At 54.8% G+C, this 56,764-nt stretch carries 53 protein-coding genes and 1 other RNA gene (2 of these 54 cut by a window edge); 33 read left to right on the top strand and 21 right to left on the bottom strand.

Going from position 1 to position 56,764, the window contains the following annotated elements; genetic code table 11:
* From P8T57_RS14565 to P8T57_RS14580, 4 genes are all read left to right on the top strand, one after another.
* On the top strand, window positions 1-737 hold the 3' portion of the coding sequence (locus tag P8T57_RS14565) for a sulfurtransferase (protein ID WP_341363522.1). It extends 187 nt beyond the left edge of the window; the window shows 737 of its 924 coding nt (coding positions 188-924); its start codon lies beyond the left edge, outside the window; its stop codon occupies window positions 735-737.
* 106 nt (window positions 738-843) lie between these two features.
* On the top strand, window positions 844-2,052 hold the full coding sequence (locus P8T57_RS14570) for a YeeE/YedE family protein (protein WP_341363523.1): 1,209 nt from the start codon (window positions 844-846) through the stop codon (window positions 2,050-2,052).
* A gap of 713 nt (window positions 2,053-2,765) precedes the next feature.
* Window positions 2,766-4,574, top strand: a complete 1,809-nt coding sequence (locus P8T57_RS14575; protein ID WP_341363524.1) for a DEAD/DEAH box helicase — start codon at window positions 2,766-2,768, stop codon at window positions 4,572-4,574.
* Window positions 4,575-4,652: 78 nt separating this feature from the next.
* Window positions 4,653-4,862: a cold-shock protein gene (locus P8T57_RS14580; RefSeq protein WP_007090722.1), complete on the top strand. Its 210-nt coding sequence runs from the start codon at window positions 4,653-4,655 to the stop codon at window positions 4,860-4,862.
* A 101-nt stretch (window positions 4,863-4,963) separates the two neighbouring features.
* Here P8T57_RS14580 and P8T57_RS14585 read toward each other — a convergent pair whose 3' ends face one another.
* Window positions 4,964-5,641, bottom strand: coding sequence for an FCD domain-containing protein (locus tag P8T57_RS14585; RefSeq protein WP_341363525.1), 678 nt, complete (start codon window positions 5,639-5,641; stop codon window positions 4,964-4,966).
* Between the two features lie 204 nt (window positions 5,642-5,845).
* Between P8T57_RS14585 and P8T57_RS14590 the strand changes: the two genes are divergently transcribed.
* The 6 genes from P8T57_RS14590 to P8T57_RS14615 all read left to right on the top strand — a co-directional run bounded on the left by P8T57_RS14590 (window position 5,846) and on the right by P8T57_RS14615 (window position 10,604).
* Entirely contained in the window at window positions 5,846-6,628 is a 783-nt protein-coding gene (locus P8T57_RS14590; protein WP_341363526.1) for a transporter substrate-binding domain-containing protein, read from the top strand.
* A gap of 52 nt (window positions 6,629-6,680) precedes the next feature.
* Window positions 6,681-7,352: an amino acid ABC transporter permease gene (locus P8T57_RS14595; RefSeq protein ID WP_007090725.1), complete on the top strand. Its 672-nt coding sequence runs from the start codon at window positions 6,681-6,683 to the stop codon at window positions 7,350-7,352.
* Window positions 7,345-7,998, top strand: a complete 654-nt coding sequence (locus P8T57_RS14600; RefSeq protein WP_007090726.1) for an amino acid ABC transporter permease — start codon at window positions 7,345-7,347, stop codon at window positions 7,996-7,998. The genes P8T57_RS14595 and P8T57_RS14600 overlap by 8 nt, the downstream gene beginning before the upstream one ends.
* Window positions 7,985-8,713, top strand: a complete 729-nt coding sequence (locus P8T57_RS14605) for an amino acid ABC transporter ATP-binding protein (RefSeq protein WP_007090727.1) — start codon at window positions 7,985-7,987, stop codon at window positions 8,711-8,713. Before P8T57_RS14600 ends, P8T57_RS14605 begins: the two co-directional genes overlap by 14 nt.
* Window positions 8,714-8,844: 131 nt before the next feature.
* Complete coding sequence (locus P8T57_RS14610; protein WP_341363527.1) at window positions 8,845-10,089, top strand: MFS transporter; 1,245 nt, start codon at window positions 8,845-8,847, stop codon at window positions 10,087-10,089.
* A gap of 41 nt (window positions 10,090-10,130) precedes the next feature.
* A complete protein-coding gene (locus P8T57_RS14615) occupies window positions 10,131-10,604 on the top strand; it encodes a YaiI/YqxD family protein (protein ID WP_007090729.1) in 474 nt (157 codons plus the stop codon).
* Between the two features lie 81 nt (window positions 10,605-10,685).
* Here the strand turns inward: P8T57_RS14615 and P8T57_RS14620 are convergent, their stop codons facing one another.
* Window positions 10,686-12,143 carry an aldehyde dehydrogenase gene (locus P8T57_RS14620; protein WP_007090730.1) on the bottom strand — a complete coding sequence of 486 codons (1,458 nt, stop codon included), beginning with the start codon at window positions 12,141-12,143 and terminating at the stop codon, window positions 10,686-10,688.
* 387 nt (window positions 12,144-12,530) lie between these two features.
* Between P8T57_RS14620 and P8T57_RS14625 the strand changes: the two genes are divergently transcribed.
* Window positions 12,531-13,505, top strand: a complete 975-nt coding sequence (locus P8T57_RS14625) for a helix-turn-helix domain-containing protein (protein WP_341363528.1) — start codon at window positions 12,531-12,533, stop codon at window positions 13,503-13,505.
* Window positions 13,506-13,651: 146 nt separating this feature from the next.
* Entirely contained in the window at window positions 13,652-14,494 is an 843-nt protein-coding gene (locus tag P8T57_RS14630; RefSeq protein WP_341363529.1) for a DUF3750 domain-containing protein, read from the top strand.
* A 76-nt stretch (window positions 14,495-14,570) separates the two neighbouring features.
* Here P8T57_RS14630 and P8T57_RS14635 read toward each other — a convergent pair whose 3' ends face one another.
* Both P8T57_RS14635 and P8T57_RS14640 read right to left on the bottom strand, forming a co-directional pair.
* Window positions 14,571-15,584 carry an NADP-dependent oxidoreductase gene (locus tag P8T57_RS14635; RefSeq protein WP_341363530.1) on the bottom strand — a complete coding sequence of 338 codons (1,014 nt, stop codon included), beginning with the start codon at window positions 15,582-15,584 and terminating at the stop codon, window positions 14,571-14,573.
* Between the two features lie 119 nt (window positions 15,585-15,703).
* Complete coding sequence (locus tag P8T57_RS14640; protein WP_341363531.1) at window positions 15,704-16,213, bottom strand: TspO/MBR family protein; 510 nt, start codon at window positions 16,211-16,213, stop codon at window positions 15,704-15,706.
* Window positions 16,214-16,495: 282 nt separating this feature from the next.
* On the opposite strand from P8T57_RS14640, the gene P8T57_RS14645 reads away from it, so the two are divergent.
* The gene (locus tag P8T57_RS14645; protein ID WP_065702188.1) at window positions 16,496-18,187 is read left to right on the top strand and encodes a cache domain-containing protein; all 1,692 of its coding nucleotides are present in this window, start codon (window positions 16,496-16,498) and stop codon (window positions 18,185-18,187) included.
* A 59-nt stretch (window positions 18,188-18,246) separates the two neighbouring features.
* On the opposite strand, the gene zigA is transcribed toward P8T57_RS14645, so the two are convergent.
* Together zigA and P8T57_RS14655 are read right to left on the bottom strand one after the other, a co-directional pair.
* Window positions 18,247-19,473 carry a zinc metallochaperone GTPase ZigA gene (gene zigA, locus P8T57_RS14650; protein WP_341363532.1) on the bottom strand — a complete coding sequence of 409 codons (1,227 nt, stop codon included), beginning with the start codon at window positions 19,471-19,473 and terminating at the stop codon, window positions 18,247-18,249.
* Between the two features lie 119 nt (window positions 19,474-19,592).
* Window positions 19,593-20,294 carry a glutathione binding-like protein gene (locus tag P8T57_RS14655; protein WP_114094972.1) on the bottom strand — a complete coding sequence of 234 codons (702 nt, stop codon included), beginning with the start codon at window positions 20,292-20,294 and terminating at the stop codon, window positions 19,593-19,595.
* Window positions 20,295-20,445: 151 nt separating this feature from the next.
* Between P8T57_RS14655 and P8T57_RS14660 the strand changes: the two genes are divergently transcribed.
* Entirely contained in the window at window positions 20,446-21,138 is a 693-nt protein-coding gene (locus tag P8T57_RS14660; RefSeq protein ID WP_341363533.1) for a glutathione S-transferase family protein, read from the top strand.
* 74 nt (window positions 21,139-21,212) lie between these two features.
* Here the strand turns inward: P8T57_RS14660 and P8T57_RS14665 are convergent, their stop codons facing one another.
* A complete protein-coding gene (locus P8T57_RS14665; RefSeq protein ID WP_007090739.1) occupies window positions 21,213-22,553 on the bottom strand; it encodes an MFS transporter in 1,341 nt (446 codons plus the stop codon).
* A 426-nt stretch (window positions 22,554-22,979) separates the two neighbouring features.
* On the opposite strand from P8T57_RS14665, the gene cyoA reads away from it, so the two are divergent.
* The 5 genes from cyoA (at window position 22,980) to P8T57_RS14690 (ending at window position 28,089) form a co-directional block, all read left to right on the top strand.
* Window positions 22,980-24,110, top strand: a complete 1,131-nt coding sequence (gene cyoA / locus P8T57_RS14670) for a ubiquinol oxidase subunit II (protein WP_037992314.1) — start codon at window positions 22,980-22,982, stop codon at window positions 24,108-24,110.
* A 92-nt stretch (window positions 24,111-24,202) separates the two neighbouring features.
* Window positions 24,203-26,212 carry a cytochrome o ubiquinol oxidase subunit I gene (gene cyoB / locus P8T57_RS14675; protein WP_071240321.1) on the top strand — a complete coding sequence of 670 codons (2,010 nt, stop codon included), beginning with the start codon at window positions 24,203-24,205 and terminating at the stop codon, window positions 26,210-26,212.
* Between the two features lie 10 nt (window positions 26,213-26,222).
* The gene (gene cyoC / locus P8T57_RS14680) at window positions 26,223-26,843 is read left to right on the top strand and encodes a cytochrome o ubiquinol oxidase subunit III (RefSeq protein ID WP_007090742.1); all 621 of its coding nucleotides are present in this window, start codon (window positions 26,223-26,225) and stop codon (window positions 26,841-26,843) included.
* A complete protein-coding gene (locus P8T57_RS14685; RefSeq protein WP_007090743.1) occupies window positions 26,840-27,232 on the top strand; it encodes a cytochrome o ubiquinol oxidase subunit IV in 393 nt (130 codons plus the stop codon). The genes cyoC and P8T57_RS14685 overlap by 4 nt, the downstream gene beginning before the upstream one ends.
* 86 nt (window positions 27,233-27,318) lie before the next feature.
* A complete protein-coding gene (locus P8T57_RS14690; protein WP_341363534.1) occupies window positions 27,319-28,089 on the top strand; it encodes an SURF1 family protein in 771 nt (256 codons plus the stop codon).
* A gap of 156 nt (window positions 28,090-28,245) precedes the next feature.
* On the opposite strand, the gene P8T57_RS14695 is transcribed toward P8T57_RS14690, so the two are convergent.
* From P8T57_RS14695 to P8T57_RS14720, 6 genes are all read right to left on the bottom strand, one after another.
* A complete protein-coding gene (locus tag P8T57_RS14695; protein ID WP_341363535.1) occupies window positions 28,246-28,803 on the bottom strand; it encodes a peroxiredoxin-like family protein in 558 nt (185 codons plus the stop codon).
* Between the two features lie 114 nt (window positions 28,804-28,917).
* Window positions 28,918-29,541 carry a class I SAM-dependent methyltransferase gene (locus P8T57_RS14700; protein ID WP_341363536.1) on the bottom strand — a complete coding sequence of 208 codons (624 nt, stop codon included), beginning with the start codon at window positions 29,539-29,541 and terminating at the stop codon, window positions 28,918-28,920.
* Window positions 29,542-29,648: 107 nt separating this feature from the next.
* Window positions 29,649-30,230, bottom strand: coding sequence for a TetR/AcrR family transcriptional regulator (locus P8T57_RS14705; protein WP_341363537.1), 582 nt, complete (start codon window positions 30,228-30,230; stop codon window positions 29,649-29,651).
* A gap of 126 nt (window positions 30,231-30,356) precedes the next feature.
* Window positions 30,357-30,788 carry a large conductance mechanosensitive channel protein MscL gene (mscL, locus tag P8T57_RS14710; RefSeq protein ID WP_341363538.1) on the bottom strand — a complete coding sequence of 144 codons (432 nt, stop codon included), beginning with the start codon at window positions 30,786-30,788 and terminating at the stop codon, window positions 30,357-30,359.
* 125 nt (window positions 30,789-30,913) lie between these two features.
* Window positions 30,914-31,453 carry a dihydrofolate reductase gene (locus P8T57_RS14715; protein ID WP_341363539.1) on the bottom strand — a complete coding sequence of 180 codons (540 nt, stop codon included), beginning with the start codon at window positions 31,451-31,453 and terminating at the stop codon, window positions 30,914-30,916.
* Window positions 31,453-32,247, bottom strand: coding sequence for a thymidylate synthase (locus tag P8T57_RS14720; RefSeq protein WP_341363540.1), 795 nt, complete (start codon window positions 32,245-32,247; stop codon window positions 31,453-31,455). The genes P8T57_RS14715 and P8T57_RS14720 overlap by 1 nt, the downstream gene beginning before the upstream one ends.
* Before the next feature lie 208 nt (window positions 32,248-32,455).
* Here P8T57_RS14720 and P8T57_RS14725 point away from each other — a divergent pair, with 208 nt between their 5' ends.
* From P8T57_RS14725 to P8T57_RS14735, 3 genes are all read left to right on the top strand, one after another.
* Window positions 32,456-33,016, top strand: coding sequence for a putative glycolipid-binding domain-containing protein (locus tag P8T57_RS14725; protein WP_114094995.1), 561 nt, complete (start codon window positions 32,456-32,458; stop codon window positions 33,014-33,016).
* A gap of 79 nt (window positions 33,017-33,095) precedes the next feature.
* Window positions 33,096-33,471: a transfer-messenger RNA gene (gene ssrA, locus P8T57_RS14730) on the top strand.
* 137 nt (window positions 33,472-33,608) lie between these two features.
* A complete protein-coding gene (locus P8T57_RS14735) occupies window positions 33,609-34,151 on the top strand; it encodes a ClpXP protease specificity-enhancing factor SspB (protein ID WP_114094968.1) in 543 nt (180 codons plus the stop codon).
* A gap of 92 nt (window positions 34,152-34,243) precedes the next feature.
* Here P8T57_RS14735 and P8T57_RS14740 read toward each other — a convergent pair whose 3' ends face one another.
* Window positions 34,244-35,182 (bottom strand): methyl-accepting chemotaxis protein, encoded by a 939-nt coding sequence (locus P8T57_RS14740; protein ID WP_341363541.1) that lies wholly within the window; start codon window positions 35,180-35,182, stop codon window positions 34,244-34,246.
* A gap of 666 nt (window positions 35,183-35,848) precedes the next feature.
* On the opposite strand from P8T57_RS14740, the gene P8T57_RS14745 reads away from it, so the two are divergent.
* Together P8T57_RS14745 and P8T57_RS14750 are read left to right on the top strand one after the other, a co-directional pair.
* Window positions 35,849-37,465: a fumarate hydratase gene (locus tag P8T57_RS14745; protein WP_341363542.1), complete on the top strand. Its 1,617-nt coding sequence runs from the start codon at window positions 35,849-35,851 to the stop codon at window positions 37,463-37,465.
* Between the two features lie 164 nt (window positions 37,466-37,629).
* Window positions 37,630-38,550: a DMT family transporter gene (locus tag P8T57_RS14750; RefSeq protein WP_341363543.1), complete on the top strand. Its 921-nt coding sequence runs from the start codon at window positions 37,630-37,632 to the stop codon at window positions 38,548-38,550.
* Between the two features lie 71 nt (window positions 38,551-38,621).
* Here P8T57_RS14750 and P8T57_RS14755 read toward each other — a convergent pair whose 3' ends face one another.
* Both P8T57_RS14755 and P8T57_RS14760 read right to left on the bottom strand, forming a co-directional pair.
* Entirely contained in the window at window positions 38,622-39,680 is a 1,059-nt protein-coding gene (locus tag P8T57_RS14755; RefSeq protein ID WP_341363544.1) for an AbrB family transcriptional regulator, read from the bottom strand.
* 104 nt (window positions 39,681-39,784) lie between these two features.
* Entirely contained in the window at window positions 39,785-40,366 is a 582-nt protein-coding gene (locus P8T57_RS14760; RefSeq protein WP_341363545.1) for a hydrolase, read from the bottom strand.
* 228 nt (window positions 40,367-40,594) lie between these two features.
* On the opposite strand from P8T57_RS14760, the gene P8T57_RS14765 reads away from it, so the two are divergent.
* A complete protein-coding gene (locus P8T57_RS14765; RefSeq protein ID WP_341363546.1) occupies window positions 40,595-41,218 on the top strand; it encodes an alpha/beta family hydrolase in 624 nt (207 codons plus the stop codon).
* Window positions 41,219-41,287: 69 nt separating this feature from the next.
* On the opposite strand, the gene P8T57_RS14770 is transcribed toward P8T57_RS14765, so the two are convergent.
* Window positions 41,288-41,725 carry a VOC family protein gene (locus tag P8T57_RS14770; RefSeq protein WP_037992330.1) on the bottom strand — a complete coding sequence of 146 codons (438 nt, stop codon included), beginning with the start codon at window positions 41,723-41,725 and terminating at the stop codon, window positions 41,288-41,290.
* A 125-nt stretch (window positions 41,726-41,850) separates the two neighbouring features.
* Here P8T57_RS14770 and P8T57_RS14775 point away from each other — a divergent pair, with 125 nt between their 5' ends.
* The 3 genes from P8T57_RS14775 to P8T57_RS14785 all read left to right on the top strand — a co-directional run bounded on the left by P8T57_RS14775 (window position 41,851) and on the right by P8T57_RS14785 (window position 45,668).
* The gene (locus tag P8T57_RS14775; RefSeq protein WP_037992333.1) at window positions 41,851-42,555 is read left to right on the top strand and encodes a YafY family protein; all 705 of its coding nucleotides are present in this window, start codon (window positions 41,851-41,853) and stop codon (window positions 42,553-42,555) included.
* A 227-nt stretch (window positions 42,556-42,782) separates the two neighbouring features.
* Window positions 42,783-44,783: an EAL domain-containing protein gene (locus tag P8T57_RS14780; RefSeq protein ID WP_114094960.1), complete on the top strand. Its 2,001-nt coding sequence runs from the start codon at window positions 42,783-42,785 to the stop codon at window positions 44,781-44,783.
* A gap of 291 nt (window positions 44,784-45,074) precedes the next feature.
* Window positions 45,075-45,668 (top strand): hypothetical protein, encoded by a 594-nt coding sequence (locus P8T57_RS14785; protein WP_341363547.1) that lies wholly within the window; start codon window positions 45,075-45,077, stop codon window positions 45,666-45,668.
* Between the two features lie 16 nt (window positions 45,669-45,684).
* Here the strand turns inward: P8T57_RS14785 and P8T57_RS14790 are convergent, their stop codons facing one another.
* Both P8T57_RS14790 and P8T57_RS14795 read right to left on the bottom strand, forming a co-directional pair.
* Window positions 45,685-47,751: a SpoIIE family protein phosphatase gene (locus P8T57_RS14790; RefSeq protein WP_341363548.1), complete on the bottom strand. Its 2,067-nt coding sequence runs from the start codon at window positions 47,749-47,751 to the stop codon at window positions 45,685-45,687.
* A gap of 3 nt (window positions 47,752-47,754) precedes the next feature.
* Window positions 47,755-48,060 (bottom strand): STAS domain-containing protein, encoded by a 306-nt coding sequence (locus P8T57_RS14795; RefSeq protein WP_341363549.1) that lies wholly within the window; start codon window positions 48,058-48,060, stop codon window positions 47,755-47,757.
* 169 nt (window positions 48,061-48,229) lie between these two features.
* Here P8T57_RS14795 and P8T57_RS14800 point away from each other — a divergent pair, with 169 nt between their 5' ends.
* Window positions 48,230-49,822 (top strand): sigma-54 dependent transcriptional regulator, encoded by a 1,593-nt coding sequence (locus P8T57_RS14800; protein ID WP_037992339.1) that lies wholly within the window; start codon window positions 48,230-48,232, stop codon window positions 49,820-49,822.
* Window positions 49,823-49,834: 12 nt separating this feature from the next.
* Here P8T57_RS14800 and cobD read toward each other — a convergent pair whose 3' ends face one another.
* Entirely contained in the window at window positions 49,835-50,890 is a 1,056-nt protein-coding gene (gene cobD, locus P8T57_RS14805; protein WP_341363550.1) for a threonine-phosphate decarboxylase CobD, read from the bottom strand.
* Window positions 50,891-51,038: 148 nt separating this feature from the next.
* Here cobD and P8T57_RS14810 point away from each other — a divergent pair, with 148 nt between their 5' ends.
* Both P8T57_RS14810 and P8T57_RS14815 read left to right on the top strand, forming a co-directional pair.
* Window positions 51,039-51,923 carry a phytanoyl-CoA dioxygenase family protein gene (locus tag P8T57_RS14810; protein ID WP_341363551.1) on the top strand — a complete coding sequence of 295 codons (885 nt, stop codon included), beginning with the start codon at window positions 51,039-51,041 and terminating at the stop codon, window positions 51,921-51,923.
* Window positions 51,898-54,486 (top strand): ATP-binding protein, encoded by a 2,589-nt coding sequence (locus P8T57_RS14815; RefSeq protein ID WP_341363552.1) that lies wholly within the window; start codon window positions 51,898-51,900, stop codon window positions 54,484-54,486. Before P8T57_RS14810 ends, P8T57_RS14815 begins: the two co-directional genes overlap by 26 nt.
* A 69-nt stretch (window positions 54,487-54,555) precedes the next feature.
* On the opposite strand, the gene P8T57_RS14820 is transcribed toward P8T57_RS14815, so the two are convergent.
* Entirely contained in the window at window positions 54,556-55,707 is a 1,152-nt protein-coding gene (locus P8T57_RS14820; RefSeq protein WP_341363553.1) for a Xaa-Pro peptidase family protein, read from the bottom strand.
* 300 nt (window positions 55,708-56,007) lie between these two features.
* On the opposite strand from P8T57_RS14820, the gene P8T57_RS14825 reads away from it, so the two are divergent.
* Both P8T57_RS14825 and P8T57_RS14830 read left to right on the top strand, forming a co-directional pair.
* A complete protein-coding gene (locus P8T57_RS14825; RefSeq protein WP_037992343.1) occupies window positions 56,008-56,193 on the top strand; it encodes a hypothetical protein in 186 nt (61 codons plus the stop codon).
* Window positions 56,194-56,394: 201 nt separating this feature from the next.
* Window positions 56,395-56,764: the 5' portion of a glycerophosphodiester phosphodiesterase family protein gene (locus P8T57_RS14830; RefSeq protein WP_167332788.1), read on the top strand. It continues 374 nt past the right edge of the window; 370 of the gene's 744 nt are visible here — the first part of the coding sequence; it begins with the start codon at window positions 56,395-56,397; the stop codon falls past the right edge of the window.

The following is a 56,764-nucleotide window of genomic DNA, read 5'->3' on the forward strand; positions in this document are numbered from 1 at the left end:
CCGGGCATATTCCGGGTGCGGTGTTTGCGCCCTATGGCAAGTTCGGCTGGCGTGCCAAGGTTGGCGAGGTTGTCGGCCAGTTGCCGCCGGTTGATGTGATATCGGCCCGGATCGGCAGCCTTGGCATTGATAATGACAAACAGGTTGTTGTTGTGCCGGCCGGTCAGAACAGTTCGGATTTCGGTTCGGCGACCCGTGTTTACTGGACCTTTAAGGTGCTGGGCCATGATGCGGTTACCATCCTTGATGGCGGGCAGCGTGCCTGGGAAGCAGCCGGCAAGCCGGTTTCAACCGACGCGGTCGCCCCGCAGACCTTGGCATTCAATGCCAATTTCCGCCCGGAGCTTCTGGCGACGGCCGATGATGTTGCCAAGGCGCGTGAAAATGGTGTCGCGCTGGTTGATGCGCGTCCGTCGGCACAGTTCCGCGGCGAGCAGACCAGCCCCGTCGTGGCGCGTGCCGGTGCGATCCCCGGTGCGGTCAATATCGAACAGTCGGCGTTTTATGATGATCAGAAAGGCCAGTTTGTTGCATCCGATGTGATCAGCGGCCTTGTTGAAAATGCCGGTGTGTCGAAAGACGGTGATGAAATCACCTATTGCAATACCGGCCATTGGGCATCGGTTGCGTGGTTTGGCCTTTCGGAAGTGATGGGCAACAAAAACACCCGGATGTATGACGGCTCCATGACCGAATGGGCGGCTGATCCGTCGCGCGACGTGGTCGTTCCGGAATAATTCGGAAATACGGCGTAACACCCCTATAATACACGATGTTTTGACGGAACCGGGTTGCCCGGTTCCGTGCGTTTTCAGGTTTCCAGTCAGATAGAGCGTCACCACCATGTCTGAAACGACCCTTAATGTCCGTGCTTCGGGCTTTAGTTTTGACAAAGGGCCCGCAGCCGTCACGGCGATCCTGTTTGTGATTATCGCGGTGCTGATTGCGCAGGCAGTCGATATCCATCAGGCCGCGCTTTATGGCCTTGGCGGGTTGCTGGGCATTGCCCTTTATCATGCGTCATTCGGTTTTACCGGCGGCTGGCGGCGGTTTTCGGTCGAAAAGCGCGGCCGCGCGATGCGGGCCCAGCTTTTGATGATTGGCGTTGCCGCGGCGGCGTTTATTCCTTTGCTTGCCATCGGCGCACCACTTGGCACTCCGATTGTCGGCGCGGTGGCACCGGTTGGCGTTTCGGTTCTGGTCGGCGCGTTCATGTTCGGCCTTGGCATGCAGCTTGGCGGCGGATGCGGGTCGGGGACGCTGTTTACGGTTGGCGGCGGCAGTGCGCGCATGTTGCTGACGCTTGTGTTCTTTATCGTGGGTGCTGTGATCGGCACCGCACATTTGCCGATGTGGCTTGAACTGCCTTCCATGCCGCCCATGAGCCTCGGAACCGAATTTGGCATATGGGGCGGGTTGGGCGTGACCTTTGCCGGTCTGGCTTTGGTGGCGTTGATCACGATCTGGGTTGAAAAACGCGCCCATGGTTCGATTGAAACCGCACCGGTGGCATCGCGTGCGGGCTTTGCCCGATTGCTGCATGGTCCGTGGCCATTGGTCGGGACGGGTATCCTTCTGGCCGGGCTTAATGTTGCAACGCTTCTGAGTGCGGGGCATCCGTGGTCGATCACGTTCGGGTTCGGGCTTTGGGGGGCGAAGATCGCCCAAGGTATCGGTATTCCGGTTGAAACCTGGGAATTCTGGAACTGGGCCGGTCCGGCCAAGGCGCTTTCAAATTCGGTGCTGGCGGATAATACGTCGGTGATGAATTTCGGCATCGTGATCGGGGCGGCATTGGCGGCAAGCCTTGCGGGCAAATTCGCGCCCAAAGTGAAGGTGCCGTTTGCGTCCCTTCTGGCGGCGGCAGTTGGCGGGATTTTGATGGGCTATGGGGCGCGGCTGGCGTTTGGCTGCAATATCGGGGCGTTGTTTAGCGGCATCGCCTCGGGCAGCGTGCATGGCTGGCTCTGGTTTGTGATGGCCTTTGCCGGTAGCTGGATCGGTATTGCGCTGCGCCCGGTATTTGGCATGGACGGATTTAAAAAGTCATGAGCGAGAAAAATACAATCCTGTTTGGTGCGGTGTTCCTCGCGGCCAGCGGTGCGGTGGCGTTTGATCATTATCATCACACCAGCACGCCCGCCAATCCACCGGCAATATCCAACCCGGCCACCAGTCCGGCGGTCGGGTGTAATCCGTGTGCGGGTAATCCGTGCGGATCGAACCCCTGTGCCGCCAATCCTTGTGCCGCGAATCCCTGTGCGGGTTATAATCCTTGTGCCGCAAATCCATGTGCCGCAGCGCCGTGCGGTGCCAACCCGTGTGCCGCATATAACCCGTGCGGCGCGGGAGACCCCTGTGCGGCGTTTAACCCGTGCGCAGCAGAAAATCCGTGTGCGGCATATAATCCTTGCGGGGCAGGGAGCCCTTGTTCTGCCAATTAGGAACAAGGATATTTGCAATCAAAACAAGCCCGCGCTGCTTAAGTGACGGGCTTGTTTGCAAAATAAGCGTGGCCCATGACAAACATGGTGTTTGACAAGCAGACAAAACTCTGCGCATGTTGCCCTTGTTATCTGATCGCTCCAGAAGCGTAGAGGGGACTTTATTGGCCTCGCCTGTTGAGTGATCTACCGGAAAACCGCATTGAAGGGCCCTACTACGCGGGCTTTTCCGAAAGAATATGCAAGGCGCAGAGCTGACGTAATACATTCAAGGGCCGATTCCCTTCCCTCTGCTGCCGCAATACCAAGAGATACTTTTATTTGACCCAATTTTCGGATCTCGGCCTGGCCGAGCCCGTCCTTCGCGCTCTCAAGCATGAAGGCTATGATGCGCCAACGCCGATCCAGGCACAGGCCATCCCATCTCTCCTTGAAGGCAAAGACCTTCTGGGGATCGCACAGACCGGCACTGGCAAGACTGCTGCTTTTGCACTGCCGATCTTGGACCGTCTTTCCAAAAACGAAACCCGTACCCCGGCGAAATCATGCCGTGTGCTTGTGCTGGCGCCGACGCGTGAACTGGCCGCCCAGATTGGCGACAGCTTCCGTGCCTATGGCCGCTTCATGAACACCACGGTTGCCGTTGTTGTTGGCGGGGTTGCGCATGGTCCGCAGATCAAGGCGATCACGCCGGGTGTTGACGTTCTTGTCGCAACACCGGGCCGTTTGCTTGATCACATTGATGCAGGCAAGCTGAAACTTAACAATGTTGATGTCGTCGTGCTCGATGAGGCCGATCACATGCTTGATCTTGGCTTCCTGCCGCCGATCAAACGCATTATCAAGATGCTGCCGCGTGATCGTCAGAACCTGTTCTTCTCGGCCACCATGCCGTCGCAGATCGGGCAGCTTGCCGGTGATATGCTTTCCGATCCGGTCAAGGTTTCGGTGACCCCGGTTGCCACGACCCAGGAACGCGTCGAGCAGTCGGTCTATATGATCGAGAAAAACCGCAAGCGTCAGCTTCTGGCGGAATTGCTTGATAACCCGCTTTTCAAACGTACCCTTGTTTTCACCCGAACCAAGCGCGGGGCGGATCGTGTGGCGCGTCATCTTGAAAGCTGCAAGATCAGTGCTGCTGCGATTCATGGCAACAAAAGCCAGAATCAGCGCGAGCGTGCCTTGAACGCGTTCAAGGATGGTCAGATCGGCGTTCTGGTCGCAACCGACATTGCCGCACGCGGTATTGATGTCGACGGTGTGACCCACGTTGTGAATTTCGAACTTCCGAATGTCCCGGAAAGCTATGTTCACCGTATCGGTCGTACCGCACGCGGTGGGGCCAGCGGTTCGGCGATTGCATTCTGTGATGAAGAAGAACGCGGTCTTCTGCGTGATATAGAAAAAACCACCCGTCAGTCGATCCCGGTAATTGATCGTCGCGATGCAAAGGCAGCCGCCGAGCAGGACGCGATTTCAAAAGCCGAACGCGATGCCAATCCCGATCGTCGTGCCAGCAATGGCAATGGTAACGGGCGTGGCCGGAATGGCGGTGGTCGTCCGGGTGCAGGTGGCCGTAACGGTCAGGGGCGCAATGATGCCCGTGGTCGTAATGATCGCAATGACCGGAGCAATGATCGTCGTCGTACCGAAGAAACCACGCGCGATGTCGCCAGCGGATCGGAAAATTCCGGCCGTTACAAGGGCGGCATCAAGGGTGGTGCGGATCGCAACGAGCGTACTGATCGCGCAGCGGCCCGTCCGCAGGGGCGTGATGGTGCGCGTCGTGACGGTCGTGACAGTCGCGATGCCCGTGATACCCGTAACGCCAATGGCGATAACCGGGTTCGGACACCGAAAAAGGTGACTTCGAACGGGACGGGCGGCGGTGACAACCGCATTGCATCCAACCTTTCATTCCTTGGCAGCTCGGACGAGCGCCGCACAACCGGCAACGGTGCGACTGCAAATGGTAAACCGGGTCAGCCCGGCAAACCGGCAGCCCGCAACGCACGTCCGGGTCGTGCGCGCCCCGGCAAGCCAGTCGGTGGTCGTCCGGGCGCACGCCCGAATGGCGAACGCCGTTCTGAAAACAATTCCGGAAACCGCAGCAGGCGCGAAATCGCCTGAGGCAGCTTTCCAAACTGATTGGTGCATCCACGCGGGATGCGCCGTAACGCCAATCGACACTCTAAAGGAGATTTAAAGATGGCAACTGGTACCGTTAAATGGTTCAACGCAACCAAAGGCTTTGGTTTCATTCAGCCGGACGAAGGCGGAAATGACGTATTCCTGCACATCAGCGCCGTTGAACGCGCTGGTATGAACCACCCGCAGGAAGGCGACAAGATCAACTACGAACTGCGCACCGACTCACGTTCGGGCCGCGTTTCGGCTGACGATCTGACCGCTGCTTAATTCGGTTTGCCTTCGCTTGCGAAGGCGCTGATTTGCAAAACCCCCATCCGGGCAACCGGATGGGGGTTTTGTTTTATCTGTACGTTTTACGTGCCCATACCCTAGGGGCGCAGGAAGGCGATATTGGCCCGGGTCGCGGCACTGAGCACATGAAAGTGCATGGCATCGCGCGCACCCGATGGATTGCGGTCGCGTACATAGCGCAGGATCTGTTCATGTTCGCGCAACGGTGCCTTGATCGCGGCTGCATTGGCAAAGGGCAGCATCTGGTTTTCATGGATGGTTTGTGCGGCGGGAAAGATCGCAGCGGTAAATAACGGATTGCCCGATGCGGATAGCAATATTTCATGAAATTCGGTATCGGCATTGGCGGCCGTGATCAGGTCGTCAGCCTCGAACGCGGTTTGCATGTCATCGATGCTGCGTTGAAGGGCGATCAGGTGATCCCGCGTGCGGGCCTGTGCGGCGAGGCCCGCGACATAGGGTTCTATGGCAAGGCGGAACTGATAGACCTGTGCGGCCTGACGTTTCTGATTGTCATCGCGTGGCATTGCGTCATGGGGATCGGCGACATAGGCGCCCTTGCCAGCCTGAACCCGGATCAGTCCCATGGCTTCAAGCGTTGCGAGCGCCTCGCGCAGGCTGGCGCGGCTGATGCCAAGGGTGGCGGCCAGTTCGCGCTGGGCCGGTAAAGAGTCGCCAGGACCTAAGCCGTTGCTTTTAATCAGGTTGCGAATGGCGCGTGCGGCGCGTTCCGGGGCGGTTTCAGTGCGTGTCATGCGTTTTCCATAACTGGTCTGACCAGTTGTGTCAAAATTTATCCGGCGCAAAAATCCAATATATTTAAGGGTTATAGCTTTAATCAGCTTGTGATTCTTCGCAAGTGCGAAATTTACCCATGGACAATAGCATAAATTTTATGCAGTTATTTTATGCAGATTAAAAATAAGTCTAATAATCCACTTTCATACGGGTAGAGGCAAATGAACAAATTTCTGAAATCAACCATCGCCGCGATTGCCATGATTACGGCCCCGCTGGCAGGCGCATCAGCAGGGGCACTTGATAGCATCAAGGAAGCCGGCGTTTTGAAAGTCGCCGTGCCGCAGGACTTTCCGCCGTTCGGAAGTGTTGGCACCGACATGCAGCCCAAAGGCTATGACATCGATATGGCGGCCCTGATCGCAAGCGACCTTGGTGTGAAGCTTGAGCTGGTGCCGGTCGCGTCCAGTAACCGCATCCCGTATCTGACCACCGGCAAGGTCGATCTGGTGATTTCCAGTCTTGGCAAAAACCCGGACCGTGAAAAGGTGATTGATTTCACCGATGCTTATGCACCGTTCTATAACGGCGTTTTTGGCCCGGCTGATATCGACGTCAAGGGGGCCGAAGACCTTTCGGGGCATTCGGTTGGTGTGACGCGTGGTGCGATTGAAGATCTGGAATTGACCAAAATTGCCCCGGCGGATCTCGAAATCAAGCGTTATGAGGATAATAACGGCACGATTTCGGCCTTCCTTTCGGGCCAGGTTGACCTGATTGCGACCGGTAATGTCACGGCAGCGGCCATCATCGAACGCAACCCGCCGCGCAAGCCGGAGCCGAAATTCCTGATCAAAAACTCCCCTTGCTATGTGGGGCTGAACAAGGACGAGGATGCATTCAAAGCCAAGGTCAACGAGATCATCGCGGCGTCGATTGCCGATGGCCGTCTGAATGCGATTGCCGAAAAGTGGCTTGGCATTCCGCTGCCGCAAAAGCTCTGATCCTGACTTGATTGACTGATGGCTTCACCCCTGACCGGATTGCTTGGTTTCAATGGCTTATGAATTCGATTTCGGTGCAATTGTCCCGCATTGGCAATTGCTGCTTGACGGGGTTGTCCTGACAACCGAACTGACCGTCATCGGAGCTGTGGTTGGCGTCAGTCTGGGGACTTTGGGGGCGTGGGCGCGCGCATCGCGTGCCCCCGTCATCAGCCAGATCGTCGGCATATATGTGGAACTGATCCGCAATACGCCGTTTCTGGTGCAGTTGTTCTTTATCTTTTTTGGTCTTCCGGCGCTTGGCGTGAAGCTAAGTGAATTTCAGGCTGCTGTTCTGGCAATGATCGTCAATCTTGGTGCCTATTCGACCGAAATCATCCGGGCGGGTATCCTTGCGATCCCCAAGGGGCAGATCGAGGCCGCCCAAAGCCTTGCGATGAACCGGGTACAGATTTTCCGCTATGTCATTATCCGTCCGGCGCTCAAGAAAATCTGGCCAGCATTATCAAGCCAGATCGTGATTGTCATGCTGGGCTCGTCGGTCTGTTCGCAGATCGCGGCCGAGGAACTGACCTTTGCGGCGAACTATATCCAGGCCGTCAATTTCCGTGCCTTCGAGGTCTATTTCGTGGCGACCGCGCTTTATCTGGTGATGTCGGTACTGCTGCGCTGGGGTTTGAAGATATTTGGCAACTTCCTGTTTGAACGGCGCAGTCATGTCTGAATTCAGCCTTTGGGATATTGTTTATAATCTGCTGCTGGCCGCACGTTGGACGGTGTTGCTGTCACTTACCGCCTTTGTGCTGGGTGGGATTGTCGGGCTTTTGCTTTTGATGGTTCGGACCGCCGGTAATCCGTGGGCGATGCGTTTGGTGCGCGGCTATGTCGAACTGTTTCAGGGCACGCCGCTTTTGATGCAGCTATTCATCGTGTTCTTCGGTCTGCCGCTGATCGGGATTGATGTGTCGCCCTGGATCGCGGCGATGCTGGGGTTAACGCTGTTTACCAGTGCGTTTCTGACCGAAATCTGGCGGGGGTGCGTTGAATCCATCGGGCTTGGCCAATGGGAAGCATCGGCAAGCCTTGGCATGAATTTCCGCCAGCAGATGCGCTATATCATTCTGCCGCAGGCGCTTCGTATTGCGGTGCCGCCGACGGTCGGCTTTTCGGTGCAGGTGGTCAAGGGGACGGCGGTTGCCTCGATCATCGGGTTTGTCGAACTGACCAAGGCCGGGACCATGATCACCAACGCGACCTATGCGCCCTTTACGGTCTATGGCTGTGTGGCCGTCATGTATTTCCTGATCTGTTTCCCGCTTTCGCTTTATGCCCGCCATCTGGAAGGAAAACTTCGTCATGTCGCTCGTTGAACTGCACGCTATCCACAAAAGCTTTGGCGAGCTTGAAGTCCTTAAAGGCATCGACCTTAAGATCGAGGAAGGGCAGGTGATTGCCCTGATCGGGAAAAGCGGGTCGGGCAAAAGCACGCTTTTGCGCACCATTAACGGCCTTGAAACCATCAATGACGGGACGATCATGGTGGCGGGCAAGAAGGTTGGTGACCGCGATACCGATGTGCTTACGCTTCGGCTTAACGTTGGCATGGTGTTTCAGCAGTTCAATCTGTTCCCGCATTACACAGCACTTGAAAACGTCATGCTGTCGCCGCAGGTCGTGAAAAAGCAGTCAAAGGCCGAGGCGAAAGAAGTGGCCGAGGAAATGCTGGCCAAGGTCGGGCTTGCCGACAAGATGATGCATTACCCCGATCAGCTTTCAGGCGGGCAGCAGCAGCGCGTGGCGATTGCGCGTGCCCTTGCCATGAAGCCACGTGTATTGCTGTGTGACGAGGTGACATCGGCCCTTGATCCCGAGCTGGTGAACGAGGTTCTGGCCGTCGTGCGCCAGCTTGCCGAGGAGGGCATGACATTGGTGATGGTGACGCATGAAATGCGTTTCGCGCGCGAGGTTTGCGATAAACTGGTTTTCATGCATCAGGGCCGCATTCATGAAAGCGGTGCCCCCGAAGATGTTTTTGCCAATCCGAAAACCCCGGAACTTGCCAGCTTTGTTGGCGGGTTGGCGTGATCGCAGCCGGACAGGCTGTGATGGTTTTGTGACATCCTGATCGCGGGACGCGGAAAAAATTTCACTCTTTTTAGTTGAAACGCTAGAACGGTTCTTTGATATCGCCACCCGATAACAAGGACATCAGTGAAATGCGCGACGGGGTTACAGGACCGGATAGTCCCAATGAACAGCCTGCCATGAATGCCATGCTGGCACGGCTTGACCGATATCCGTTGCTGGTTCTTGCACTGGTGCTGATCGGGGCGTTTGCAACAAGCTGTGTTGCTCCCCTGACCGGGCTTTATATTGTTGAAGGACTGGGCGAACCGCCCTGGAAAACCAGCCTTGTTGCGATTGTGCAGGTTTGCGTCACGCTTTTGACCAACCGGGCATACGGGCGCGCGATTGACCGCGGTGTGCCGATCCGTTTCCTTGTGATCCCGAGTATTACCTGCTTTGCCGCGGGTATGCTGTTGCTGGGTACTTTTCAGGTTTACTGGGTGTATCTGGCGATTGTGTCGGTGTTGCTGGGTGTCGGGTCCGGGGTTTTGTCGGTTGTCTATTCGTTTGGACGGCTCTTTGCCGAGCAGACCGGGCGCAATATCGCCAAATTCAACGGATTCCTGCGGATGCAGACATCGCTTGGCTGGATGGTCGGACCTGCGGTGTCGCTGACGGTTTTCGGGGCATATGGCTTTGCCGTGACCTATTACGCGATTGCGGCATTGGCGGTGATCTGGTTTGGCGTCTGTTTGATGGTTGTGCCTGCTGCGTTTCGGACCCACCATCCCGGAATGCTTGATCCCAATGCAAAGATTCCGTTCAATCGCGGGCTTTTGGTTGCCTGTATTCCGGTGTTCTTGCTGGGTTCCGGGAATGTGGTTTTTGTGTCGGCCATGCCGCTTTATTTCTCGACCGAGCTTGGTTTGATGCCGTCTGCAGCCGGTCTTGAGCTGACCGTTAAATGCTTTGTCGAAGTGGTGGTGATTTATTACTGCGCATCAATCATTCGCAAGGTCGGCGAACGCAAGGGCATGGTGATTGCAGCGATCCTTGCCATCATCTTCTTTGGGGCAATCCACAGTGCCGACAGTCTGGCCGATGTTCTTGTTCTGTCGGTGCTTGACGGGCTTTATTACGGCATCTTCGCAGGGATCAGCATGACGTTTGTTCAAAACTTTGCCCCCGAGCAGCCCGGTGTCGCGACCAGCTATTATATGAGTTCGCTTTTTGTTGGGGGACTGGTCGGCAATCTTTTGACCGGGCTTGTGGCCAGTGCATTTGATTTCCGCACGACAACACTTTTTGCCTGTGGCCTTGCGGCGATTGGCTGTTTTGTTTTGGTGTTGATGCGCGAAGCAAAGCATTCAGAGCGGACAATAGGGACAGCGTGAAGATGGCTTGACTTTCATCGTGTCCCGGCGATGATCGCGCCATGTCAGAACAAACCCAAAATACGCGCCCGCGTTTGTTTGTCGATGCCGATGCCTGCCCGGTGAAGGCGGAATGCGAACGTGTGGCCGAACGCCATCGTCTGGAAATGATCATGGTGTCAAACGGCGGTATTCGCCCGTCGCGCAATCCGTTGGTCCAGATCGTGATTGTGCCGCCGGAACCCGATGCCGCCGACGACTGGATTGCCGAAAATGCGGTTAGAAACGATGTAATCGTAACCAACGATATTCCGCTGGCATCGCGGGGGCTTGAAATCGGGGCGCGCGTGTTGCGACCCAATGGTCAGGAATTTACCGAGGCGAATATCGGCAATGCGCTGGCGGGGCGTGAAATTGCCGCCCATATGCGCGAAGTCACCGGGGAGCAGGGCCGCAATGCGGGCTTTACCCAGAAGGACCGGTCGCGGTTTTCCAATATGCTGGAAGTCACGATACAGGCCGCCCTGCGCGGTTAAGCGCAAGGCGGCCTGCCACAGGTCCCGGCCGATCATCTGAGGGAGTGCGACCGGGCTTCCCCCCTGCGGAATGTGATATTCCTAGAACGGATAGTGGCGTTTGCCGCTTTGGATCGTGATCCAGCGCATTTCGGTGAATTCATCAATCGATGCCTGCGATCCGAAGCGGCCATAGCCGCTGGCTTTCACCCCGCCAAACGGCATCTGGGCTTCGTCCTGAACGGTCGGGCTGTTGATGTGGCAGATGCCGCTTTCGATCCGTTTGGCGACTTCCATCGCGCGCGGGATGTTGGTCGAAAAGACGGCAGATGACAGACCATATTCGCTGTCATTGGCGATGCGGACAGCTTCGTCTTCGTTACCGGCACGGATAACAACACAGACCGGGCCAAAGCTTTCCTCGGCATAAATCCGCATGGCGGGGGTGACGTGATCAAGCAGGGTCGCATCCATCAGCACGCCATCACGTGCCTTGCCGGAACCGGCGACCAGTTTTGCGCCCTTGGAAACCGCGTCTTCGACCAGCTCTTCGATCCGGTTGACGGCCTCGACATTCACGACACCGCCCAGAATATGTTCGGCCTTTGCCGGATCGCCGGCGGTCAGCGTTTTGGCCTTGGCGGCCAGTTTGGCAACGAAATCATCGGCAACCGCATTGTCAACGATCAGGCGTTCGGTCGACATGCAAATCTGGCCCTGGTTCATATAGGCCCCGAATGCGGCACCATTGACCGCTTCGTCAATGTCGGCATCGTCCAGCACAAGGAAAGGTGCCTTGCCACCCAGTTCAAGCAGAACCGGTTTAAGGTGTTCCGCCCCCAGTTTGGCGATGATGCGGCCAACCCGGGTGGAGCCGGTAAAGTTGATGCGGCGCACTGCCGGATGGGCGATCAGGGTTTCGACGATTTCCGGGGCGTCTTCGGGGGCGTTGGTCACGACATTGATGACACCGGCCGGTGCGCCGGCTTCGACCAGGCATTGCCCGATCAGGCGATGCAGGGCGGGGCACAGTTCGGATGCCTTGAGCACCACGGTGTTGCCACAGGCAAGCGGCATGGCAATCGCGCGCGTGCCAAGGATGACCGGCGCATTCCATGGCGCAATGCCCAGAACCACGCCAACCGGCTGTCGAATGCCCATGGCCATCAGGCCCGGCGTGTCGGACGGGATCAGGTTGCCCTGAATCTGGGTTGTCATTGCACCGGCCTCGCGCAGCATATTGGCCGCAAGATGGGCGTTGAAACCGCCCCACATGCGGGTACTGCCGGTTTCTTCAAGGACGAGACGACCAAACTCGTTGCCTTTGTCTTCCATGATGTCGGCGGCTTTGAGCAAAATCTTGCGCCGTGCGCCCGGACCCATTTTTGACCATTCCGGGAATGCGGCGGCGGCGGCATCGGCGGCCTTGCGCGCATCGGCGGGGCTGGCGGCAGCAGCAGAGGTTGCGACCTTGCCGGTGACCGGGTTCTTGCGTTCGAATGTCCGGTTGCTGGTGGCATTCACGGCTTCGTTGTTGATCAATAGCTTGGCATCGTTCACGACGTTTCTCCTGATTTCTTCTTTATGTTCTTCTGTGCGGCGGCGAAAGGCAGCTTTGCGCCGGGCAAGACCCGGAAAGGTCTTTGGGCAGTGATTCCGGTTTTCCCGCTTTGGCGTTACCTCAGGAAGATGGATACAGAAAATCTGTTATCTACTTTGATGTTCAAAGTAAAAATGTGACGTATCCTCCTGTCCGTTTACTCGCATGTGCAAAATAACGGAAACGCATTGTTCAATATGTCTTGTTGTTATTGGCGGTTGCTTTGACCGCAATATTAGTAAGCGCTGTAAGCGTTCCGATGTAAAGATGGTCAAATTGACATTTTAAGACGAAAAATTGTACTATTTTACATATAACCATTTGGAATGTTTCAGGATCAAAAAGGCATGGTTTCGCCGGTGATTGCAAAAAATCAACGCCCGGAAGCATTTGGCATCCAACCGTTCGGTGATCCGGTGCCGGTCACGACACAGGCAGTGATGTACCGTTTTGATCATGCATTGTCGTCCCAGGACTGGGTGATGAATGACCGGGCGCGTCGGGACCGGTGCCATGCGGTTTTGATGCTGTCGGGGCGGGCGCATATCCGGTTGCGTCAGGGCACGATTGACTGTCATGCCCCGGCACTTGTGTGGTTGCCGCTTGGCGAAACGCAGGCGATATCGGTCAATGCCGGGGCGGATGGATATCTGTTATCGGCGGCGGACGATCTGGTGGCGCGCCATTGCGGGGGCAGTTCAACCGGCACAAGTGTGCCGCCAGTGCCGGGCGGGGGGCTGCCGTTACGGTTTGCCGCCGATACGGTTCATAACGTCACCCCGGCGGAGGGCAGCAATAATCTGACGTTACTTGCGCGCAGCTTTGATGCGATCCGGGCGGAGCTTATGCAAAATGGGCTTGGTGCTGGGATCGTGGTTGGGGCGCATCTTCAGATCATCCTGACGATGGTTTTGCGACTGGCCAAAGGGATGATCGAACAGCGCGATAAACATCGCCCCGGATCGATCACGTTTCAGCGGTTTTTGCAGACGCTAGAGCTTCATTTTCGCGAACATTGGAACATTGCCGATTATGCCACGGCCCTTGGCGTCAGCGAGCGGCGGCTGGGGTCGGCGGTGATGCGGGCGACCGGAAAGCCGCCCCTGACACTCGTGCATGAGCGTGTCATTCGCGAAGCCTGCATGCGGCTGGAACAAAGTCCGCTGGCGGTCGCGCAGATTGCCTATGGACTTGGTTTTCGTGATCCGGCCTATTTCAGCCGGTTTTTCAAACGCTACATGGGCGAGGCACCCGGCGCCTACCGCCGCCTGCGTCGGGCCGAGGAACGGGCGCGCGACAATACCTTTGCCGCGTGGCCATAAGGGGGGCGCAAGGCAATTGTCGCAGAATTGTCGCAAAGCCTCACCGTTTTTTGATGCTGCTTTGCAAACCAATTGCCATTTTTTGATCTTATTTGTCGTTTCACATCGTAACATTAATGAAACGTGACATCTGACAGGATTGATTGGTGAGAAAAGGCAGAAATTTCATTCTGGGCTTTCTGGCGATGCTTGTGCTGCCGTTTGGCATCAGCCTTGCGCAGGACCCGCCCGCCGAAAAGGCCGAAAAACGCCAGACATGGCGTAATGCGCCGCGCCATTCATCGGGCGTTGCCGCCGATCCGGTGGCGAATGCCGATATTGCGATTGTGCAGGTCATGGCGGCCCATACCTATGGCTGGCGCGGTTATTTCGCGGTTCATCCGTGGATCATTTACAAACGCGCCGGTGAAACCAGTTACACGCGATATGACGTTGTTGGCTGGGGCGGGGGCAATGTGGTGCGCAAGAACTATGCGTTGCCCGATGGCTTATGGTTCGGGTCCGAGCCACAAATTCTTGCCGATCATCGCGGCGAGGGTGTGGATGATCTGATTGATCAGATCGAAGCCGCGATCAAGGATTATCCCTATCCGGATCAGTATCGCAGCTATCCGGGGCCAAACAGCAATACCTTTGTCGCCCATATCGGGCGCAGCGTGCCCGACCTTGATCTTGATATGCCGGCCAACGCGATTGGCAAGGATTTCCGTGCGATCACCGATCCAGTCGGATTGTCATCCAGTGGTCAGGGTATTCAGGCCAATCTTTTGGGGCTGCTTGGTTTTTCCATTGGTCTTGAAGAAGGGATCGAGTTGAACCTGCTGGGTCTTAACCTTGGCATTGATTTCAATCGCCCGGCCCTGCGTCTGCCGTCTGTCGGTAGGTTGGGTATGGATAATGTTGCCCCGGTTGGCGATGTCGAGACGGTTAAAGCCGCAGAAGCCGAAGAAGCAGCGGAGGCCGACGGTGCCGGAACGCCAGCGTATTGAGAGCATGAACCCAACGACAAAGCCCCGCTCATTTTGATTTGGCGGGGCTTTGTTTTTTAAGGGCTTCTATGGCGGATCAATCGGCGAGTTTAACCAGCATCTTGCCGGTATTCTTACCCTTGAACAGATCGATAAAGGCCTCGGGGGCGTTTTCCAGCCCTTCGATCACGGTTTCACGGCTTTTGAGCTGCCCGCTTCGGACCAGATCGGCCCCTTCGCGTACGAAATCGGGGTAACTGCCCCAATGGTCGCTGACGATGAAGCCTTCCATCTTTGCGCGTTGTGTCGTTAACCTGAACAGGTTGCGTGGGCCGGGTTGCGGGGACTTGTCATTATAGTTTGAAATCATGCCGCATACGGCAATCCGCCCGCCAGTATTGATATGATCAAGGGCGGCCTCAAGATGCGCGCCACCGACATTTTCATAATAAACATCAATGCCCTGCGGGGCGACTTCGCCAAGGCTTCCTGAAAGGTCGTCGGTATCGCGGTAATTTATTACCGCATCAACGTTCAATTCAGTGCGCAGCCATTTTGCCTTTTCCGTATCACCGGTCGATCCGATAACCCGGCATCCCTTGGCTTTGGCGAGTTGGCAAACCACAGATCCAACCGCCCCGGCGGCGGCGGAAACAAAGACGGTATCGCCCGCCTTGCAATTGGCGATCCGGTTCAACCCCACCCAGGCCGTCATGCCGGGCATGCCCAGCACACCCAGAAACTTTTCGGGCGGAATATCAGGCATATCGGGGATGGGATGCAGGTAATCACGTTCAAGCAGTGCATGGCTGCGCCAGCCGGTCATCGAGGTAACAAGCGACCCTTCGGCAAAGCGTGGGTCGCGGCTTTGCATGACCCGGCCAATCGCGTGGCCTTCAAGCGGGGCATTCAGTTCGAACGGCGGGATATAGCTTTTGCGTTTGGTCATGCGACCGCGCATATAGGGATCGACCGACATCCAGATATTTTCAATCAGGACTTCCCCGTCAAGCGGATTTGGCAGGACGCTGTCTCTTACCGCGAAGTCTTCCGTGGTGGGAACGCCATCGGGGTAATGCAAAAGGTGGATTTCCTTCGCTGCAATGCTCATCTGGGCCTCCTCGGTCGGTTTTACGCACGCTAAGATGTGCCCGACGTAGGATTCCTACCGTCATTTCGCAATGGCGGATTTCGGTCGAATTTCAAAAGCCCTTTGGTTTCAGGAGTGTTTCAGGGGTTAAGAAAATAAATCGATCCGTTGAGCAATGTAGCGAAGCCAACCCACAATGCATAGGGCACCAGAAGCATCCCCGCCAGCCGATCAATCCGCCAGAACATCGCGCAATTAATGATGATCAGGATCAGAAGCGGGATGATATCGATCAGCCCGAGAAATGGTGACTGCGCCCCGAAAAACAGAAACGACCACAGAAGGTTCAGGGTCAGTTGGGCGGCGTAGATGGCAAAGGGGCCCTTTGCCCCGTAAATCCCGCGTTTAAGCCAGACGCGCCAGCCGCTAAAGGCGATCAGGAAATAAATCAGGCTCCATGCCGGACCAAACAGCCAGTTTGGCGGATTGAAAAACGGCTTTTCCAGTGTCGGATACCAGTCATGGACGCTGGTTGCCGTGACGGCCCCGCCTGCTGCCGAGATGATCAGACACAGCACCATGAATGCAATCAGCGCAAAAACGCGCGTGCGGTGATTGGGGTTAAAGATGGTGCCGGTTTGATTGGTCATGGTTTTATCCCTGTTTGCCATTGGACATCCAATAGATCGGACCAGAAGGCTTATCCGCAAGGGGAGGGAGTCCACGCGGGTATGAAGTCACAATAAATATAGCCGCATAAGTGATTAGTATCACAGCTGAAACATGTCTGGATATTGTATGCGCTTGCTATAATCTGATTATTCCCTCTGCCGGAAATGTAAAATACGGTGCGCTGGTGGTGGGATACTTGAAAAGAACAAAACGTTGCCAACATGTTGGCAACGATTAGGCACTGGCTTATGGGGATGGAAATGTTCAATCTGAATTCAATGAAGATCGGCACGCGAATGCTGATCATCGTCGCGGGGGCGATCCTTGCGGCACTGCTGGTTGGGGCGTTCGGTCTGACCGAATTGCGCAGCAATATGCTTGAAGATCGTAAGGCAAAAACCAAAAATCTGGTTGAATCAACAATCAGCCTGATTGGGCATTTCCATGCGATGGAACAGTCCGGCGAAATGACCACCGAACAGGCGCAAAATGCGGCCAAGGCGGCGGTGGCGGCCCTTCGGTATGATGAAACCAACTATTTCTTTGTGTTTGATTACACGCCGGTGGTTCTGATCCATGACATCAAGAAGGATCTTGTTGGCAAGAATCTGAGTGATGCGGTTGATGGATCGGGTAAACACCATTACCGCGAATTCGCCCGTGTCGCCAAAGAAGAGGGGCAGGGCTTTGTCGATTATACCTATCAGGTGCCAAAGTCTGACAAGCTCCGTCCGAAGCTTTCCTTCGTCAAGGCGTTCAAGCCGTGGGGCTGGGTTGTTGCCACAGGGATCTACATTGATGACGTAAATGCCGTCTTCATGCAGAGCATGCTGGTGATGGGACTGGTGGCATTGGCGGTCTTGTGTGCGGTTGTCGGTGTTTCGCTGATGATCAGCCGGGGCATTACCCGTCCGCTTTATGCCATTTCGGAAAACATGCTGCGTCTGTCGCAGGGCGATCACAAGATCGACGTCAAATATACCGATCAGAAAAGCGAGATCGGCGATCTGGCCCGCGCCATGGATATCTTCAAATCGAAAACAATCGAAATGGAAGAAATGCGCGAAGCGCGTGAAGAGCAGGAGCGTGTTGCCGAGGAAGAAAAACGCGCCGCACTTCGCAAAATGGCCGACAGTTTCGAGGCCAGCGTCGGGCAGGTGGTTGCACAGGTTATTCAGGCATCGGGTAACATGCAGCATTCCGCCAATGCGATGACCGATACCTCTAAACAGGTTGGTCAGCGTTCGACCATTGTTTCCGCAGCTTCGCAGGAAATGTCGAGCAACGTGGAAACCGTTGCATCGGCAGCCGAGGAATTGAGTGCCTCGATTGCGGAAATCAGCAATCAGGTAGCGCAATCATCTACCATTGCCAATGGTGCGGTTCGCACATCCGAAGACACCCACCAGAAGATCGAACTGCTGGCCGAAGCGGCAAACCAGATTGGCGAGGTCGTTTCGCTGATTACCGATATTGCCGAACAGACCAACCTTCTGGCGCTTAACGCTACCATCGAGGCGGCGCGAGCCGGTGATGCCGGCAAAGGCTTTGCCGTGGTGGCCAACGAGGTCAAAAACCTTGCCAACCAGACCGCACGCGCAACCGAGGATATCCGATCCCAGGTCGGTGATATTCAGGTTGCGACATCCAACGCGGTAACGGCCATTGCCGAGATTGCCGAAACCATCCGCCGTCTTGACGGTGCGACAACCACGATTGCAGCAGCCGTTGAAGAACAGGGTGCCGCAACACAGGAAATCGCACGCAATGTCGAGCAGGCCGCACACGGTACCCGTGATGTTTCGGAAAACATCACGGGCGTTTCGTCGGCCGCGGATGATGCCGAAAAGCTTTCGAACGAGGTGCTTGGCCTTGCCGAAGGACTTGGACGTCAGGCGGCGGTTCTGAACGATGCCGTCGAAGCTTTCCTGGCCGAGGTTCGCAGCGCCTAAGCTGCGGGTTCGCAAGGGACATTATTGCCGCCAGCCTTGTTTAAAGGCTGGCGGTTTTTTTATGCTGCTGCTTTTTTGCCCCAAACCGGGAAGGGATCAGGCAGGGATTTATAGCGGTCGGGTTCAAAGCTTCCGGCGTCCAATGCCGCGTCCTCGTCAATCAGGCAGGCGGCAAGGCGGGAGCGAAGGGTTGCTTCGTTCATCTGATCGGCAAGGCCGATAAAGACGATTTCCTGCCGACGGTCGCCGAAAGTCGGATCCCAGTTCGACAGCACCTTATCGCGCCAGTCATTGTTATCGGGCCAGCGATCACGCGGGACCGCGCACCACCATGTGCCAAGGGCTTCGTGCTTTACCGCGGCACCGGCCTGACTGATTTCGCCAACCCAGTCGGGGCGTGTGGCAATCCAGAAATGCCCCTTGGCGCGGATAATGCCCGGCCATTCGGAATGGATGAAATCGTAAAAACGTTTGGGGTGAAACGGCAAAGGCGTGCGGAAGGTAAAGCTTTTGATACCGTATTCTTCGGTTTCGGGCACATGATCGGCAAAGCCGTAAAGTTCCTTGGCCCAAAGCGGATGATCCTGCGCGCGATCGAAATCAAACAGCCCGGTATTGAGGATTTCATGCGGATCAACCCGGCCATGATCGGTTTCGATGATTTTGGCATCGGCATTGAGCGCGCGAATGATGCCAAGCACGATTTTGCGTTCGTCTGCACCAATCAGATCAAGTTTGTTCAGCACAATCACATCGGCAAATTCGATCTGATCGACCAGAAGATCGACGATGCTGCGGTCATCATCGTCGCCAAGGCTTTCGCCCCGGTCATTAAGGAAATCGGTGCTGCTGTAATCGGCAATCATGCGCGCGGCATCAACAACCGTCACCATGGTGTCAAGTCGGGCAATATCGCCAAGAGACTGGCCGGTTTCATCGCGAAAATCGAACGTCGCGGCAACTGGCAAGGGTTCGGATATGCCGGTTGATTCGATCAGCAGATAATCAAACCGGCCTTCTTCGGCCAGACGGCGGACTTCGATCAAAAGATCGTCACGCAGCGTGCAGCAGATGCAGCCATTGGTCATTTCAACCAGCTTTTCATCCATTGCCGAAAGTGCTGCCCCGCCGTCACGGATCAGGTCGGCATCTATATTGACCTCGCTCATATCATTGACGATTACCGCGACCTTCAGCCCGGCGCGATTGTTCAGCACATGATTAAGCAGGGTGGTTTTGCCTGCACCGAGAAACCCGGACAAAACCGTAACAGGAAGGCGTTGCATGATGGTTCCTTTTAAATGTTATGTTATAACATAACATTTATTGGGTTTGGGATTACGATGCAACCGGTTTTAGATGCCCCCGCCCGAACGGGCAGGGGCATTGCGCAGAACAAATTGGATCAGGTGTTTTGGGTGCTTCTGGCGGTTTGGCCGAACAGGACTTTTTTGTCCTCTTCGCTCATCTCGCCAGATCGCAGACCTTCGCCGGCCTTATAGGCCGCGATGGTTGCCGGGCGGGCTTGGATGTTTTCAAACCAGCGTTTCAGGTTGGGGAAGTCGTTCAGGTCCTGCTGCTGTTTTTCATGGCTGACAATCCAGGGATAGCAGGCCATATCGGCAATCGAATAATCGTCCCCGGCGATGAAAGTGCGGCCATCAAGGCGCTTGTTCAGCACACCGTAAAGGCGGTTGGTTTCGTTGACATAGCGCGTGATGGCATAGGGGATTTTTTCCGGCGCGTAACCGCTGAAATGATGGTTTTGGCCTGCCATCGGGCCAAGCCCGCCCATCTGCCAGAACAGCCATTCCATTACGGTTTTCTTGGCCCGGAGATCGGTCGGCAGGAACTTGCCGGTTTTTTCTGCCAGATATTGCAGGATGGCACCGGATTCAAAAACCGTAATCGGATCGCCGCCGTCTGCCGGGTTCTGATCAATGATCGCAGGCATGCGGTTATTGGGCGAAAAGGCCAGGAATTCCGGTTTGAACTGATCCCCGGCACCGATATTGACCGGATGGATTTTGTATTCAAGTCCCGCTTCTTCAAGGAAAAGCGTGATTTTGTGGCCGTTCGGGGTTGGCCAGTAATAAAGATCAATCATGGGGCGAAGCCTCCTTTGACTTTCATGATGTGTGGCTCATCTCAAACTATGACCTTGCCAACACGTTTCTGATACGTCAATTTAAACTGATCGTTCCATAATTCAAGGGCAGGCGAAAAACACGGTTTCGTCCCCTTATCAGGAGACCCCGATGATCCGCTTTTACTTCCACCCGACCCCGAACCCGGCCAAGATTTCGCTTTTCCTTGAAGAATCTGGTCTGCCTTATGAAATCCATCCGGTCGACACCAAAAAGGGCGAACAGCACAGCCCGGAATTCCTGACAATCAACCCGAATGGCAAGGTCCCGGCGATTGTTGACACCGACGGGGCGGGTGGCAAGGAAACCCGCGTTTTTGATTCAAACGCCATCCTGATTTATCTGGCAGAAAAGACCGGAAAGTTCCTTGGTACGGCGGAAGATCGCGGTGAATTGCTGTCATGGTTGATGTTCATTGCATCGGGCCTTGGCCCGTTTTCCGGGCAAGCGGTGCATTTTCAGCATGTGGCACCGGCGGGCAACGATTACGGTGTGAACCGCTATCGCAAGGAAATCGAACGCCATTACAAGGTGATGGATGATCACCTGGCCCAGCGCGAATTTGTTGTCGGTGACAGTTACACAATTGCCGATATGTCGCTTTGGGGCTGGATCGAGCGGGCGGCATTCGTCATGAAAAATGATGCGCCGCTTGATCCTTATCCGAACCTGAAAAAATGGTATCAGGGTATCTGTACCCGCCCTGCGGTGGAGCGGGCCCGCAAGGTTGGCAGTGACCATGCCTTCAAATCGGAAATGGATGACGTTGCCAAACGGGCACTGTTCCCGTCGAATTACAGCTGATAGTCCGATTTTAACAAAAACACCCCCGGTAGATGACTGCCGGGGGTGTTTCGTTTCACATAGGGAAAGATCAATCAGTCGGTGTTTTTCTGTCCGAACTGCTTGTTGAAATGCAGGACGAGCAGAGTGACTGCCGCCCCCGAAAGCAGATACGCTCCAACGCCAATCGGGCCATAAGCCACGCAGAGCAGAAGGGCAATCAGCGGGGCGAAGCCGGCACCGAGCAACCATGCAAGATCGGATGTCAGGGCCGAACCGGTATAGCGATATTCACGTTTGAAGTTCGATGCCAGTGTCCCGGCCGCCTGACCAAAGCACAGACCCAGAACCGCAAAACCGCCCAGAACGATCATGCCTTCATTGATGATGTTATAGGCATAAAGCAGCGGGGTCAGGAGCGCACCGACCGCGATGATGGCCGCCGAATAACCCAGCAACCGGCGACGACCGATCTGATCGGCAATGAAGCCCGATGCTATAATGCCAAGCGCGCAAAGCACCGCTCCGACACCCTGGGTCAACAGGAACTGCCCCGGATTGGCCGGGGTGTAAAGCACGACCCAGCTAAGCGCGAAGACAGTGACCAGATGGAAAAGCGCGTAGCTGACGAGTGGCACAAGCGCGCCGAGAAGCACGGTCCGGCCGTGATGGCGGATGGTGTCGCGGACACGGACGGCCTGCAATTCGTTCTTTTCAAGCAGGCTTCCGAATTCGGACGTTGCGACCAGACGCAGACGGGCAAACAGCGCCACCACGTTGATTGCAAAGGCAACAAAGAAGGCATAGCGCCAGCCGAATGCGAGGAAATCCTCGGGCGACAGGGTCAGGATCAGGTAGGCAAACAGCGAGGATGCCAGAATGAAGCCAAGCGGTGCGCCAAGCTGTGGCATCATGGCATACCAGCCCTTGCGATTATCAGGCGCGTTGAGTGCCAGCAGGGAGGCAAGACCATCCCATGCACCGCCAAGTGCCAGCCCCTGCGTAAAGCGAAGCACGCACAGCAGATAGATCGCAAACATGCCCGCACTGTCAAAGCTTGGCAAAAAGGCCATCGCGGCGGTTGAACCGCCCAGCAGGAACATGGCAACCGTCAGCTTTGTGCCGCGGCCATAGCGCCGGTCCACTGTCATGAAGACGAGGGACCCGATCGGGCGGGCGATGAAAGCCAGCGAGAATATAAAGAAGGAATGGATGGTACCGACGATCGCGCTTTCGCCGGGGAACAGGAGTTGGGGGAACACCAGCACAGAGGCGATGCAATAAACGAAGAAATCGAAAAACTCCGATGACCGGCCGATAATCACGCCAAGCGCGATCTGTCCGGGGTCGTTGACTGTGCCAGCCGAGTGTTGGCGTGCGTCGCGTTCCAGTCCAGAGGAGGTGGAGGTCGCTAAGGTATGAGTGGGTTGATTCACGCCTGTCTCCCTAATTATCTGACTTCATTGCTTCTCATTGGACCCATCTTGATTGGCCATCTTGATTGGATCGAGTCTAATTATAGACATGTGAATTGCAAACGTCAGTGTCAATTATTGTGTTGCGTTGCACAACGCATGGTTTACAGCTTTTTGATAATTATCATAAACACCAACCGATGTTTGGCGGCCTGCTTGACATTGTTGCGGCGCAGCTATAGCTAGTGAGCGAAATTTTCTGCTGGTGATCTTTAAGAAAAAAGTTCGCCAAATTTGTGTCTCTTCCGTGGAAGTTTGGAATTTTAATTCCTATATGCCGCTACGGTTGGGGTACGACGTGTGCCGGTCCGGTGGGCTGGTTATGCGGCTCGCAAGCATATGGTTGCTTGTGAGAACATCTTCCAGAGACTGACAAAGTAGAAGCGCATGCTCTCAAAACTTGCACGCGGCGTCGCAATTGCTTCTGTGTTCACGTTACTGACCGGATGTAATCTGGTCGTGATGGATCCGTCTGGCGATATTGCGTCACAGCAAGCCGACCTTATCGTTGTTTCCACGATCCTGATGCTGATCATCATCCTTCCGGTGATGGCGCTGACTGTGTTCTTTGCCTGGAAATATCGTCAATCCAATAAGGATGCAGAGTACGATCCTGAATGGCACCATTCCACCAAGCTGGAAATTGTCATCTGGTCCGCCCCGCTTGCGATCATTATCGCGCTGGGTGCGATCACCTGGGTCAGTACGCACACCCTGGACCCATACCGCCCGCTGGATCGTATCGATGCGGAACGTCCGCTTGAGAAAGATCACAAGCCGATGGTGGTAGAAGTCGTTTCCCTCGATTGGAAATGGCTGTTCATCTATCCCGAGCAAGGGATTGCGACCATCAATGAGCTGGCCGCACCGATTGATACGCCGATCCAGTTCAAAATCACCTCTTCGGGGATCATGAACTCCTTTTATGTTCCGGCACTGGCCGGGATGATCTATTCGATGGCCGGTATGGAAACCAAGCTCCATGCCGTGATCAACGAGGAAGGCGTCTATGACGGGTTTTCGGCGAACTATAGTGGCGAGGGTTTCTCGCATATGCGCTTCAAGTTCCACGGGCTGAGCGACGCAGGCTTTGATGACTGGGTTGCCAAAGTCAAATCCGATAGCGCCACTTTGGGCCGTTCGGAATATCTGGAACTTGAAAAGCCAAGCATTGCGGAACCGGTCCACTATTTCGGTAATGTCGATCCGGAACTGTACACGGCCATCCTGAATATGTGCGTCGATCAGTCGAAAATGTGCATGAACGAAATGATGCATATCGACAAAAATGGCGGTGGCGGACTTGCGGGTATCTATAACGTTATGTCGCTGACATACGACACCCCGCGCGAACGTGGCAGCCAGCCTTTGCCGTTGACCGAATCATTCGTGGCAACGCTTTGCACGACGCCGACAGGCGGTCTGAGCCAGGAAATTTCTTCGATCCCGCTGTTTGAAAACGGGTCTGAAGACAGCCGGTTCAGCCCCGTTCCTGCCAGCGTATCGACAGGGTTCTGAAGCAGTGCCGGTTGATGTAAGTCGACCGGCCCTTCGCGGCTTGCGCACCGGCCCGGCCGGTGCGTTGCCGCATCGAAAAGAAGAGTAATCCGATGTTTTCAAATCCGGACCTTTTGCATTTTATATTTGGCCGGCTTTCACTCGACTCCTTCCCGATGTTCCACGAGCCGATCCTGGCTGTGACATTCGCGGGGGTTGTTCTGGGTGGTATCGTCGTTGTTGGCGCGCTGACCTATTTCAAGCTGTGGGGTTACCTGTGGCATGAATGGATTACATCTATCGATCATAAAAAGATCGGTATCATGTATATCATTCTGGCCCTGATCATGCTTTTGCGCGGCTTTGCCGACGCGATCATGATGCGTGCCCAGCAGGCGATTGCCTTTGGCGATGTTGCTGGCTATCTGCCGCCCGATCACTACGACCAGATCTTTACCGCCCACGGCGTGATCATGATCTTCTTCGTGGCGATGCCGCTGGTGACAGGGCTTATGAACTTCGTCGTGCCGCTTCAGATTGGTGCGCGTGACGTTGCCTTCCCGTTCCTGAACAATTTCAGCTTCTGGATGACGGCTGCGGGTGCGATCACGGTGATGATCTCGCTGTTTGTTGGCGAGTTTGCCAAAACCGGCTGGCTGGCCTATCCGCCGCTTTCGGACATTGTTTATAGTCCGGGGGTCGGGGTTGATTACTATATCTGGGCCTTGCAGATTGCCGGTGTCGGTACATTGTTGTCGGGCGTGAACCTGATTGTGACCATCGTCAAGATGCGCGCACCGGGCATGTCGATGATGAAAATGCCGGTCTTCACCTGGACCGCGCTTTGCACCAACATCCTGATCGTTGCCGCCTTCCCGGTTCTGACCGCGGTTCTGGTTCTGCTGTCGCTTGACCGTTATGTCGGCACGAACTTCTTCACCAATGATCTTGGCGGCAACGCCATGATGTATGTGAACCTGATCTGGATCTGGGGCCACCCGGAAGTTTACATCCTGATCCTGCCGGCATTTGGCGTATTTTCGGAAGTGGTTTCGACCTTCTGCCGCAAACGCCTGTTCGGTTACAGCTCGATGGTTTACGCAACGATCGTTATTACCATCCTGTCCTATCTGGTCTGGCTGCATCACTTCTTCACCATGGGGTCGGGTGCCAGTGTGAACGCCTTCTTTGGTATCACCACGATGATCATCTCGATCCCGACCGGGGCCAAGATATTCAACTGGCTGTTCACCATGTATAAGGGCCGCATCAGCTTTGACGTCCCGATGCTGTGGACGATGGGCTTTATGCTGACCTTCGTGATTGGTGGCATGACCGGTGTGATGCTCGCGGTTCCGCCGGCGGACTTCGTGCTGCATAACAGCCTGTTCCTGATTGCGCATTTCCACAATGTCATCATCGGTGGCGTGGTGTTCGGGATGTTTGCCGGTATCGTTTACTGGTTCCCGAAGGCGTTCGGTTACAAGCTTGACCCGTTCTGGGGCAAAATGTCCTTCTGGTTCTGGCTGGTCGGGTTCTATTTCGCCTTCATGCCGCTTTATGTTCTTGGCCTGATGGGCGTTACCCGCCGCATGAACCATTTCGATGATGGCTCGCTGCAAATCTGGTTCATCATTGCTGCCTTTGGTGCGGTTCTGATTGCCATCGGTATTGCATCGTTCCTGATGTCGCTGGTCGTGTCCTTCATCAAGCGCGAAGAACTGCGGGATGAAACGGGCGATCCGTGGGATGGCCGTACGCTGGAATGGTCGACCTCGTCGCCGCCACCGGCATACAACTTTGCCTTCACCCCGGTCGTTCACGATCTTGATGCCTGGGCTGATATGAAGAAGCGCGGCTTTGTCCGCCCGACTTCCGGGTTCCTCGACATTCACATGCCGAAAAACACCGGTGCCGGTGCGATCCTTGCGGGGATGTCGCTTGTTCTCGGTTTCGCGCTGATCTGGCATATCTGGTGGCTTGTCGCCGTCAGCTTCATTGCCCTGATCGGTACCGCGATTGCGCACACCTTCAACTACAACCGTGATTACCACATCCCGGCCAGCGAAGTTGTTGCAACCGAAGACGAACGTACCGCCCTTTTGGCAAAGCAGCAGGCGTAAGGGAATGACAATGGCGAATACAACTGCCTCTCAGACCGAAGCGCCGGTCTTTTACCTGAAGGAAGAGCATCACCCGCAGAACGGGACGATGCTTGGCTTCTGGCTCTATCTGATGAGCGACTGCCTCATCTTTGCGATCCTGTTTGCAACTCATGGCGTGCTTGGCCGCAATTATGCGGCCGGGCCGGCACCGGTGGATCTGTTTGATCTGGAACTGGTTGCGATCAACACCTCCATGCTGCTGTTTTCCTCGATCACCTATGGCTTTGCCATGCTGGCGATGGAAAAGGGCAGCATCAAGGGAACCCAGATGTGGCTGGCGATTACCGGCCTGTTCGGTGTTGCCTTCGTCGGGTTGGAAATTTACGAGTTCCATCATCTTTGGAGTCTCGGCGCCACCCCGATGCGCAGTGGCTTCCTGTCGTCGTTCTACACGCTGGTTGCGACGCACGGGCTTCATGTGACGTTTGGCATCATCTGGCTTGTCACCCTGATGGTTCAGGTTGCCAAGCGCGGTCTGATCGTCGAAAACAAGCGTCGTCTGATGTGCCTTTCGCTGTTCTGGCACTTCCTTGACGTGATCTGGATCGGCGTCTTTTCCGTTGTTTACCTGTTGGGAGTTCTGGGATGAGCACGCATTCTCATGCACATGATGACCATCACGGTCACGATCATGCTGACGGTGCCAGCCACGGCACCTTCAACAGCTATCTGATCGGTTTCATCCTGTCGGTAATCCTGACCGCCATCCCGTTCTGGCTGGTGATGGATGGAGTTCTTGACAGCAAGGTGGCAACCGCGGCCTGGGTCATGGGCCTTGGTGTCGTGCAGATTGTCGTCCATATGGTCTACTTCCTGCACATGAACACCAAGTCCGAAGGCGGCTGGAACATGCTGGCGCTGATCTTTACCCTTGTGATCGTGGCGATTGCCATCGCCGGTTCGCTGTGGGTGATGTATCACCTGAACACCAACATGATGCCGCAGATGGATCATGAAATGATCCGAAGCTTCGGCTAGGTTTTGCTGATGTAATCGGGGCGCGATACTTTCACCGGTATCGCGCCCTTTTTTGTTCCGATGATGTTTTGAAGGTCATGAAGATTATGGCTGATACGGATATGTCTACCGCCAAGGGACCGTCGATCAGGACCCGCATCGTGGTTTGCATTCTGGCCGCGATCCTGTTTTCGGGTTTTGCGGCCCTTGGTGTCTGGCAGGTTGAACGCCGGGCGTGGAAGCTTGATCTGATTGAACGGGTTGATGCCCGCGTTCATGGTGACCCGTTAACCGCACCGGACCGGGCGGATTGGGAAAATGTTACCCGCGAACGTGACGAATACCGCAAGGTTACGTTGCTAGGCCGTTATCGCAACGATCTGGAAAGCCACGTTTATGCTGCCACGGATTATGGTGCGGGATACTGGGTCATGACCCCGTTCGAACGGGTCGATGGCACCATTATCATGATCAATCGCGGCTTTGTCCCAACCGACCGCCGCGAACCTGATAGCCGGACGGATGGCTTGGTTTCGGGCGATACGCGCGTCACCGGTCTTTTGCGGATGGATGAGCCGGGCGGTACCTTTATCCGGGACAACGTGCCTGACGAAGACCGCTGGTATTCGCGCGATGTGCGCGCCATGGCCGCGAAACGCGGCCTTAACCCGGATGATGTCGCACCATATTTCATTGATGCCAATGGAAGTAACAATCCCGGAAAACTGCCGGTGGGCGGGCTGACACGGATCAGTTTCCCCAACAATCATCTGATGTATGCCATAACGTGGTTTGGCATGGCGGCGCTGACGCTGGTGGCGGCATGGATCGTTCTGCGTACAAGGCGTAGCAGAGATGATGACAGTGATCCTGAATAAGTGATCGCTGTCGCTACTGTCTTGCCGTGGATCACATCCGGCTATCAAAATTCCCGCGGTCTTCGGCGATAACCCGAAGAGCTATCGAAACAAAAGGGCCGGTTTCTGCGAAATGAAACCGGCCGTTTCGTTTTTCAAAGTGTCGCCGCGCAGTGATCAGATATTTGTATGATCAATGACTTCGCCGCGTGCCGGATAGTTTTTGGCAATGACAAAATCAAGCGCCCCCAGAATCTCGGCAAAGGCCGGGCGGGCGAATGGCATGGTTTGAACGGTGCCAAAATAAAGTGTGCCATCAGGCCGGACAAGGAACAGGCCCGGTTCGGAAAACAGGGCCGGTTCTTCTAACCCGGACGAGGTCACGCCGTTGCTTGACGAAATATACAGGCCCCATTCGCGGGCTTGTTCGAGGCTGAGGCCATAACCGAGATCAAGGTTTTCAAGGGCCCATTTTTCTCTGGCCGTTTCGGCGCGGTCCTGTGTATCCGATGACAGGACAATCACATTGACACCTCGTTTGGCGAAGTCGGCCAGCTTGTCATCAAGGTCTTTAAGGTATTTGCCGCAGATCGGACAATGCAGGCCGCGATAGAACACGACCATGGTGAAGTTTTCTGGCGCCTGATCGGCAAGCGACCATGTGCCACCACCGACAAGCGGGACGGACAGGGCAGGGACCTTTTGGCGCGGCATCAGGGGCGTAATTGCGGACATTTCGTTCCTCATGAATGTTATCTGACTGAATGACGAATAATGTGGAATGATCATTCCGAAATAACAACAAACAAATGGTTCTATCACCGAACTGTGATGGCGGATGGTCTGGAATCAGAGTTTGCGGGCAACCACGAAACGGGCATGGTCCGAGGCAGGGTAAAGGCCGGTTTCGATGATTTCGAAACCCTCGCTTGTGATCATTGCGTCCAGTTCGCCATAGCGCAGGGAATGGACAAACGGCGCAAAACCAAGCTTGCGCATTACGACAATGACAAGGGCAAGGAACCGACCGGCTTCACCAAGGCAGCCGGTTTTGGAAATGAACAGTCCGCCGGGTTCAAGTCGCCGATGAATTGCACGGATTTCAGCAGGAATATCGCGGACAAGATGCAGGACATTAAACGCCAGAACGGCATCAAATACCTGATCGGCAAGATCGCCATCGGACAGGCGGGCGGTGCGGAAATGGATATTCGGGTGTTTCCCATCGGCAAGCTTATCCTGCGCAATGGCGATCATGGCAGGGGACAGGTCGGTTGCTGTGATCTGTCCGACCGACGGGGCTAGCAGCAAGGCGGTTGAACCGGTGCCGCATCCGATTTCAAGAACATTCTGGTCCGGTCTCAGATAATGACGGGTGCGATCCAGAGTTTCGGCATAAGCCGACTGATTCCTGACCGGTTTTCGGGCATATTTCGTCGCGGCCTTGTCCCAGAATTTTGTATCTTGGTCCATGCTATCCCCCGTATATGGTTGCGTGACCCGCGATGGGTATACACGCAAAACGGGTGACTGTGAATTTACCCGTTGGGAGCAGGGCGATATTTTGCCGAGATCGGGGATCAGTCGAGCGTGGACAGGATGACATCGATGTAATCGTCAAGTGTATCCTTGTCCGCACCACGGCGCGCCATCAGATGTGCGCCTTGAATGGAGCCGGCCAGAAAGCGCGAGAAGGAGCGGATATTTTTATCCTTGCCGATGGTGCCCTGTTCAACGCCGCGATGAAGTGCGCGGGCAAACATATCTTCGACCCGGCGGAATGACGCCTGTGCAATTGCTGCGGTTTCGGGATCGTGTGGCGCCAGTTCCATGCCGGAATTGACGATCAGGCAACCCTTGTGGCGGCCTTCGCCGCAGCCCTGTCGTCCGGCATCGCGGAAGGTCGCGACGATGGCCTCGCGGCCATCGATGGTTTCGCGCAGTTTGGCAAAGCGAACCGTGCTGACCTTCTGGCTGTAATGGTCTAGAACACGCAGGAACAGGGCCTTTTTATCGCCGAAGCTTGAATACATACTGGCACGGTTAATACCGGTTTCCTCGACCAGATCCTGCACCGAGGTCGCCTCGAAACCCTTGCTCCAGAAAATGTTCATGGCGTTATCAAGAACGCTTTCTTCGTCAAATGTGCGGGGGCGGGCCATCGGCAATCCTTCCTTGTTCCATTAACTGGAATGGATGTTCTGAAACATATTCAAAAATAGGCGCGAGAGCGCGCAATATCAACTGACAAAGTCAGAAACAACCGGTAGCGCGCACATTCCCGATATCTATTGTTCCTTGCGCTCTGCCAGCAGGTCGCGGATTTCGCGCAGAAGGGCGACATCCTCGGGCGTTGCAGGCGGCGGTGTTTCACCGGCTTTTTCGTCTTCTTTTTTCTTGGCCTTGTTGATTGCCTTGACGACAAGGAACAAGACCCAGGCAATGATCGCGAAATTAAGCGCAATGGTGATGAATGCGCCATAGCCGATGACGGCACCTTGTGCCTTGGCATCGGCGTAATTCGTTGCGGTTACCGCGTCCGACAGGGCAATGAAATAGTTGGAAAAATCGAGCCCGCCAGAAATATAACCGATCACCGGCATGATGACGTCCCCGACAAGAGATGTGACAATCCGCCCGAATGCCGCCCCGATGATCACACCGATTGCCAGATCGACAACATTGCCGCGCAGGGCAAACTTCTTGAATTCTTCAAACATGTTTACCTGTCCTCTTTCATTCTTGGTTTTATCGGACAGGCGGTTTGATGCCCTACCGATAAAAAACTTTAGAATTGAAATGCGAAAACAGGAATTGTTTTGTTTGGTTGAGGAAGGCTATCCGATCAGCCCGCCACCAAAAGGCGATTTAACGTGACAAAGCTGTAATCCGGTCCATCGGGATTTTTGATGGTGGCACGCGCGGTTTCCTGCCATTTTTCGGCGGGCAGGGGATCAAGAAACGCATCGCCATCAATATCATCATGGACTTCGGTCAATTCATACCGCGTGGTGTAAGGCAGGGCGAGTTTGTAAATCTGCGCCCCACCGGCAATGACGACCTCGTTGACATCATCCTGTGCAGCGATCTGATCGGCCAGTTTGATCGCACTTTCGATGTCATGGCAGACGCGGACATTTTCGTGATCAAATGTCCAGTCCTTATCGCGTGTCACCACGATGGTGGTGCGTTTGGGAAGCGGTTTGCCAATCGCCTCGAACGTCACGCGGCCCATGATCATTGGTTTGCCAAGGGTGAGTGCCTTGAACCGTTTAAGGTCCTCGGGCAGGTGCCAGGGCATCCAGCCATCCTTGCCAATCGCACCGTTTTGGGCGGCGGCAACCACGGCAACCCGTTCGATCCGGTCGTTATTGTTGGCGGGCATCAGACGGCCACCTTGCCCGCGATATGCGGATGCGGGTCATAGCCGGTCAGTTCGAAATCGTCATATTTGAAATCAAAGATCGATTTGACCGCCGGATTGATTTTCATGGTCGGCAACGGGCGCGGTTCACGCGAAAGCTGCAATTCGACCTGTTCAAGATGGTTGGTGTAAAGATGGGCATCGCCCAGCGTATGGACGAAATCACCAACACCAAGATCGCAGACCTGCGCGATCATCATGGTCAGCAATGCATAGGATGCGATATTGAACGGCACGCCCAGAAAGATATCGGCACTGCGTTGATAAAGCTGGCAGGACAGTTTGCCATTCGCGACATAGAACTGGAACAGGCAGTGGCAGGGCGGCAGCGCCATGTTGGGCACATCGGCCACATTCCATGCCGAAACGATCAGGCGGCGGCTGTCGGGATTGTTTTTGATCTGGTCGATCAATTGGGTGATCTGGTCGATGGTTTCGCAGTTTGCGCCGCGCCATGACCGCCACTGGCCGCCATAAACCGGGCCAAGTTCACCGTTTTCATCGGCCCATTCGTTCCAGATGCGTACACCATTGTCCTGAAGATATTTGACATTGGTGTCACCGGCGAGGAACCACAGCAATTCATGGATGATCGATTTCAGATGCAGCTTTTTGGTGGTGACCATCGGAAAGCCCTTTGACAGGTCAAACCGCATCTGGTGCCCAAAGACCGATACCGTGCCGGTGCCGGTGCGATCTTCCTTATGTGCGCCAGTATCGCGCACCAGTCGCATCAGATCGAGATATTGCTGCATGGTGTTCCCTGCATTTTTGGAATCGCTTTGGTCGCAGCATAGTCAGGTCGGCGGATACGGGCAAGCGGCGCTATCCCATCTTTGGCGCAGCTTTACTAAACGCTTCCTGCTGACAATACCTGTCAGCATACGTCGCGCAAAATTGGCAAGTGCGGGTATACTTGGCCGCCTGAATCGGGGACGTACTTGCCGCATCGGAGCGTTGATCATGCAAGAAGCAGTTCAGTGGGTTGATTGGGATGGAAACGGTCTTGAATACTGTGTCTGTCAGTCTGGCCCGGATGGGATAAAGCTTGAAGGAGTCGTGATTGGTACGCGTCACGGCCACTATGGCGGGTCCTACCTTGTGATGACTGACGCGATGTTTGCCACACGCGAAGTGAAGGTAAGCTATGTCGGCGGGGAGAACATGCATGTGACCTCAGATGGCAAGGGAACATGGTTTGATTGCATCGCGAAGCAAGAGCTGCCGTCCTTGTCGGGGTGCTTTGACGTTGATATCGGTATAACCCCCGCGACAAACATGCTTCCGATCAAACGATTGAAACTGGTTGAGGGAGAAGCGCGTGATGTTTTGGCGGCTTACGTACCGCTTCCAAGCCAGATTGAGGGCGATTTCCTGCCACGTAGCGCGCGACAACGTTACACTTGTCTGGTCCCTGGTCGTCTCTATCGCTACGAGGGGCTGTTTCGCAATTTCGCTGCAGAGCTTGAGATCGATGATGTGGGGCTTGTTACCGATTATCCGGATACCTTCCGTCGCGTGTGATTTCGCGAAAAATTGGAGATCGTACTTTGCCCCGATCACAAAGTGTTCCGCCGAAAATCAAAAAAAGATTTCCCGAATCCCCTTGTGAAAAGGGGGGCGTTTGCCCTATATAGGGGCTGTCGGGGCAACCCGACTATGGCGTTACACGACTTGGCAGAATAGACATTACGGACCCGGGGGCGGTACCCGGCGGCTCCACCAACTTTCATCTATCTGACTTCGTCCGACTCAGGCGAAGATGTTGGGGCCGAAATAGGATCGACGTGTGTAGTAAAAGCCTCTGTTGGCGCTCGGCATGGTACCACCGTTATCGGGCTAATGTTTGTAAACGCAAACGACAACAATGCTCCGGTTGCTGTTGCCGCCTAAGCGGTACTAGCACCAAAGCGAAATTCCGATTGCCGGGAGCGGTAGTCTGGTGGGGGATGGGGCACCTAGCAACAGAACGCCCCGCTCTTGTATTTTTTCCCCTCTCCGTTATGAATAGAAGCAATTCAATTGCGTCATCTGCAAATGACGCGATCAGGTGCCATATATAAATGACGGGCATATCCTGAAATCATCAGGGAACCCGCCAGACACAGGATTATCGATGCAGGAACCGGAAGAATTCCGTTACGACCTTATGGTCGATCAGGCGCTGCGCGGCGTGGTGAAGCAGATCCTTTCGCGCGTGGCCGAAGAAGGCCTTTTCGGCGAGCATCACTATTACATCACGTTCCAGACCAATCATCCCGGCGTTGCTTTGCCTGAAGGACAGCGCAAGGCGCACCCGGACAATATCACCGTGGTATTGCAGCACCGGTTCTGGGACCTGAAAGCGGAAGACGATCATTTTTCAGTCGGCATGAGCTTTGATGGCATGCCAACCACGGTGGTTGTCCCGTATGATGCCATGCTGGCTTTTGTCGATCCGTCCGCCAACTTCATGCTGACCTTTAGCGTCGAAGAAGAGATGGGTGACGATGATTTCGATTACGACGAAGATGACGATCTTGACGCCGATCTGGTCGATGGTGACGAGGATGCAACCCCGCAACTGGTGACCGAACCCGCCAAACGCAAAAAGAAAAAACCTGCGGAGCAGGGTGAAACCGGCGAAGTCATCGCCCTTGATGCGTTTCGGAAAAAGTAAACTTGCGGCAGATGTGACGTCCGCCGGGGCGAATAAAAAAAACGGGCAGTCTGGGTAGGCTGCCCGTTTTTTTGTCGAAACTCGAAGGCTGCTTACAGTGCCTCTTCGATGAAGCCTTTGACTTCACCATAAAGTGCGTCTGAATGTTCTGACAGATTTTGCGAGAAGTTTGACAATCGATTGGCTTGCTCGGCAGTTTTTTCTGCAAGATTATCGAGCCGTGCGAGGTCTGATGTAATCGTTTTCACACCGTCTGCAACGGAAAGGATGTTGGCCGCAATATCTTCGGAGGCGGCATGCTGTTGTTCGACCACAGCGCCAAGGTTTCCAGCAATTTCCTCGTTGGTTTCAATCACCTTTCGGGTATCTGCCAGTTCGGAAACCACGCGATCCGTATTGTCGCGGATGGCTGAAATGCGTTCAGTGATCTCTTTGGTTGATTGTGCGGTCTGGGTGGCGAGAGATTTGACTTCACCTGCTACAACAGCAAAACCTTTGCCAGCGTCGCCTGCGCGTGCAGCTTCAATCGTGGCATTCAATGCCAGAAGGTTGGTCTGGGTGGCAATGTCCTGAATGATTTTGACGACGGTGCCGATTTCTTCAACCGCCGATGAAAGTTCGCTCATGACTTTGCCGGTATCATCCATTTCCGAAACCGCACGATTGGCAACTTCGGTCAAGCGGTCAATCTGCGAGGATATTTCGCTGATTGATCGGGTCATTTCCTCCGATGCGGCGGAAACATGGTTTGCCTTTTGCGCGGTGCTATCACCTGCATCCCGGATTTTTCCGGCCAATTCTGATCCGTCAGCCGAATTTTCCGAGAGTTCGCTTGAGAGTGTATTAAGGTTGTCAGCGGCTTCACGAACTTTTTCCGAGAGACTGACGCAGGTGCGCCCCATTTTGACCTGATCGGTGATAACTTCCGCGCTCATTATAAAGCCGGTGGTGATGTCGTTTTCATCGATAAAGGGTGTGATGGTCACCATCAGTGTATCGTCGTCCAGTCGGACCCGCTGATAGATCGGCATGTCTTCAAGGCGTTTGTCCAGCCCGGTAAAGTGCGCTCGATCAAATATCTTGTGAAATTTTGTCAGTGGTGTGTCGATAATTTTCGAGAAATCGACATTGTTATTTTTCAGAAGTAACTGAGCAAAATCTTTTGAAATAAAACGAATGTTTCCTGATAAATCACAGGTCACGATATTATAGGGAATTGAATTGATCAGTCCTTTGTAAAAAGCATTCTGACGTTCCGATATTACGGCGTCATCGTTTGCTGGCACGTGCTTGGAAAGCCCCTCAGAATTTTTACGGTACATTTTAAACATTTAGAATCCTTAAGTCCCCGAGTGTCGAAAAAATTCGATATTTATGATCCTCGACCGGAAACTTTGCGAGTTTCAAGATAAAGTATCTGGAATAGTAAAAATGGTGGGGAGGATGTCAGATTTTGACAGATTTATTTATTCTTTTGTGTGCTTCTTATCTTGTCGAAGGTATAGGGTTTTTGGCCCTTCGGGGTGGATAAGAAACATTGACCTGAACCGATTCGAAGGGAAGTGGGGGCATTCAAAAACCTGCTTTATACATACCAAGGGCATGGCAATTTTGTTTGCTGGGCGGTATGTTCCAATCCAATCAATGCAAATTAAAACAAACCCACCTTGTTTTTGAGAGAGACGAGAACTTATCCCATGAGTGATTTTGTCTATAAACCCATGTTCGAGCAGGGGAAGGACACGACCCCATACCGCAAGATCGGCGACGAAGGCGTTTCAACCGTTGAAGTCAACGGCGAGACGTTTTTGAAAGTCGAACCCGAGGCGATTGAAAAGCTGACCCTTCAGGCGTTTTTCGATTGTTCGCATTTGCTGCGCCCGGGGCATCTCGAACAGTTGCGCAAAATCCTTGATGATCCGGAAGCAACCCCGAACGACAAGTTCGTTGCGATGGATTTATTGAAAAACGCCAATATCGCATCGGGCGGCGTTTTGCCAATGTGCCAGGATACCGGTACGGCGATTGTCATGGGCAAGCGCGGTGGCAAGGTCATCACCAATGGTGCCGATGAAGAAGCCCTGTCGAAGGGGATCTGGCGCGCCTATCAGGAACATAACCTGCGTTATTCGCAAGTTTCCCCGGTCAATATGTTCGAAGAAAAGAACACCGGTTCGAACCTTCCGGCGCAGATTGATCTGTATGCGACGCCGGGCGATGAATACAAATTCATGTTCATGGCAAAGGGCGGCGGTTCGGCCAACAAGACGTTTTTGTATCAGCAGACCAAGGCGCTTCTGAACCCGGAAAGCCTGCGCAAGTTCCTGGATGAGAAAATCAGAACGCTTGGCACCTCTGCCTGCCCGCCCTATCACCTTGCCATCGTGATTGGCGGGACGTCGGCCGAGGCGGCCCTCAAGACCGTTAAAATGGCATCGGCACGTTATTACGATAACCTGCCGACCGAGGGCGGGGTGCATGGTCAGGCCTATCGTGATCTTGAATGGGAACAGAAGGTCCTTGAGATGACGCGCGAAATGGGCATTGGCGCACAGTTCGGCGGCAAGTATTTCTGCCACGACGTGCGTGTTGTCCGCCTGCCGCGTCACGGGGCAAGCTGCCCGGTGGCGATTGGTGTTTCGTGCTCTGCCGACCGTCAGGTTCTGGGCAAGATCACCAAGGACGGTATTTTCATCGAAGACCTTGAACACAACCCGGCAAAATATCTTCCGGAAGTGTCGGACGAGCATCTTGATGACAATGTGGTCAAGGTTGACCTGAACCGTCCGATGGATGAAATCCGTAAACAGCTTTCGCAGTATGCGGTCAAGACGCGTCTGGCATTGACCGGGACCGTGATCGTGGCGCGTGACATTGCCCATGCCAAAATCAAGGAACGTCTTGATGCCGGTGAAGGCATGCCCGATTACATGAAAAACCACCCGGTTTATTATGCGGGCCCGGCCAAAACGCCCGAAGGCATGCCGTCAGGTTCGTTCGGCCCGACCACGGCGGGACGTATGGATGCCTACGTCGAACAGTTCCAAGCCGCAGGTGGGTCGTTCGTTATGCTTGCCAAAGGCAACCGTTCGAAACAGGTCAAGGATGCGTGCGAAAACCACGGCGGGTTCTATCTTGGTTCCATCGGTGGCCCGGCCGCGCGCCTTGCACAGGATTGCATCAAGAAGGTCGAAGTCCTTGAATATCCAGAACTAGGCATGGAAGCCGTCTGGAAGATCGAGGTCGAAGATTTCCCAGCCTTCATCGTGATCGATGACAAGGGCAATGACTTCTTTGCCGAATTTGGTATCTGATTTCGAGATTGATGATTTGAAACAGGGCAGTGCGGGCAATCCGTGCTGCCATGTTTTCGTTTCCGGCCGGTTATGCATAGCTGACCCACAGTCAAAATTCTTGCCTTGATTGGGGCTGCGTGGTCTGATTTCCACAAAATCAACCCTTTAGCGGGAATGCTGATATGTCTCGAACTTCTGCTGTTGCTGTTTCGTCGGCAACGGAAAGCCGTCTGGTCGGTGTGACATCGGCCCTGGCGACGGTTCTGATCTGGGCGGCGTGGCTGATTGTCACGCGTTATGCCATGACATCGGATTTTACCGCGGTCGATATCGGGCTTTTGCGCTTTGTCGTGCCGTTTGTGTTGCTGGCCCCGATCTGGCTTAAACGCGGTATCTGGCCCAAGGGGCTTTCGATTGCCAATGGCCTGATCATGCTGGTGGGATCGGGGGCGTTTTATACGCTTCTGGTCGCCAGTGCCCTGCAATATGTTCCGGCAAGTCACGTCGGTATATTGTTGCCCGGCGTGATGGCTGTCTGGGCGGTTCTGATCGCGGTTTTAATGTTTGGCGAACGTCCGGGCTGGTTGCGGTTGGCGGGTTATGCCACGGTGATTACCGGTATCGTCCTTCTGGCGGTACTTAAACCCGGTCATTCGACCGGCGACACGATCCTTTATGGGTATGGGCTTGTATCGGCGGGGGCATTTATGTGGGCGTGTTATACCCATGCAATGCGCCAAAGCGGCCTTGGCGCGCTGGAAGCGGCGGCATTTGTCGGTTTCTGGTCGTTTGTGATTATGGCGGTGGTGGCGCTGTTTACCGGAAGCCATATCCCCGATGCGCCGATGGATGATGTGTTGCTGTTGCTTGTGACACAGGGATTGCTGGCGGGATGCGTTGCGGTCGTGACTTATGGGCTTGCGGTGCGTCACATCGGATCGACCGGTGCATCGGCTTTTGGCGCGATGACACCGGCATTGACCGCGTTGGGTGGTGTGTTCCTGCTTGGCGAGGAAGGCAATCTTGCGCTGGCGATTGCGGTAGGATTGGTAATTTTCGGGGTGATGGTCGCATCGGGTGTTTTTCGCAGGGTTCTGCGTTAACCCGTTGCGGGCTTGTCGATTTGCAGACACCGCCAACGGGTTTTGCCCGTTCGCAGGTGTCTGCAACGCTTTTATACAATCCGATCCGGGAATTGTGCGGTGCGTTTTGCCACCATGCGGGCCAGGGGCGGACCAAACAGCAGCACCATGAAAAAGCGCGTTGCCTGTAACACCAGAATGAAGGACAGATCGACATTGGTGCTGGCGGCGATGATGGCAACCGAATCAAGGCCGCCGGGGCTGGTCGCGAGATAAGCGGTCAGCGGATCGACATCCATGAAGATCACCAGCAAAACCGAAATCCCGGCACAGAACGCAATCAGAACGAAAATCGAAATCAGGATTTTCGGCAGGGCATAGGCCGCGTGGCGCAAAACCGCAGGGGTGAATTTCAATCCGATCATCCAGCCGATCACGGCATAAGTCAGACCAAGAAACCATTCTGGCAGGACGATATCGACCATACCGGTGATGCTTAGCACCATCACGACGATCATCGGCACCAGAAGCGGCCCCGATGGCAAACGTGACTTTGCCCCGACAATGCAGAGGATGACGGCAATTGCCAATGTGATGCCGAAATCGCCAATATCAAACGGGCTAAACCATTGATGCGGATTGGCCGCGGCAAGTGCCGGGTCGACCCAGAAATTGGCAACACTTGACGCCACGGCAACCACAATCACCACCCGGACATATTGCATGAAGGCCACAAGCCTGGCGTCAGCACCAAAAGCCTCGGCCATGATGACCATGGCAGAGGCGGCACCCGGTGATGATCCCCAGATACCCGCCGTCCCCGGCAGAACCTGCTTGATGCAAAGAACCCAACCCAGAAAGCTGCTGGCGATCAATGTCAGTGCCGTAACGCCCAGAACAAGCGGCCAGTCATGCATGAAGGATGTGATGATCCCGGCGGTCATCGACCCGCCAACCATGCAGCCAAGCACCGATTGTGCGCCAAGATAGATCGGCTTTGGCATGGCAATGGTGGCGCCATTGGTACCCATGGCAATACCGACAATCATCGGGCCGAGCAAAAGGGCGGCGGGGATATCGGCATCATGCAGGATCACGGATAGGACAAGCGAAACACCGATCAGCAATCCCCATTGCATGAGATGCGGCATTTTGCCGAGCTTTTGCCGATCTGAGGGCGGTTCGGATTTTGGGGGCTGGGGCGCGTGGGGCGAGGTATCTGGCACGGGGAAGCCTTTGTTTGGGGCAGCGATGATTATTGGGCGGCAAAGGTCAGTTCGGTTGATTGGCGGATGCGCGCAATACGTGGCAGGATTTCGGTGATTGAAAACTGGTGCATTTCGGCTGATTTGGTGGCGGTGGTATCTTCGGCAATCACGACGTTATAGCCGTGTTCCCAGGCGCAACGTGCGGTCGACTCAACGCCGAAATTGGTGACGACACCGCCAAGGACAATGGTGTCAATCCTGCGACGGCGAAGCTGCAAATCAAGATCGGTGCCGTAAAACGCACCCCATTGATGCTTGGTAATGACGATATCGCCCGGCTGTTCCAAGCCATTAACGATGGTGGCCCAATCTTCGGGCGGGCATTTCGGCGGGATGGATGGCAGATCGACCATTTGTTGCGGGGCATCGGCCATATCAGAAGACCAGTACACGCGGACCAGAACGATGGGGGCGTTGGCCGAACGGAATTTGGCGATCAGATTGCGGGCATTTTCAAGCACCACATCACCGTTTCGCGGATGCAGAGACTGGGCCAGAATGCCATTCTGCAGGTCGATCATGACAAGGGCGGTACGCGCCGGATCCAGTAGGATTTGGTCTTTGGGCATGGGGCACCTGATTGGGGCAAGCTATCGGATCGGGGCGGAAGGTGACGCTGTTTGAGTCTGGCGCACTGCTTTGGGGAAGGATCATGATAAACCGAAACATCCTGATATGGCGAGTTCTTCGGATGAATAGCCGGGAAACAGCGGGCAGGCAGGGGATTGGGACTTGGCCCGATCAATCGCGATGGCTTATGTTTTTGATCGCCACAGGAACAGGGAAACCCGATTGTCATGACCATCGATTTTGTCTTTGACGGGCCTGATGATGCCAGACAGACCATTGTGCTTGCGCATGGGGCGGGGGCACCGATGGACAGCCCGTTCATGAATGAAATGGCCTTGGGACTTGCCGGGTGTGGTTATCGCGTGGCGCGGTTTGAATTTCCCTATATGGCGAAACGCCGGGTGGACGGGAAAAAGCGTGGGCCGGATAGGGTCCCGGTTCTGATTGAAACTTATCAACAGGTTGTGGAACAGCTTGGCACACCTGAAAATCTTGTGATCGGTGGCAAATCAATGGGCGGACGGATTGCCAGTATGGCCGCAGATGATCTTGGCGTGCGCGGTGTTGTCTGCCTTGGTTATCCCTTTCATCCGCCGGGAAAGCCCGAAAACCTGCGGACTGCGCATTTACAGAAAACGAAAACACCAACCCTGATCTGCCACGGAACGCGCGATCCGTTTGGTAGCCCGGACGAAGTGGCGGGTTATGGTCTTTCGGATGCGGTGGCGGTGCACTGGGTTTCTGACGGCAATCATGATTTTGAACCACGCAAGAAGTCGGGCCACACACAGGAAGGCAATATTGCCGGTGTGGTCGCCGCGATTGATAACTTTGTCAAGACAACGGGATGATGCAATGACTGCATCATCCCGCTTTTGATGTTTGTGGCAAAAACATCGATTGGTGGTGACGCGAAGGGATCAGGCCGGGATGCTTTCGACCGGCATCAGGAAATCCTTGGCATATTCATCACTCATTTCCGCTTCCTGACTGGCGATATCGATCCTTACTCCATTGGGGTCAAGCAGAGTGAAATGACGTTGGCCCCATGGTTCATCGCGGAGTTCAAGGGCGAATTCAAAACCCTTGGCGCGAAGTTCGTCGGCGGCGGATTTGGCGTTGTCGACGCTGATCCCAAAGATACTGCCTTCGCCCATTGTGCGACCCTGAAACAGGGGCGGCTGGGTCGGGTGGTCTGGCTGCATCAGGCCGATCTGGACTTCCATGCAGTCGGGCCAGACAAGGTGAATGTACCAGTCGCCGGCAAAGACAGCGACAAAGCCGAGTTCTTCGTAAAAAGTCCGGCTTTCTGCCAGCTTTTCGGTGACGATAATCGGAAAGGCGCTGGTGACTTTCATTGGTTTTCTCCTGACGAATGTTGAAACCCTGTTCCCGATAATTGTCATGTTTGCACATGCCTCCTGACAGGAGCCTGTCAGGAGCGTTATGATAAATTCTCGGTCATGCTGAGAAAGGAGCGAACATGAGAAGGGCCGACCGACTTTTCCGTCTTGTGCAGATTTTACGCCGTCGCAAACTTTGCCGGGCGCGCGAACTTGCCGAGGAACTGGAAGTTTCCGAACGCACGATTTACCGCGATATTCGCGATCTTGCCGCGTCCGGTGTTCCGGTCGAAGGCGAGGCGGGTGTGGGATATATCCTGCGCGATGGATATGACCTGCCGCCATTGATGTTTGACGCTGACGAGATCGAGGCACTGGTGGTTGCCGCCCGCATGGTGCAAAGCTGGACCGATCCGCAAATGGCACGTGCCGCGGGCGATGCCCTGACCAAGATCGAGGCGGTCTTGCCGGAAAAAATGCGGGGCCTTATTGGCGGGGTGCCGATTGCGATTGCCGAAATCGCCCAGGCCCCGATTGCAATTTCGATGCCCGATTTGCGGCGTGCCATTCGCGAACGGCATCTGATCAATATCGATTATACCGATGCCAAGGGGGACGACACCAACCGGCGGGTCTGGCCGTTGGGGATGCTGTTTTTTGGCACCATCTGGCTGTTGGCAAGCTGGTGCGAGCTGCGCCAGGCCTTCCGCGTTTTTCGCGCAGATCGCATCAAGAACATGCAGATCACCACCGATCATTTTCGCCCGACACCAGGGCGGACATTGCGCGATTACCTGATTTCCGAAGGCGTCGAGGGGGAAATTCTGAATGGCATCGGACGATAACGAATTTGTCCATATGGCCCTTGGCGCGGCGCATCGTGTGGTATCGGCAAAGGCTGCCAAAGCCAGGCGCAAAAAGTCGAAACCCGGCAGCAAAGGATAAAAGTTTTCAGGGAAATCGCGGCAAAATCATCCGATTGTTTAAGGTCGCACTGAAAGGGCTGCATTTGCCGCGGATTTTCGTATAAGGTTTTCCTGTAGTAAGAAAACCACGGGGAAAGCGCATCGGTGTGGCGTTAAAGGATTTGTGCCGGAACATTGTCGGGACGTTCCGCGTTCGGGAAGATCAACCCGAACTGGTTCGCGCACAGGTCAAGGCCCTTTCCCGTCAAATCCCGCTGCTATACATCCTTCTTTTTGCCAATGCGGTCGCGCTGGCTTTCACGCATTACGGAACCGCACCTGACTGGATGACGGTTTATATTCCAGCCGTTCTGGGGATTGTGTGTCTGATCCGCGGACTTGCGTGGATGCGATTGCGTGATACGGCAAATGATTTTGCCAGTGCGGTGCTGCATTTGCGCCGTATCCGCATTCTGGCCGTCGTGATCAGCGTTGTCTTCACCGCATGGGCAATCAAGATGTTTGGCTATGGTGACGCCTATCAGCAGGGGCATGTCGCCTATTTCATATCGATCACCGTGGTCGGTTGTATCTTTTGCCTTCTGCATTTTCCCCCAGCAGCCCTTTTGGTCGTCATCATCGTTCTGGGATCTTTCATTCTGCATTTCGGGACCACCGGGAACGAGGTCTATGTCGCGATTGCGGCCAATATGGCGATGGTGTCGTTGATGATCGTCCAGATCATCCGAAGCTATTACGCGGCGTTTTCCGGACTGGTGGAATCCCAAATCGATTTGGAAAGGCAGCACGCTAAAACCATCGAGCTTTCCAACCAGAACCGCGAACTGGCCTTTCTTGATGCGTTGACCGGGCTTTCCAACCGGCGTGCATTCTTTTCCCATCTTGACGAAGCGGTGGCGCGTGCAAAGGACAGCGGGCGTTTTGCGATTGCGATGATTGATCTGGACGGGTTCAAGCCGGTCAATGACGTGCATGGCCATCCGGCTGGTGATGATGTGCTGGTCAAAGCCAGCGCCCGCCTGCGCGAGATTCTGGGGCCGGATGTCCTGTTGGCGCGGTTGGGTGGTGATGAATTCGGTGTGATCCTTGACGGTGTCACGGATGCGACTGAACTGATCCGCATCGGACGGGAGTTGTGCGGAACGTTAAACGATCCATTCGAAGTTGGCGGGGGTACGGTACAGCTTTCCGCATCGCTTGGTTTTGCGACTTATCCGGCGGTGGCACGCGAACCCAATGCCCTGTTCGAGCGCGCCGATTTCGCGCTTTATTACGCCAAGAAAAACATGCCCGGTCATCCGGTTCTGTTTGCCGCCCATCATGAAACCCTGATCCGTCATGACAGTCAGATTGAACAGGCGTTGCGCAAGGCTGATCTGGAAAGAGAATTGTCGATCCACTATCAGCCGGTTTTTGATTTGCGCAGCGGCAAACTGCATTCGGTCGAGGTTTTGGCGCGGTGGGACAATGACAAAATGGGGCGGGTTTCGCCGGAAATGTTTTTCCCGGTGGCCGAAAAAACCGGACAGGTCGGAACTTTGTCGGCAGTCCTGTTTCAGAAGGCCCTGAAATCCATGATTACCTGGCCTCAGGATGTGCCGCTGTCGTTTAACCTGTCGGCCCGCGATATTGTTCTGCCCGACATGGCTCACTGGCTGATTGACCAGATCAAATTCTTTGGAATTGATTCGGGACGTTTGACATTTGAAGTGACGGAAACGGCTTTGCTGCGGGATTTTGTGTCGGCCCGTGCCAGCATTCGTTATCTGCGTCGCCATGGTGCAAAGGTTGCGCTGGATGATTTCGGGATCGGATATTCCAGCCTGCGCTATGTTCATGAACTGGAATTTGACTGCCTCAAGGTTGATCGCAGTTTTATCGAACCGATTGTTACCAGCGAACGCAGCCAGCGGATTGTCAAAACCGTGATCGACATGTGCGACAATCTGGGCACCGATTGCGTGATCGAAGGGATCGAGACACCCGAACAGCGCGACCAGGTCCTGCGTCTTGGCGGGCGTCTCGCACAGGGATATTTCTTTGCCCGGCCATCGGCCAGCATTGATTGGGACGCCTTGCCCAATGTGGCAGATCGGGATCGGACAGAAACCCCATCGGATGTCCGACAGGTCGACGCAAAATCATAACGTTTCCATCATGAAGCGGGTGATCGCAAATAGGGCAAAACCGGCTGCATCTTTGCCCTATTGATGTCGGTTTCCCGGTTAATCTTCCCGCAACCCAATCAGGGTATTCTTCTGGTCATCCGGCATGGCAGATAGTGGCATATGCCCGCGTCGCGCGCCGGAAAGCACCGGATACCGATTTTGCGGCCGATCTAAGCAATTGAAACGACTCGTTGTTTTTATTGGCTATTGCAAGGATTCAGGCGAGTCGTTACGATTCGCCATCTTAGACGGGAACAGGGCTTCGGACAGATGTCAGGCCAGACGCACATTTCATCCCAGATAGCCGCTGTCAAGATTGATGGCATTGATCTGGTGCCTGAAATTCGCACCCGTCTTCGTCATCTGATTGATACGCTGCCTGACCAACCCGCCCGATTACGGGTAATGGGGCATGTTCTGCTGGATATGGGGCTTGGCAGTCTTGCACTTGATGCGTTTGGACGGGCCTTGTTGCTGGATGATCTTGATCCGGCAACGCATCTGGGATTGACCCGGACCTATTTGCAGAACGGATCACGCGACATCGCGCTTGAACATCTGGAAATCGCAATCAGCCTGCGGCCCGATGCCCGCGAGTTGCGCGTGGTGGCCGCCGACCTTGTCTCTTGCTGCGACCGCATGAAGGCATTCGATCAATTGGGTGCGGTCCTGTCGAGAGATCCGGATCACGCGGGCGCACGCAAGGGGCTTGCGGCATTGATACGATCCGTGATCACAAGCCGCATTCAGGAAAGCAGATCTTCTGCGTCAAAGGTTGCGACCGATACCACCCATATCTGGGATTTGCAGGATCATATGCCGGAACGGGAACTCTCACCGCCCCAGCCGTGGTTTTTGAATTAGCTGATTGTGCCTGATGTTATTTTCCTGACCGGGTAAGGGCATTGGGCTGTAATGATACGACGGTGAAGTCGTCATGCAGCTTGACCGGTGCGCGATCCATGAATTGATCGGCAAGGTGGGATGCCAGGTCGGTCATGCCGCCTGTTTCGGAAATTATGTCCTGAACCATTTTCAAAAGCCGTTCACCTTCAAGAAAAGCCCCATCATCAAGCACGGTTTCGATCAACGCATCGCTGTAAAGCAGCAGGAAATTATCGATCCCGAAGGGTATTTCGCGGGTTTCATATCGGGCATCACGGATAACGCCAAGCGGCACACCAGAGCCATCAAGAAACGTGGTTTCACCGGTTTTGATGTTGCCCAGAACTGGCGAGGTGCAGGCCGCACTGGCGTAGCGGAATGTTTCGGCGGTTCGATTGATAACACCATATAGCATCGTGGCGTATTGCCCGACCGGGAGCAGACCCTTGAGGTGGCGGTTAAGAGATTCCAGATAGACACCCGGATCATCATCATGCTGGTCATCCGACCAGATCAGGGAATGAAGACGGAATGTATTGAGTGCGGCACCAAGTCCGTGACCGGCAAAGTCAACGATGTAAACACCCAGCCGGTCGTCATCAATCGGGGCCAGTCCCCACATGTCACCGCCAAGTTCAGATGACATCTGGAAGCTGGCACTGATGGTCATGCCATATTCAAGGCCGGTCCCCCGATATTGTTCCGCCTTGGGGATCAGCATTTCCTGCATGTCACGCGCCATTTCCAGTTCGGACTGCGTACGTTCCTGATAGGCCTGCAACTGTTTGACCAGTAGACGATTTTCAAGATGGATACGCGTACGCGCGATCATTTCCGCCTTGTTTAGCGGCTTTAAAATAAGGTCGGTCGCTCCGTCCTCGAAAATCCGCGTGCGGCCTTCGTTTTCTTCAAGCGCGGTCTGGGCAATGATCGGGGTTTCGGCAAATAGCGGGTCGGCACGCAGGGCCTTGCATACCTCGTAACCATCCATTTTGGGCATGATGATATCAAGGATGATCAGGTCGGGATTATGCTTTTGCGCCTGTGCCAGTGCATCTTCGCCGTCCTTGGCGAAAACCAGATTGGTAAACCCGTCCGAACGCAAATACGACGCGATGATTTCACGCGATATCATGGTGTCATCGGCAATCAGGATCATCGCATCACGCGGGTTGCGAAGGTCTCCTTCCCCGGCGGCCCGTTCGGCGGACTCAAGACCCGCGACGAAATTGGTATTAAGCGGCAGGGCTGCCGATGCATCGGGGGCAAAAGTCAGCCGGATTGTCCGCCCGCCACGATCAAAGGTGACATCGTGGCAAAGGCTTCGGATCAATGGCAGGCCACGGCCAAAGGTGGATTCAGCGCCGGGTAATTTGGGAAGCGGTGTTTCATCGGGCGGGACAAAACCTCTGCCCTGATCATGGATCGAAATTTCGACATTGCCGTTGCGCCGTTTTTTCGCCGTCAGCATGATCGCGCGGCCACCATGGATCGGGGATGCCAGGCGGCGCGCCGTTTCCTCGCCCAATTCGTTGAAGCGGTCCATCGACAGATGGCCTGTCGTATTCATTTCCAGATTGCCGTGAAGCATCGAATTTGCAAACGCTTCCTGAACGGCCATTTCTACCGTCGGCGCGATGGTATCGTGAATGATGCCGCGGTGGCGAAGGGCGGTGACGAATTTTCGTGCCATTGGCAGTTGATAGGCACTTTGCGTCGACATGCAGACCAGAAGGTCCCAATTCGCGCCCCGTTTAGCGGTTCGCAACGGTCCAAGATCCCCCAGATCAAGCCCGTCATAGCATTCGACAAAATAATTGCAGTTGAGGCGCACCAGCGCGCCAAGCCATTCCCGACCGGTTTCGGACGGTATCAGGCATAATTGATATCGGTTGCGGTGTTCAAAATCTTCGGGGCTTCGGCCAAAGAAAAGTTCCGCATTTGCGCCTGCGCCATCACCGAAAATATGCTGCCCATCCAGAACCTTTGCCGCGCGGGCTTGGTCAAGCGGTTCGGCAACCGCAACAAGGGGGCGCGGGTTGGCCTCGCCGGTTGTCGGCATGTGTCAGTCTTCCAGCTTGAACAGGGTATCGAAGCGGGCAACTTCGAGCATGCGTTTTACCTGTCCCTCCGCGCCTTTGAGAATGACCGTTGCACGCGACTTCTCACCTTCGTCACGGGCGAGCAGCAGCATGCCGAGCCCGGCTGAGTCGATGAACTCGACCCCGGAAAGGTCAAGGATTTGTGTTTCGGCTTCCTGACTGCGGATTTCTTCGATCAGTTTGCGAAAACTGGAATGGTCCCCAAATGTAAATCGGCCATTCAGTTCGACCTTGATCGTGTCGCCGGATTTTTCGGTGGTGTAATTCAAGCCGTGATACTCCCGGATGCGAGCAATGTTACTGAAACTATGCCTTTTTTAACCAAAAGCTGATTTCTATGAGATAACGAATCAGCTGACTAGAGGTTAGCAGTTGTGCATGTAATGTCACTATCGGTATGGTTCCGGTAGATGAATAGATCGGGACGTGAACGGCAAAATGCCAGAACAGGCACGCATTATCGTTGTCGAAGACACGCTGTCGCTTGCGCGGGTGTATCAGGACTACTTGCGCGCGGATGGCCACAAGGTCGAGCATGTCGTCACTGGTCGTGATGCTATTCAAAGACTGCGAAATGATCCGCCTGACGTTCTGGTTCTTGATCTTATCCTGCCGGACATGGATGGGCGTGATGTTCTGCGCGCCGCCCATCAGGCCGCACCGGAATGCAAGGTGGTTGTGATTACCGCCCACGGTTCGGTCAATGTCGCGGTCGAGGCGATGCGAGACGGGGCGTGGGATTTTCTTCTGAAGCCTTTTACCGCCGACAAGCTTCGGATCACGGTCAGTGATGCCTTGGAAGGCCGGTCCGCGATCAGTCATGCGGTCCAAAAATCTGATGGTGTCGATACCGTCGACGAGATGTATTTTGACATCATCGGCGCGTCGGACACGATGCATGATATCTATCGTATCATTGAAAATGCGGCCCCCAGTCGGGCAACGGTTTTCATTACTGGTGAGTCAGGGACCGGTAAGGAACTTGCGGCAGAAGCCATTCACCGTCGGTCCGAGCGGGTTAACGAGCCGTTTATTCCGCTAAACTGTGGTGCGATCCCCAAAGACCTGATGGAAAGCGAGATTTTCGGTCACGTCAAAGGCGCGTTCACCGGTGCCGTAATCGACCGCGAAGGGGCCGCACACCGGGCCGATGGCGGGACCCTTTTTCTGGATGAAATATGCGAGATGGATCTGGATCTGCAGACCAAGCTTTTAAGGTTCATTCAGACTGGTACATTCCAGAAAGTCGGTGGCAGTTCGATTGAAAGCGTGGATGTAAGGTTTGTTTGTGCAACAAACCGTGATCCGCTTGAAGAAGTGCGTGCCGGGCGTTTCCGAGAAGATCTGTATTACCGTCTTCATGTGATTCCGCTTCACATGCCGCCCTTACGTGATCGCGATGACGATATCCTGCAGATCGCCAATTTCTATCTGCAACGCTTTACCCGAGAAGAAGGGCGCGATTTTCAACGCTTCAGCCCCGATGTTGCCGCCCTGTTTGCGCGCTATGCCTGGCCGGGCAACATTCGTCAGCTTCAGAACATCATCCGCAACATTGTCGTTCTGAATAATGGCACCGAAGTCACCATGTCGATGGTGCCCCGACCGGTTAACAGCGGCACGGACGACGAACGTTTTGGGTCGGAATCCATCGAAGCACCTCCGCCTCATCCGGTCGTCTCAAACGGGTTGGAGGATGCCGGTCGATTTTGGGAAGGGGACCCGGATGCGTTGGCCTTTTTGGCCGGTGCGCGCAACCTGCGCGACGGGGTGGAACCTAAGCATATGGATATGGCCCCTGCCATGATTGGCGCGAATGGCCGGTTTGGCATGGCACCGATGCCAACCGGTTTGCCGATAGACAGCAGCTATGCCGGGATCAAGCCGCTTTGGCTGGTGGAAAAGCAGGCGATTGAAGAAGCAATTGCGCGATGCGGTGGCTCGATCCCACGCGCAGCGGATGCCCTGGGCGTCAGTCCATCGACGATTTATCGCAAGAAACAGGCGTGGGAAGAAAACGGGGCGAAATAGACAAAACAGCTTTTAAAGGCCCGCCAACGCCTTTTCCAGCCTGATCCAGTCCTTTTCCGTGCCCGGCAGACCAAACCGGACACGGTCAGCATGATCATCAAACAACCGGACCAGAATGCCCTGCGTGCCCAGATGGTGCGCAAGCTTTGCGGCATTCTTGCCGTGATATAGCCGAAACAGTATGGTGCCGCCGATCCGTTCCAGATCGGTCAGGCTGGCAATCAGATTATCAAGGCGGTTTGCATCGATTGACAACTGATGGCGCATATCGGTTTGCCATACCAGATCTTCAAATGCCGCCCGCGCGATGGTCAGTGCCGGACCCGCGATAGCCCATGGACCGATCCGGTCGGTTAGAGCAGCGGCCAGTTCCTGGGGCATGACGGCACATCCAAGACGTAATCCTGCAAGGCCGAAAAACTTGCCAAATGAACGCAGGACAATCATGCGTTCGAATTTATGGCTTTGTCTGCAAATGCTGTATTCCGGGCTGCAATCCATAAAGGCCTCGTCAATCAGAAGCCATTTGCCATGTTCTGTTGCCAGTTGGGCAAGTTCTGTCAGTGTGGTCTGGTCTATCAGGCCGCCATCGGGATTGTTTGGATTAACCAGAATGACAATGTCATCGCGGCCGCCAGGGGATTGCAGGATATCGGCCATGTTCGATACCCGGTTTTCCGGTGTTGTTGTGACGGTTTCCGTTCTGAACCCGGCACGTTTCCAGCCCAGTGCATGTTCGGCATATGTCGGACCGATAATGTGAACGGTTGCGGTTCTGTCCTGATCGGCAAACCAGAAGGGAATGGTCTGGATCAATGCCTGCGTTCCCGGCGCACAGGCAATCTGGTTGGGATGTGAAATGCCGTAATAGTCCGCTGCGGCCTGTTTCAGGGCGTCCAGTTCACTTGCCAGCGGCAATCGTTGCCAATGGATGGCATCAATCGCGGCGATTGGCCAGGCGGTTGCATTGATCCCCGTCGACAGATCAAGCCAGTCCGGTGCGGCAATGCCATATTTTTCGGCCGCCGCATCGATAGCGCCACCATGGGATGGGGATTGCAGGATCATGAATGTGCCTTTGGCCCGAAATGGGGATACAGAGCGGTAAAACTTAATGCTATCTGCGTAACGCGTGACAGGGTCGGGCGCAAGTCGGACTTGCGCGGCAGCAGGTGACTTCGTATCGTCCGCCAGACCCTGCATTGGATTTTCCGACATGATGACTGCGTTTCAGGCCTGCCAACGTGAAAGTTGGCTTTCGATCAACCCGCAACTGACAATTTACGCCGCCGGTGCGAGGATCTGTGATGTGCCGTCGGTCGGTTATGACAAGGGCGGATTTGACGGTTCGGCGCATTCCGACCGGTTCTGGCAGGATGGATATTTCCTGATTGATGATCTGTTGCCTGTTGAAAGTCTTGCGCAATTGCGCACCGGGATTGAAACATTGGTGGTCAACGGTTTGCCGCCAGCGATGATCTATCTGTATGACGAGACATGGCAGGTTTTCATGCGGCTTCGCCCGTTGCTGACCCATTTTCTGGGGGATCGGGTAAAGCTGCTTCCGCATTTCTGGGCATGGCATGTCGATCCGGGGCAGGGCGGGCGCGGGTGGCCGCCGCATCGCGATTATCAGGGGGAAAGTGTTATTGGCGATGACATGCTGATCAGCCTGTCACTTTGGGTGCCACTGGGCGTTGCAAGCCCCGACAACGGCTGTATGTACGTATTGCCGCGTTCATTTGAAAAGTGTTATCCTTGCCCTGTTGCTAAACCGGAAGATGTTGTTTTGCAAGATGTTCGGGCACTACCCGCGAGACCGGGGACCGTGATGGGATGGCGGCAGGACTTGTATCATTGGGGTGGGCGCGCCAGTACCTTTGCCACCGAACCAAGGATCAGTCTGTCGCTTGAATTTCAGAATGCAGCATTTGATCCCCTGGCGGATCGTCTGCTTGATCTGGACCAGCCACCGGCGTTTCATGAACGGCTTGAACTGATCGTGCAGCAATTTGCGAAATACCGGCATATGCAATCGATGGACGACGATACCCTGCGATGGGCAAACAGCATTCATGCCGAACTGTCAGGTTGGGCATGACAAAAGCCCTGCATCGCGTTCCAGATGCCGGAATGGCACACTAACAACGGTCAAAAAGACCAGAACCGGGGTCGATGCCAATATGCCAAAAATGCTGAGCCTTCCCGGTGTCGCATTTCTTGCCTTCTGTGCCATCGCTCCTGTGTTTCTGCTTTTCTCGTCGCTTGATGACGATCTGGTGTCGGGCATTACCGTCTCGGTTCTGGTGGTCGTGGAATTCATCGCGCTGCTGTCAATGTGCATTGGCTGGATCCTGTTCGACATCACCAAGCGCAAGCAGATTTTCTATTTGGCGGCCGCGATGGGGGTACTGCTGATCAGCGACCTTTTGGGTATTCCCAACCTTCTTGCGGCCAGCAGCCTGTTGGGGCAGGAACAGGCACTTGGTTCCTTTACCGGCCTTCTGGTTCTTGTGTTACGACTGGGCTCTTTCTGGCTGGTTGTCATGAGCTGGCATGTCGCAAACCGTCATGAAAGCCGTCAGGGTACTGATCAGGTGTGGGCAATGGTGCCCGGGCTGATCATCGCCGGTGTCGCGGTTCAGGCATTTCTGGTCTGGTTCATGCCCGGTGTTTCAAGCGATGTCAGCGGGGCATTGCAAAATATCAGCACGCTTATCCTGTTTCCGACGACAATCATGATTTTTGCCGGGGCGGCGGGGTATCTGGTACGGTGCCATTACCGGTTTTCCCTTTCCGAAAGCCTGATCTGTTTCACGCTGCTGATTGGCTGCTTCAATCATCTGGCATTTTTCGTATTCGGGCCGGAACACGCCGATATTGTCGCGCGCTTCATCATTCCATCGCGCCTGATCAGTTACAGTTTTGCCCTGGCTTTCATGTTGCTGGAATTGCGCAGCCATTATCGACAGTCATTTCAGGCAAGTTCGGCCAAAAGCGAATTTCTGGCGACCATGAGCCACGAAATCAGAACGCCGTTAAATGGCATTCTGGGCATGGCGCAATTGTTGCGGCAAAGTCAGCTTGACGATGCGCAAAAGGAACGGGTCAGTGCGATCTTGTCATCCGGGCGGGCGCTGATGGCACTTTTGAACGATATCCTTGATATGAGCAAGATCGAGGCCGGTCGGGTCGAGTTGGAAAAACGCCCCTTTCACCCATCCGATATTACCTATGATCTGTTTCGTGCGATTGCCGACATGGCACGCGAAAAGAACCTTTCCCTGCATTGTGATGATGCGTCGTTGGCAACAAGGATGTTTACCGGTGATGAAGTCCGGTTTCGCCAGATCCTGTGGAACCTGTTATCAAATGCAGTGAAATTCACCCGGAAGGGATCGGTAAGGTTGGAAGTCACCCGGGAGGAAAATGTACCGGAACGGGTGCGCGACCTGATTGCGGATGAGGAAGTTTACCATTTTGCCGTTATCGATACCGGCATCGGAATTCCGCGGGATCGTCAGGAACAGATATTTTCCCCCTTTAGCCAGGCCGATAATTCCACCATGCGGCAACATGGTGGAACGGGACTTGGTCTTTCGATTGCACGCAGTCTGACGGAATTGATGGGCGGCTTCATGAAGGTCGATAGTAGCGAGGGCAAGGGAACGCGATTTGATGTGTGGCTGCCGTTTGAAGCCCGCCGATCGGAACGGCATGAGCATGGGGGCAGCCAGATTGCCGAGAGCAGTGGTGACAGTGTTCTTTCGGGTAGTCGCATTCTTGTTGCCGAGGATAACGAGATTAATGCCAACGTGATCCGCGGGCTGTTGCTGCGTTATGGATTGGTTGTCGATATCGTACCCAATGGCCGCCAGGCCGTGCATGCCTTCCAGCAGAGTGACTATGATGCGATCCTGATGGATGCCCATATGCCGGTTCTGGATGGCGAGGGGGCGACCCGCCATATCCGTGAACTGGAACGTGTCACCAGAGGTGGACGTGTTCCGATCATTTGTGTAACGGCCGAAGCATTCAGTGATCGCCATCGTGACTTTCTGGCGGCGGGCATGGACGAGGTTATGACCAAGCCTGTCGAAGAACGCAGGCTTTACGGTGTTCTGTTACGCTTCCTGAGAAACCGTGGCGGCGGGTATTCTGTAACATCCGGTTTGCAGGTTACAAATGCCGATATGGAAGTGAACCTGCCCGACGCCTTGCCCGTAGATAGTCCGGCGCGAACGGTTAACAGTGATAACGCAACGGGAGACGCAAAACCCGTGCCCGAGCCGGTTAAAGCAAACATATCTGCCAAAGAGACAAAAATGAATCTGATCGACAAAACACGTTTCGAGGAAATGAGTCGTGCCTTGGGTGCCGATCAGATGGCCAGCCTGATTGACCTGCTGCCGGCGTCCTATCAGGAAGAACGCGAAAATATCATCGCAGCAATTGCCGATGGTGACCGCGAAAGCCTTCGCCGTGCGGCACACACGATCAAGGGAATGGCGGCAAACCTTGCTGCAGAAAAGCTGGCGGTCGATGCCCGCCAGTTGGAACTTTATGAAGGCGACTTCGATGGGGCGATCCATGACCGGATTGCCAAACTGGATCGTCTTGCCGAAGACACGGCAGATGCCATGCGCAAGGCATTGCAGGACTGATAGCTGCAATACACGAAAAGGCCCGCTTCATATTCGAGCAGGCCTTTTTGTGGGAAACTGCTTTGTATATCAGCGCGTGACCAGGTCGAGTTGATGACGTGATATGGCTTCGTTGCCGGTTTCGGTAACAATCACCGAATGGCCGGGGCACATGGCGATGCTGCTTTCGCTGTCCATCAGGATCATATGCAGGAAGTAAACCATGCCCGGTTCGGCAATCACCGGATTGCCATGATAAAACATCGGCCAGTCCATCCAGTTCGGTGCAAAGGTCGTCCCCATTGAATAACCGCACGCGTTTAGACGGTGGGCTTTCATGCTGCCTGCATCGCAAACCCGGGCATAGGCATCGAATACCTTGCCGATTGGTTCGCCGGGTTTAAGCGCATCGCGGCAGGCGATCATGGCATCCGTTGCGACCTTGTGCATTTCAACGTGGCGCGATGTTGCCTTGCCGATTGGAATGGTGCGCATCATCGCAGCATGATAATGCCGATAGGCTCCCGCCCATTCCAGCGTGATCTGATCAGTGTCAGCCAGATGTTTGCGCCCGGTGAAGTAACGGCAAAGCAGTGCATCGCGTCCGGCTCCGATAATGAATTCATTGCCGGGATAATCCCCGCCCCCTTTGAAAATAGCGCCCTGCATGGCGGCCAGTATGTCGCCTTCAAACGCACCTGCATGGACGGTTTCAAGGGCGGCATCCCATGCGTCATCGGCAAGACTGGCGGCGGTGCGGATACAGTCGAGTTCCGCCGGGCTTTTGACAACGCGCAGTTCCGATACCAGACGGGATGCGTCGGTAAGCGTGCAGAAACCGTCAAGTGCTGCATCAAGCTTTTTGCCATTGGCGGCGGTCAACCCATAGGCATCGTATTCAACGCCAAGTTTTTTGCCGCCACAGCCAAACTCCGCCAGCATGTCGCGCAGTTGCAATGCAGGGTTCACATCCGGGCCATCGACCCAGATACGGATATCTTCGATGTCGGATGTATGTTGTGCCTGACGCAAATCCGGTGCGCGGGTAATAAGGGCAATGCGGCCGTCAGCCCCCAGATACAGGCACTGGAAAAACACATAACCGAACGTGTCATACCCCGTCAGATAGAACATGCTTTCCTGGCGGAACATCAGCAGGCCATCAAGACCGGCGGCTTCAAGACGTGCAACCGTTTTTGCGCGGCGGGCCGATAGTTCGGCGCGTTCAAAATGCAATGCCATGGGGGCTTCCCTGATTGTGATTGTTGATTTGCCAATGACGCTAACAAACTCCGTGAACACGAAATAGTAAAAAATACGATCCAATGATGTTTTGTTGATAAATTGCAATTGTTGGGCGGCGGTCTTTCCGGGATTGTCGTTTCAGATCATGATATTACCGAAAGAAGTCAGTAAATTTTGTTCGAAACCGTAGACATTTTTTTATTCCATCCCACATGAAATGTAATGGCAGTGTCACAAAGGGCATCGAAATTGCCCGATGCCAGTTCCGCTTAAGACCATCCCCCTCAGGAGGCAAAAGTGGCTAGCTATCAGAAATTTTCTGGAAATGCGCCGGCAACGTCATCGCGAGAAAGACAGTTCGAACCGGCCTATGAAAAATGGCGGCGCGACGATCTTTATCACCTTGCCAAGCAGCACGGGATCGAGAACCGCGCGAGTATGTCGACTGACGAACTGGCCCGTGCGTTGCGCGATATTGGTTAGACTGGGCTTCTTTTCGGCGACTTTTGGGTGTCCTGCTGTTTGCGGGACGCCGCATAATTTTCGTGCCTGATATCTTCCGGATGCGGTTTCGCGACGTAACAGGCAAGGTAACAGTAAGGTTAAATTGACCTGACATGCTTGCTGCGCGCGGGACTGTCGCCCTACCTTCCCTATGGCCAGTCGAGCCATATGGAGGATCCCGTGAAGCCAGTACAACTTGTTTATCACCGTGGCGACAGCCTTAATGCGCCGGAAAATACCTTTGCCAGCGCCGAAAGTGCGATTGTGGCGGGGGCGGACTATATCGAATTCGATGTGCGTCAGTCCGCCGACGAAGTTCTGTATGTCATGCATGACGCAACCGTGGATCGCACAACCGATGGCACCGGTGCCATTGCGGAAATGACCAGCGCGGAAATTGATCGGCTGGATGCCGGGTCTTGGTTCAATCCGGCATTCGCAGGCGAGCCGGTGCCGCGGCTTGAAGACTTTCTGCGCCGTCTAAAGGGGCGGGTGAAAATATATTGCGAGATCAAGCAGGCAGATGCGGGCAGGGTTGTCGACATGCTTG

Origin of the sequence: Thalassospira sp. SN3W (genome assembly GCF_038070535.1) — a bacterium.
In the GTDB taxonomy this organism is placed as follows: domain Bacteria; phylum Pseudomonadota; class Alphaproteobacteria; order Rhodospirillales; family Thalassospiraceae; genus Thalassospira; species Thalassospira xiamenensis.

What these genes read in the sequence shown, in the direction of transcription:
- P8T57_RS14570 (WP_341363523.1), top strand. Translation starts at nt 844, where the DNA reads ATGTCTGAAACGACCCTTAATGTCCGTGCTTCGGGCTTTAGTTTTGAC.
- P8T57_RS14580 (WP_007090722.1), top strand. Translation starts at nt 4,653, where the DNA reads ATGGCAACTGGTACCGTTAAATGGTTCAACGCAACCAAAGGCTTTGGT.
- P8T57_RS14585 (WP_341363525.1), bottom strand. Translation starts at nt 5,641, where the DNA reads ATGACACGCACTGAAACCGCCCCGGAACGCGCCGCACGCGCCATTCGC.
- P8T57_RS14590 (WP_341363526.1), top strand. Translation starts at nt 5,846, where the DNA reads ATGAACAAATTTCTGAAATCAACCATCGCCGCGATTGCCATGATTACG.
- P8T57_RS14595 (WP_007090725.1), top strand. Translation starts at nt 6,681, where the DNA reads ATGGCTTATGAATTCGATTTCGGTGCAATTGTCCCGCATTGGCAATTG.
- P8T57_RS14600 (WP_007090726.1), top strand. Translation starts at nt 7,345, where the DNA reads ATGTCTGAATTCAGCCTTTGGGATATTGTTTATAATCTGCTGCTGGCC.
- P8T57_RS14605 (WP_007090727.1), top strand. Translation starts at nt 7,985, where the DNA reads ATGTCGCTCGTTGAACTGCACGCTATCCACAAAAGCTTTGGCGAGCTT.
- P8T57_RS14610 (WP_341363527.1), top strand. Translation starts at nt 8,845, where the DNA reads ATGCGCGACGGGGTTACAGGACCGGATAGTCCCAATGAACAGCCTGCC.
- P8T57_RS14615 (WP_007090729.1), top strand. Translation starts at nt 10,131, where the DNA reads ATGTCAGAACAAACCCAAAATACGCGCCCGCGTTTGTTTGTCGATGCC.
- P8T57_RS14625 (WP_341363528.1), top strand. Translation starts at nt 12,531, where the DNA reads ATGGTTTCGCCGGTGATTGCAAAAAATCAACGCCCGGAAGCATTTGGC.
- P8T57_RS14635 (WP_341363530.1), bottom strand. Translation starts at nt 15,584, where the DNA reads ATGAGCATTGCAGCGAAGGAAATCCACCTTTTGCATTACCCCGATGGC.
- P8T57_RS14640 (WP_341363531.1), bottom strand. Translation starts at nt 16,213, where the DNA reads ATGACCAATCAAACCGGCACCATCTTTAACCCCAATCACCGCACGCGC.
- P8T57_RS14645 (WP_065702188.1), top strand. Translation starts at nt 16,496, where the DNA reads ATGTTCAATCTGAATTCAATGAAGATCGGCACGCGAATGCTGATCATC.
- zigA (WP_341363532.1), bottom strand. Translation starts at nt 19,473, where the DNA reads ATGCAACGCCTTCCTGTTACGGTTTTGTCCGGGTTTCTCGGTGCAGGC.
- P8T57_RS14655 (WP_114094972.1), bottom strand. Translation starts at nt 20,294, where the DNA reads ATGATTGATCTTTATTACTGGCCAACCCCGAACGGCCACAAAATCACG.
- P8T57_RS14660 (WP_341363533.1), top strand. Translation starts at nt 20,446, where the DNA reads ATGATCCGCTTTTACTTCCACCCGACCCCGAACCCGGCCAAGATTTCG.
- cyoA (WP_037992314.1), top strand. Translation starts at nt 22,980, where the DNA reads ATGCTCTCAAAACTTGCACGCGGCGTCGCAATTGCTTCTGTGTTCACG.
- cyoB (WP_071240321.1), top strand. Translation starts at nt 24,203, where the DNA reads ATGTTTTCAAATCCGGACCTTTTGCATTTTATATTTGGCCGGCTTTCA.
- cyoC (WP_007090742.1), top strand. Translation starts at nt 26,223, where the DNA reads ATGGCGAATACAACTGCCTCTCAGACCGAAGCGCCGGTCTTTTACCTG.
- P8T57_RS14685 (WP_007090743.1), top strand. Translation starts at nt 26,840, where the DNA reads ATGAGCACGCATTCTCATGCACATGATGACCATCACGGTCACGATCAT.
- P8T57_RS14690 (WP_341363534.1), top strand. Translation starts at nt 27,319, where the DNA reads ATGGCTGATACGGATATGTCTACCGCCAAGGGACCGTCGATCAGGACC.
- P8T57_RS14695 (WP_341363535.1), bottom strand. Translation starts at nt 28,803, where the DNA reads ATGTCCGCAATTACGCCCCTGATGCCGCGCCAAAAGGTCCCTGCCCTG.
- P8T57_RS14700 (WP_341363536.1), bottom strand. Translation starts at nt 29,541, where the DNA reads ATGGACCAAGATACAAAATTCTGGGACAAGGCCGCGACGAAATATGCC.
- P8T57_RS14705 (WP_341363537.1), bottom strand. Translation starts at nt 30,230, where the DNA reads ATGGCCCGCCCCCGCACATTTGACGAAGAAAGCGTTCTTGATAACGCC.
- mscL (WP_341363538.1), bottom strand. Translation starts at nt 30,788, where the DNA reads ATGTTTGAAGAATTCAAGAAGTTTGCCCTGCGCGGCAATGTTGTCGAT.
- P8T57_RS14715 (WP_341363539.1), bottom strand. Translation starts at nt 31,453, where the DNA reads ATGCCCGCCAACAATAACGACCGGATCGAACGGGTTGCCGTGGTTGCC.
- P8T57_RS14720 (WP_341363540.1), bottom strand. Translation starts at nt 32,247, where the DNA reads ATGCAGCAATATCTCGATCTGATGCGACTGGTGCGCGATACTGGCGCA.
- P8T57_RS14725 (WP_114094995.1), top strand. Translation starts at nt 32,456, where the DNA reads ATGCAAGAAGCAGTTCAGTGGGTTGATTGGGATGGAAACGGTCTTGAA.
- P8T57_RS14735 (WP_114094968.1), top strand. Translation starts at nt 33,609, where the DNA reads ATGCAGGAACCGGAAGAATTCCGTTACGACCTTATGGTCGATCAGGCG.
- P8T57_RS14740 (WP_341363541.1), bottom strand. Translation starts at nt 35,182, where the DNA reads ATGCCGATCTATCAGCGGGTCCGACTGGACGACGATACACTGATGGTG.
- P8T57_RS14745 (WP_341363542.1), top strand. Translation starts at nt 35,849, where the DNA reads ATGAGTGATTTTGTCTATAAACCCATGTTCGAGCAGGGGAAGGACACG.
- P8T57_RS14750 (WP_341363543.1), top strand. Translation starts at nt 37,630, where the DNA reads ATGTCTCGAACTTCTGCTGTTGCTGTTTCGTCGGCAACGGAAAGCCGT.
- P8T57_RS14755 (WP_341363544.1), bottom strand. Translation starts at nt 39,680, where the DNA reads ATGCCGCATCTCATGCAATGGGGATTGCTGATCGGTGTTTCGCTTGTC.
- P8T57_RS14760 (WP_341363545.1), bottom strand. Translation starts at nt 40,366, where the DNA reads ATGCCCAAAGACCAAATCCTACTGGATCCGGCGCGTACCGCCCTTGTC.
- P8T57_RS14765 (WP_341363546.1), top strand. Translation starts at nt 40,595, where the DNA reads ATGACCATCGATTTTGTCTTTGACGGGCCTGATGATGCCAGACAGACC.
- P8T57_RS14770 (WP_037992330.1), bottom strand. Translation starts at nt 41,725, where the DNA reads ATGAAAGTCACCAGCGCCTTTCCGATTATCGTCACCGAAAAGCTGGCA.
- P8T57_RS14775 (WP_037992333.1), top strand. Translation starts at nt 41,851, where the DNA reads ATGAGAAGGGCCGACCGACTTTTCCGTCTTGTGCAGATTTTACGCCGT.
- P8T57_RS14785 (WP_341363547.1), top strand. Translation starts at nt 45,075, where the DNA reads ATGTCAGGCCAGACGCACATTTCATCCCAGATAGCCGCTGTCAAGATT.
- P8T57_RS14790 (WP_341363548.1), bottom strand. Translation starts at nt 47,751, where the DNA reads ATGCCGACAACCGGCGAGGCCAACCCGCGCCCCCTTGTTGCGGTTGCC.
- P8T57_RS14800 (WP_037992339.1), top strand. Translation starts at nt 48,230, where the DNA reads ATGCCAGAACAGGCACGCATTATCGTTGTCGAAGACACGCTGTCGCTT.
- cobD (WP_341363550.1), bottom strand. Translation starts at nt 50,890, where the DNA reads ATGATCCTGCAATCCCCATCCCATGGTGGCGCTATCGATGCGGCGGCC.
- P8T57_RS14810 (WP_341363551.1), top strand. Translation starts at nt 51,039, where the DNA reads ATGATGACTGCGTTTCAGGCCTGCCAACGTGAAAGTTGGCTTTCGATC.
- P8T57_RS14815 (WP_341363552.1), top strand. Translation starts at nt 51,898, where the DNA reads ATGCCGAACTGTCAGGTTGGGCATGACAAAAGCCCTGCATCGCGTTCC.
- P8T57_RS14820 (WP_341363553.1), bottom strand. Translation starts at nt 55,707, where the DNA reads ATGGCATTGCATTTTGAACGCGCCGAACTATCGGCCCGCCGCGCAAAA.